Raw genomic sequence first — 57,671 nt, 5'->3', positions numbered from 1 at the left:
CTCATGGTCCTCAGTCTTTCGTATCGGCACCGATGTGCTGATGTTACTCGCCAGTAACTCCGGGTGGAATCGCAAACCCGATTGATCCGATGACTAACGTCGTCAGCATGCTCGACGTATCGACGGACCAGGTTGTCGCCGTTGCCGAGCAGATCATCGGCGGCCATGCGGTCCGAACGCCGGCGCCACAGCGCGGCTACAGCAACTCCAACTGGCGGGTCGATCTGGACACCGGCACCTATCTGGTCAAGCTCGCGGCGCCCGAGCGGGACGTCGAGAAGGTCGCGAACGCCTCGTACGCCTACCGGCTCGCGGCGTCCACCGCCGCTCCGGTGCCGCTTGAGATCTACTTCGATCGGCAGTGTGCGCTGCTGGGCGGGCGTGCCGTCCGTATCCTGGACTGGCTGCCCGGCCGCCACGTGGAGTGGGGAGAGTTCCACGGCGAAGCGTCGAGGACCTTCTTCCTGTCGCTCGGCCGGGCCATCGCGGAGCTGCATACCGCGGCGTGCCCGGAGTTCTCGTCCCGGATCGGCGGCGGATCGGGTTTCCCCACCTGGCTGGAATATCTCGACTACCGGATCCCGCAGATCATCGGACGCAACCAGACATCTGGCACGTTCGCCGAGGACGAGATCATCGGCATGCTGGAGCGAGCTCGGGCCGCTGCGGTTACGATCACCGAGCTGGTCGAGCCGCGACTGTGCCACCGGGACTTGTACGTGGACAACTTCCTGATCGGCGACGACGGACGGGTGTCCGCAGTTCTTGATCTTGATCTCGCCGAGGCCTGGGATCCGGCAGTGGATTTCGTCAAGCTGCGCTTACACGTGTTTCCGCGGTTCGATGGGTCGGAGGATGCGTTCAGCCAGGGATACGCCGAGGTTGCCGACGGTCCACTACCGGGATTTGATCAACGCGTCCGGGTGGTCGAGGTGCTGGAACTGTCCAATCAGGTGATCAACTCCAACAGCCGCGGCGATACGGAGTACGCCCTGAAAACCCGCCGACGGCTCGAGACGGTGCTGGCGGCGAACTGGTGATGCAACCCACGGGTCACTATCCGAAACTCGCGCCGCCGCACCTGAGATTCGCCTTCTGCCCGCTGTGCGCCGGGCACTTGGACGTCGAGGCACGCGACGAGATCAACGATGTGGCGCGGCCAAGGTGCGTCGACTGCGGCTGGATCTACTACCCGCCGAACTACGGTGGCGCGTTGGTCGTCATCGAGTCTGAAGGCGGGCTGGTGATGATCCATCCGCCGGGCTGCGATCCGCAGGCACCCTGCGGTCTGCCCGGCGGGATCATCGAATTCGGTGAGTCGCCCGAGGAGTGCTCCGTTCGGGAGGTCGAGGAAGAGACCGGATTGATCATCGAACTGACAGCTGAGATCTGCCGGATCTTCGACCGTGAGAGCGTTGACGGATCGGCACTGGCGCTCGGGCCGATGTTGCAGTTCGGATTCGTCGGCAGGGTCGTCGGAGGGACGCTGCGGGAAGGCGACGAGGGCCCGCCCGTGATCTATCCGGCAGGTGAGCATCCCCGGATATCGCCGTCGAGGTCCGGCTCGATGCGAATCTTCCAGGCGTATTTGGAGATGAACCGGACGGCATGAGGTCAGGACTCGATTGAGGACCCGCTGTCCGCCTGCCTCGGGGTGTGGAAGATGATCCGGTTCCCGAACGGGTCCGGAACGACCAGATCGTCGCCCCACGGTTGCTCGTGGACGTGCGGCCTCAGCGGGTAGACCGTGCTCTCGGCCAGCTCCCGGTGCAGGCGGCGTACGTCAGGGATCTCGATGCGGACCGCTGAGCCGGGTTTTGCATCGCCCTCGTGTTCGCTGAGGTGCAGCACGCAGCCATCCCGGGAGACCTGCTGGTAGAGCGGCGTTCCGTCGCGGAACCGATGCTCCCAATCGACGGTGAAGCCGAGGAATTCGATATAGAAGCGCTGGCTCTCATCGCCGGGAAACGTTCGGAGTATCGGAATCGTGATGGGCGGTGCGGGCGTCCGCGTGGACTCGCTGTCGACGGTCATGATGGGTCGCTCTTCGTCAGGAGACCGTCGGCGGCTCACCGAGCCGGAAGAGGATCTCGCCGGCGTTGTCGACGACCAGCGTGTCCGGATCCAGCCGCGCTGCCTCGATGTCGATCGACTCCGGAGCGCGATATTCCAGCGCCAGCGATCGCGTCTCCTCCTCGCTGATCGCTGTCGCCAGGGTGACGGTCACCCGATCACGCTCGCCGTCCTCGGGTGACCAGGTGCCGGCACCACGGAGGTGGGTCGAGTGCGCCAAGACGCCCCATGGATGATCTTTGAATCTGTCCCACTGTCGGGAGAAGTAGTCCCGGCAGTGGTAACCGATCTTGGCGATCTCGGCGCCGTGGGTGTGGCTGACGACCGACAGGTGCGGTGCGTAGATGATCACTTCGCCGTCGTCGGCGACGATCGGCTCGACCTTGTACATGCCCTTGGCCGCGACCCAGATCTCGTCGTAGCGATCGGGGATGATCGAGATCACCCGCTTGACCGGTCGTTCCAGGTAACGGATGTGAGTGTTCGCGGATAGTGCGGACGCCTCTTCCCACGCGCTCTGCGCGTCCCCGACCGCGACACCGTAAAGATCGTGACTGCCGGATTTCACCACCACACAACAGGCGAGGATATTGCTGGGGATCAGCGCCGCCGCTTCGTTGATCATGGCCCGCACCGGGGTGATGCCCGGGGTGCCGATGATCGCGACGCTGCTGATCAAAGCGCCGAGCCAATGCGACGCGTCGATCATCTGTTGTCCGGAGACTCCGGGAAAGAGATACTTCGCGCCGCCGGAGAAGCCCACCACCTCATGGGGAAAGACCGGACCGACGATCAGGACGTCGTCCGCCTCGACGACCGCACGGTTGACCGTCACATCCACGTCCAGGCTGAGCCTGCCTTCGGACAACTCCTCAACTCGCGAGGCCGGGATCGTGCCGATGCTCACCAGCTCCGACGGCTCCCACCACGCGTGGTTGACGATGCTCGCCTCGGGATAGCGCCGATCAAGATCACCAGGGCCGACCTCGAACATCGTCTCGATCTGCTGCCGGGTCATCTCCGGGTGGGTTCCCAGGGCGATCAGAACCCGCAACCTGCGCGCCCGGCCCACGAGCGCTCCGTAGACGGTGTCCATCAGCAGTTGCAGTGGGCAGGACCGGGTGCTGTCCGGGATGATCACCACTACATCGCGGCCGTCCAGCGGGCGGCCAGCGAGCTGCTCGGCAATGAAGCCGGTGGCCTCATCTTCCGACAGCGAGCGCTCGAAGGAGCCGATCGAGGCAGCAGGCAGTTTGGTCACGGTGTCCACACCGATGATCCTGCTACCGCCGTAGTCAGGTCGCAATCCGGGGTCCGAGAGCTGTTCGGCGGTGTGGCCGGCGTGACGGCTACACCGTTGCCGAACAGCTGCGGAAGCACGATGAAACCCGCGGCAACCAGGCAGATCAGAGCGCCTGCCACGATGGCCGCTCCTATGCGGGATCTCACCCGAGAAGTCTTCCGTCGCGCGGTGGCGGATGCATCCACCCGTGGCATGGGATCGGCGGGGCGGGGGATGACATGCGTCTCCTACCAGAGGTGTACGCAGCCGGGACAACACGCGAACCCGAACGGACAACACGGGCGCTGGACGGACAACACTCATCGGCCCAGAGCGACCGCTGCCACGCCTAGCGTTGCAGACAGGTTCATCATCGGCAGGTCTGGAGCTGAGTTCACCCAGCCGGTGCCGACCGGCGAGCCTGACAGGGGAGGGGTGCCCGGCACGGGGGTCCGGGCACCCCGAAACCTTTCGCGGTGGACCTGAAGCGGCCTAGACCGCCGGCGGTGGCGGGGGCGGGCTGTCGTTGCGCTCGACGTAGGTCGTGCTCGCCCGTCGACGCCGCTGGGAGAGCAGGACCAGCGACAGGATGATCGCCAGCGCCCCGACCGCCATGCATACATAACCGATCGCCGTGAGATCGATCGCGCTCCACTGGTCGCGGATACCGAAGGCGCAGATCCCGCCGACAACGAGAAGGAAGATCCCGAGTCCCAGGCTCATGTGACACTCCTTGCGTAGGCAACTGGCTTGCGGTACCCATTCGCTCGGAGGCTGAATCCGACACCGCTGCGGGTCGCCGGCGACTACTGTTGCCTCGACGTCGTCGTGCCGGTCCGTGTGTTCGTCAGTCCCTGCCGTTAGGGTCGGATGATCAGGGCAGACCAGCAGGCGCCCGGTCCGGGCAGGTTGGGCAATGCAGGATGGGAATGGGCGTTGATCGAGTTCAAGTCGGTGACCAAGACATACCGCGACGGTACGACGGCGGTCCATGATCTGAGCCTGGTCATCCCCTCCGACAAGATCACCGTGATCGTGGGCCCGTCCGGCTGCGGCAAGACGACTACGCTGCGGATGATCAATCGGATGCTGGAGCCGACCAGCGGCCAGATCACCTGGGACCGCAATCCGCTCCGCAACATCCGCAAGACCCAGCTCCGCCGCGAAATGGGGTATGTGATCCAGAGCGGCGGTCTCTTTCCTCACCGCACGGTCCTGGAGAACATTCAGACCGTTCCGCACCTGCTCGGCTGGAAGAAGGACAGGAGCCAGGGGCGAGCCGAGGAACTGCTGGCGATGGTCGGCCTGGAATCGCGGCTGGCCAATCGCTATCCCAGCCAACTCTCCGGTGGCCAGCAGCAGCGGGTCGGCGTGGCCCGGGCACTGGCCGCGGATCCGCGAGTGCTGCTGATGGATGAGCCGTTCTCGGCCGTCGACCCGGTTGTGCGCGCCGACCTGCACGAGCAGTTCCTGGAGATCCAGCGCCAGGTGGGCAAGACGATCGTCATGATCACCCACGACATCGACGAGGCGATCAAGCTCGGCGACCAGATCGCGATCATGCGGGTCGGCGGGGTACTGGCCCAGGTCGGCAGCCCCCAGCAGTTGTTGGAGGAGCCGGTCGACGACTTCGTGGCCGGTTTCGTGGGCAAGGACCGCGGCTATCGCGGGCTGAGCTTCACGTCGGCGTCCGGGCTGCCGCTGGGCAGTGTGCAGCTGGTCCGCGACGCGGCCTCCGCCCGCACCGACGCACCGGTGCTCGTGGTGGACGAGAATGCCAACCCGCTCGGCTGGGCGGATCGCACCCGGCCCGGCCAGGTCCAGATGCTCGGGACCACCTTTGAGCCGGACACCGACACGATGCGGATGGCGCTGGACTCCGCGCTGAACTCGCCGGTCGGACTGGCCGTCGCGGTGGCGCAGAACGGCCGCTTCGCCGGCGTCGTCACCGCCAGCCAGATCCTTGATCAGGTGCGCCATCTGAAGGCGTCGGTGGCCGACGCCATCGCCGCCCGGGCCGAGGCGGACGCCGCCCGGGTCGAGGCCGAGGCCGCGCGCAAGGAAGCCGAAAGCGTACGACAGGAAGCGTCCCGGATCGCCGCGGACGCGGATGCCGAGGCCGACGAGGCCGCGCGCATCGAAGCAGCGATCAAGGCGGCTGAGGAGAAGGAGGAACAGGCTCGCAGCGCCGAGCAGGCCGCTGCGGCCAAGGAGGCAGCGACCACTCCGGCGCCGACGCCGACCGTGGAACCCGAGCAGGAGTGGACCTGGGACCCGGCTGCTGAGCCGAAGGTCGGGCGTACCGACGCCGGGGACGCGGAGACCGGGGACCCGAGGCCCGGGGACTCGACGGCTGGGGACTCGAACGCTGGGGACGCCGAGAGCCACTACCGATGAACTGGACGTGGATCTCACAAAACACCGACCTGATCGGATCCGCGCTCGGTGAGCACCTGTTGCTGGCGCTGCTCCCGGTGCTTGCCTCGATCGTGCTGTCGATCCCGATCGGCTTCCTGGTCTTCCACACCCGCTCGGCCGCCAACGTGATCCTGGCGATCTTCGGAGCCATCTACTCCATCCCGTCCCTGGCACTCTTCGTCGTACTGCCACTGGCCCTGGGCACCAAGATCCTGGATCCGCTGAATGTCGCCGTTGCCCTGACGATCTACACGACGGCGCTGCTCTCGCGCAGCGTCGTGGACGGGTTGCGGGAGGTGCCCGCCGACGTCAAGCAGGCCGCCGACGCCATCGGCTACGGCCCGGGCCGCCGTTTCTGGGGTGTCGACCTGCCGCTGTCCCTGCCGGTGATCTTCGCCGGACTGCGGGTGGCCACGGTCTCCAACATCGCGCTGACCAGCATCTCGGTCCTGATCGGCACACCGTCGCTGGGCACACTCTTCGACCAGGGCTTCAACCAGGGCTTTCTGACCCCTGTCTGGGTCGGCCTGATCCTGTCCCTGGTGGTGGCGCTGCTGGCTGACCTGGTGATCCTGCTCATCCAGCGCGGCGCGCTGCCGTGGGCTCGGAGGGCCGCATGAACTTCTTCCAGTATCTCCTCAGCGGCTCCAGCTGGACGGGCTCCGACGGGCTGGCCCTGCACGTCGGCCAACACCTGCTCTACAGCCTGATCTCGATCGCGATCGCTGCGGTGATCGGCATCCCGATCGGGATGCTGATCGGTCACACCGGCCGCGGCAACTTCGTCGTCATCGCGCTGGCCAACTCGTTCCGCGCGATCCCGACCTTCGGTCTGCTGATCCTGGTCGTGCTGCTCACCGAGACCAGCTGGATCCCGGTCGTCTGCGTCCTCGGCGTGCTGGCCCTGCCGCCACTGCTCACCAGCACGGCGACCGGCATCACCCAGGCCGATCAGCAGGCAGTGCACGCCGCCAGGGCATTGGGCATGTCGGCCGGCCAGGTGCTCGGGCGGGTCGAGATGCCGCTGGCGATGCCGTTGGTGATCGCCGGTCTGCGCAGCGCCACCCTGCAGGTGATTGCGACCGCGACGGTCGGGGCGTACGTCCCCGGCTTCGGCGGGCTCGGACGGCCGATCATGGACGGCCTGCGCAACGGCAACTACGGCCAGGTATTGGCGGGAGCCGTCCTGGTCGCCGCGCTGGCGATCCTGCTCGACCTGCTCCTCAGCCTGGTCGGCCGTGCCACCGGGCGGCATCTGCGACTGAAGGCACCTCGAGGCGCCCCCGTCGTCGAGGCACCCTGACCGGGAACGGCGATGCGTCGTACGGCGCCGGCAGCGCTGCTGATCCTGATCGCAGCGACAGTGACCGGCTGTGGATCCGAGCCGGTCACTGCACCGCAGCCGGTGCCGTCGGCGTCCGCGGCTCGACGATCGAGCCCAGAGCCGACCGTTTCGCCGACATCTCAGGCGACCTCTCAGACGACAGCTTCGCCGGCCGCATCGGCTGCCCCGACCACCGGATCAACACCGCGCCGAACCGCCCATCCGGCATCCACCTCGTCGCCGAGCCGGGCACAGAAGTCCGGGCCGACGGCAAGCCTGACGCCGGACCCGCGCAACCGCTTCTACTCCTCGGACAAGACCTGGTACGGCTCCCCCTGGTATCCCGGCAAACACCGGATCATGGAGCCGTACGGCTGCACCCCGGCGCCCTATTACGATCCGGACCCGCGCTGCGCTCACCACGAGGGCTTCCATCACGGCGTAGACATCGCCCTGCCGTGCGGGACCGAGATCACCGCCGGCGTCAGCGGTCGGGTGATCAGTCCGACCAGCCCCGGCACACCGGGACCGGCCTACGGCAGCACTGCCTTCCGGATCCGTACGACCGCCGGCCAGGACGTGCTGATCGGGCACGCCAGGACGGCGTTCGTCCATCCCGGCGACCTCGTACACCGAGGCGAGCGGATCGCGCTGGCCGGGGCGCGTGGTGCACCGGACGGATGCCACCTGCATCTTGAGGTGCGACCGGTCGGCGGCGGGTACCAAGACGCGGTGAGTCCGATGCGGATCGCACAGCTGCGCGGGTGATGTCGGGGATCCGAACGGGAATTCCTGCGGGATCAGAACGTTGTGCAGCACTGTCAGTGGCAGCTGGCACTCTTGAAGACAGTCGACCGAGGAGAAGTAGTCCGATGGCCAAGAGGTACAGACCCCTGTTCACCGCCGTGCTGGCGGTGCTGATGGTCGCGCTCGCAGCGTGCGGCGCGAAGAACAACAATCCGCTGAGTGGCGGTGCAACCGGTTCCCCGGCAGCCGACTCCGGCGGTAAGGCGATGGTGATCGGCTCGGCGAACTTCACCGAGAACGAAGTGCTCGCCGAACTGTATGCCGGCGCCCTGAACGCCAAGGGCGTCAAGGCGACCACACACCTGAACATCGGCTCTCGCGAGATCTACATCAAGGCGCTCAAGGACGGCTCCATCTCCGTCGTCCCCGAGTACACCGGCAATCTCCTGCAGTATCTGGATCCCAACACCACGGCCAGCACTGCCGCCGAGGTCGACCAGCAGCTGCCGCAGGTCGCCAAGAAGCAAGGCTTCGCCACGCTGACCGACACCAAGGCCGCTGACCAGGACGTGTATGTGGTCACCAAGGCCACCGCGGACAAGTACGGGCTGAAATCGCTGGCGGACCTGTCGAAGGTGCCGAATCTGATCGTCGGCGGCCCGACCGAGCTGCAGAAGCGACCCTACGGTCCGCCCGGGCTGGAGGGCATCTACAAGCTGAAGGTCGCCGGCTTCAAGGCATACGACTCCCCGGCCATCAAGGTCAAGGACCTGAAGGACGGCAAGATCACGGTGGCCGACTTCTTCACCACCGACTCGGCGATCGCCGACAACGGATTCGTCGAGCTCTCCGACCCGGAGACGATGATCCTGCCGCAGAATGTCGTGCCGCTGGTCCGCACCGATGTCACCAAGAACACCAAGGCGGTCGATGCGATCAACTCCGTCGGCTCTGCTCTGACCACCGCTGATCTGACGGCCATGATCAAGCAGGTCGACGTCAACCACCAGAATCCCGACGCAGTGGCCAAGCAGTGGCTGCAGCAGAAGGGACTTTCCTGACATCGGGCCTGAGTCCGGTGGCCGTCAGCGCATCATCCGGCGCAGTGTCAGGAATCTGATCAGCGTCGACACAGCGTTGGCGGCCACCAGGACGACCACCTCGACGATCCGTCCAGCGCCGGGTGCGCTGTGATGGACGATCGCCAGCGAGCCGCTGGTAAGGCCCAGGCCGATGCCGAAGGCGATCAGACCTCCGACGTGGTGCTTGACCAGGCCCGCCCGGCCGCGGACGCCGAAGGTCAGCCGCCGGTTGGTCGCGGTGTTGGCAATAGCCGTGATCAACAGCGCGGTGAGGTTGGCGACCTGGGCATCGACGGCAGTCCGCAGAAGCAGGTAGACGACCAGGTAGGCCAGAGTGCTGAGCACGCCGATGAATCCGAATTTGATCAACTGGCCGAACAGTGAGTCGCCGGGCATCCGGCTGCGGTCGTCGCGCCGGAGGAATTCCTCCCGCACCCCGTCGATCGGGATCCGGCCGGAGAGCAGCCCCCGTCCCAGCCGGGTGATGCCCCGGACGTCCTCGGCGGCGGTGGCGACGATGTCGACCCGCGAGTCCGGATCGTCGGTCCAGTCCACTGGCACCTCATGGATCCGAAGGCCGACGCGCTCGGCGATCACCAGCAACTCGGTGTCGAAGAACCAGCTGTTGTCCTCGACCAACGGCAGCAGGCGCTCGGCGACATCTCGCCGCAGCGCCTTGAAGCCGCACTGGGCATCGGAGAACGAGGCCGAGAGACTGCCGCGCAGCAGCAGGTTGTAAGAGCGGGAGATGAATTCCCGCTTCGGACCGCGAATCACCCTGCTGCCCCGGGACAGTCTGGTGCCGATGGCCAGATCGGAATGATTGCTGAGCAACGGTGCCAGCAGCGGGAGGATCGCTCGCAGGTCGGTGGACAGATCGACGTCCATGTAGCCGACCACCGCGGCCTGGGAAGCGGACCACGCCGCCCTCAGGGCCCGACCGCGGCCCTTCTGATCAAGGTGCAGGGCGTGAACGGTGGGCAGCTGCCGCTGAAGCTCTTCGGCGATCGCCCAGGTGCCGTCGGTGCTGGCGTTGTCGGCGATCTTGATGCAGTAGCTGTAGGGCAGCTCGTTCTGCAGGTAGGCGTCGAGCCTGATCACCGAGCGCGCCAGCTCGGCCTCCTCGTTGTAGACCGGGATCACCAGTTCGACCGCGGTGGTGATCTTGGACTGCTGCATCGGCCGGGCGGCGTCGTCGAGGTGCGCCGTCATGATCATTTGCCGGCCGTCAGGTCGTACACGGTCACGCCGCCGACTGTCTTTGCGGTGAAGGTCTTCTCGACCCAGCTCTCGATCTGACTGGCCGCATCCTGGCTACTGGTGCCTGACACCTGTCCACCGCCACCGCCACCGCTGCCGCTGTCCTCGCCGCTGGAGATGTAGTAGTGCACCTTTCCCGCGGCGACGTCGGCCTTGAACTGCTGCAGGGTCGGGCTGTTCGTTGTGCCATTGAAGCCGCCGATCGCCATCACCGGCTGCTGGGTCGCCAGCTGGTAGCTGGCGGCGTTCTGCGCCCGTGCGGTGGCGGCGACCCAGGTGTAGGAATCGGCGTCACTGCTCAACAGCTGTTTGAGTTCCGTGCTGACCGTGGTGCCGTTCAGCAGGCCGCCCATGCTGCCACCCATGCTGCCTCCGATGCCGCCATCCGTCCCGGCACCCGGCGTCCCAGTTCGGATGCCGCTCGTCGAGCCGCCTTGGGATCCGGAACCGTTGGGGGGAGTGCCCTGCGGACGCTGCCCGCGGCTCGATCCGCCCGGCATCCCACTGGGCGCACGTCCCGACGATCCGCCGGGGAACCCACCACCGCCCATGCGCTGGCCGCCGCCGAAGGAACTCACCGGCCCAGCGGTGACAATCGATCCGGTGTGCGAGGTGCTGACGGTGTCGACGCTGTACGAGACCGGCCCTGTCATGGCGGCTATCCCGGCCAGGCTGAGGACCACCCAGGCGGCCGCTTTCGGCAACCGGAACAGGAGCACGAAACCGGCCGTGGCGAGCAGGCCCGCGCCGAGCACGACGAACCGAAGTGCGTCGTACGGCTGCTCACCGGACTGGCCGAGCAGGACGAAAGCCCACGCCGTGCTGGCCGCTGTCGCGACCGCCAGGGTCAGCCGTGCGATCAGCCGATCACGGCGTCGCCATACGACGGTGCTACCGATGATCAAGGTCCCGGCGATCCACGGGGCCAGCGCGACGGTGTAGTAGTCGTGATAGATGCCGGCCATGAACGAGAACACCAACCCGGTGGTGATCATCGATCCGCCGAACATGATCAACGCGGCTCGGGTGCGGTCGGTTCGCGGCGCCCGCCCGATCAACACCAGCGCCATGATCATCACCAGCAGCGCGGCCGGGATCAGCCAGCTGATCATTCCGCCGGAGACGTCCTGGAAGAGGCGCAGGATGCCGGTCTCGCCGCCGAACCCGCCGCCGCCCGCACCACCACCGCCGCCGACCTGTCCTGTCTCGTCACCGGTCAGCCGGCCGAAGCCGTTGTAGCCGAACACCAGCTCCAGCACGGAATTCTTCGTTGAGCCGTCGATGTACGGCCGGGAGGACTTCGGCCACAGCTCCACGATCGCCACCCACCAACCGAGTGAGACGATCACCGCGGCCAATGCGCCCAGCAGGTGCAGCAGGCGTTTGCGGACCCCGATGGGTGCGGCGATCAAGTAGACCAGCCCGAACGCCGGCAGCACCAGGAAGGCCTGCAACATCTTGGTGAGGAAACCCAGTCCGACCAGGGCGCCGGCGACCATCAGCCAGCGGGCGCCATGCTTCTCGATCGCTCGCAGCAGGCAATAGCCGGCCAGTACGAGCAGGAAGAGCAGCAACGCGTCCGGATTGTTGAATCGGAACATCAGCGCTGCCGACGGCGTCAGTGCGGTGATCGCGCCGGCAGCCAGCGCCGCCGGGTGGCCGGAGATCCGTCGGACGGAGGCGTACACGACTCCCACCGTCGCGACTCCGAGCAGCGCCTGCGGCACCAGGATGCTCCACGAACTCAGTCCGAAGATCCGTACCGAGAGCCCCATCAGCCACAGCGAGGCCGGAGGTTTGTCGACGGTGATCGAGTTGCTGGCATCCAAGGAGCCGAAGAAGAACGCCTTCCAGCTCTCGGAGCCGGCCTGGGCCGCCGCCGAGTAGAAGGAGTTGGCATAGCCCGAGGCGGACAGTGACCACAGGTAGAGGACCGCGGTCGTGGCGAGCAGCAGCACGAGAGGCAGGTGCCGCAGTCGCAGCCGAACCGCTGTCGTGGCGGCGGCTGGGAGTGTGGTCGTCGTCATGACCCCGAAGGTCCCTGGCGCCGCTGTGCTCCCGGTTCGTTGACGCTATGTGCTTGCTGAGCATCCTCCCGACCCGTCGCAACCGCCCGATCCGGGGTTGGATAGCTTGGCCGGGTGGCTACCGATACGACCTCGTTGATCAACACCCTGCTCGACCTGTGCAACTGGGCGGTGTTCGACGTCGACAGCGCCGGCCGAATACTGGCCGGCTACGACGAGTCCGGCAGTCTCCAGCTGGTGGAGCTGGCACCGGACGGGTCCCGGGCCCAGCTGACCGCATTGCCGTCGCGATGCTCCGGCCGTTACGTCCCGGGTAGCTCTCCGCGGCAGGTGATCATCCAGCACGACGCCGGTGGCAACGAGCTGATGCAGCTTTCCATGATCACAATCGAGGACGGCCGAGCGCCGTACGGCCTGGACGAGGTAACTCCGCTGGTGCACGACAGCCGCTACATGCACGTGCTGCAGGACGTCACCGCGACCTCGGTGATCTACTCGACGAACCGCCGCAACAACGTGGACATGGACGTGATCGTCCGCGACGTCGCGACCGGTGCGGAGACCGTGCTCTACGACCAGGGTGGCTACATCGGTGCCACCACGGTGTCCCATGATCAGCGCAGCGTCGCTGTGACCGCCCTCAGCCTGCAACCGGCCAGCACCATCGTCTTCACCGCCGGCACGCGGCCGGGGCCGGTCACCGACCCGGACGAACGGGCCGCCCATCATGGTGTCGCCTGGTCCGCGGCTGATGACGCGTTGATCATGAGCTCCAACCACGGGCGAGAGTTCGCCGCGATCACCAGGGTCTCGCTCGACGGGGCGTCCTGGCAGACCCTGCTGGCCGCCGATGATCACGAGCTGGTCGCCGAGGTGTCGCCGGACGCCAGTGCGATGGTCGTCGGTCACCTGCGCAACGGGATCGAGGAGCTGGCCGTCCACGAGATCGACGGCACCCTGCGCGTCGAAGTCGTGCTGCCCCAGGACGGTGTCGGGTCGGTCGTCTGGGCGCCGGACTCCTCGCGGTTCGCCCTGCTGGTCAGCACCCCGACCGACCCGGGGTCGATCTACAGCGTCGACGCCACCACAGGCGCGGTGACCACGGTCGTCGACGGTCGCGAGCAGTTGCCGGCCGGCGTCGTCCTCTCGACTCCGACGGTGCACCGGGTGCCGACACCCGACGGTGAGGAGATCCCGTGCTTCGTCTACCGGCCCGGCGACGATGCCGATCCGGATCTGGCCGGCGCGTCGGTGCTGCACATCCACGGCGGTCCCGAGGGCCAGGCGACCAGGACCTTCAACGTGATCGTCCAGGCGCTGGCCGGGGCGGGTATCACGGTGCTGGTGCCCAACGTCCGCGGTTCGGCGGGCTATGGGAAGCGCTGGATCAGCCTGGACGACGTGGACAAGCGGCTGGACTCGGTCGCCGACCTGGCCGCGCTGCACGACTGGATGCCGGAGATCGGCCTTGATCCGGACCGGAGTTCGCTGTGGGGCGGCTCGTACGGCGGCTACATGGTGCTGGCCGGTGTGACGATGCAGCCCGAGCTGTGGGCGGCCGGCGTGGACATCGTCGGGATGAGCTCGCTGGTCACCTTCCTGGAGAACACCTCGGCCTACCGGCGGGCCTACCGGGAGCGCGAGTACGGCCGGTTGGAAACTGACCGCGACTTCCTGGTCAAGGCCTCGCCGATCACCTACCTTGATCAACTCCGGGCGCCGCTGTTCGTCATCCACGGGGCGAATGATCCGCGGGTGCCGTTGTCGGAGGCCGAGCAGATCGTCGCGGCATTGGCCGACCGCGGCATCCGCCACGAGCTCAAGGTCTACGCCGACGAGGGTCACGGGCTGGCGAAGCGGGCCAACCGCAAGGATGCCTACCCGGCGGCCATCGCGTTCCTGACCGAGATCCTCAGCCGGCCAGCTGCAGGCGCATGATCGTCAGGTCCAACCAGCGATCAAATTTCGTGCCGATCTCCCGCAGGGTCCCGACGGTCTCGAATCCGAGGCGGGAGTGCAGGGCGATCGAACCGGTGTTGGTGGCCTCGATGTCGGCGAGCATGACGTGCGCGCCGGAGTCGCGAGCGCCGTCGACCAGCGCAGTCAGCAGTCGGCGGCCGATGCCGCGTCCCTGCTGATCGGCGGCGACGTAGATCGAATCCTCGACCGTGAAGCGGTAGCCCTCCGCCGGTCGCCACGGTGCCCAGCACCCGTACCCGATGATCATCCCGTCGTGGTCGGCGACGTAGGCCGCGCCTCGGTCGACCAACCCTCCCCACCACAGCCGGGCCTCGTCGGGAGTCTGCGGGCGGGTCGTCCAGATCGCGGTGCTGTTTGCGATCGCGGCATTGCGCAAGCTGCTGGCGCCCCCGGCGTCCTCGCGCCGCCCGGGCCGGATCTCGAACGGACCGTATAGTGGACTCATGTCTACTATAATAGACGACCTGGGACTGCCAGGGCGGATCAGGGCCGAGCGCACCGGACGCGGCTGGTCGCTGGCCCGACTGGCGGAGGAGTCCGGGGTGTCCAAGGCGATGATCAGCAAGATCGAGCGCGGGCAGAGCAGCCCGACCGCTGTCGTGATCGGCAAGTTGTCCGGTGCGCTCGAGCTCAGCATGACCGCGCTGCTGTCACCGTCGGAACCGCTCGGCGCGGTGGTCAGGCGGGCCGCCGACACACCCGACTGGACCGATCCCGACACCGGCTATCTGCGCCGGCAGATCTCCACCCCGGCCTTTCCGGTCGACATCACCGAGGTACTGCTCCCGGCCCGGGCCCGAGTGCCGATGCCTGCCGGGGCGTACGCCTTCATCGACCAGTTGATCTGGGTCCTGGAGGGCACTCTGACGCTGGTCGAGGGCGACGACACTCATCTGCTGTCACCCGGCGACACCTTCGAACTGGGTACCCCCCAGGCTCGCGAATTCGTCAACGGCACCGAGGAACAGTGCCGTTACGTGGTCGTCGTGATCCGCCGCAGCCGGCCCTGAATCGTCGGTGCAGCGGGCCTCGGAGGCCGCTGAATAGGGCGCTCGTCGCAGCAGAGCGAACTATTCAGCGCGCTTCTATGCTTCCGGTGTGGATGTGGCAGTGGCGTACGAGGGCGGCGAGCTGGTCGTCGCCGAGCTCGACGGCGGCGTCGACGGCACGCCGCAGCCCTGGCACGGGGCCGTGCAGGGAGCCCGCTACATCTGGGCCGACACTGCCAGGATCTATCCGCGCCTGCTGGCCGAGGGCGTACGAATCGAACGTTGCCAGGATCTGCGACTGTGCCATGCGATCCTGGCTGGTCACGATGCCGAGCTGGCCGCCGACGACCGCTGGCGCCGGCAGGGGATCGCCCAGGCCGAACCGACCCTGCTCGATGATCAACTGCTCGAAGATCAGTTCGGTCTGGACGATGTCGTCGCCGAGTACCGCCGCCAGCAGGCCCAGGTCGCCGCCGAGCCCGGTCTCGATGATCACGAGCGGATCCGGCGCGCCAAGCTCCGGCTGCTGCTGTCCGCCGAGTCCGCCGGCGCCCTGATCGCTGCCGAGATGGCCCATCACGGCCTGCCCTGGGATGTCACCGTCCATGATCAACTGCTTACCGAGGCGCTGGGCCCGCGACCCCGCTACGGCGAGCGGCCGGCGAAACTGCAGGCAGTGATCGACAGGATGATCACCGCGCTCGGCGTCGGGTCCTTCAATCCGGACTCGGCACTCAACCTGATCGACGCCCTGCACCGCGCCGGTATCGAGGTCGCCAGCACCCGGAAGTGGGAGCTGGAGAAGGTCGACCATCCGGCCATCGAGCCGCTGCTGGAGTACAAGAAGCTGTCCCGGCTGTTGTCGGCCAACGGCTGGACCTGGATGGACACCTGGATCGCCGACGGCCGGTTCCGGCCGGACTACGTGGTCGGCGGTGTGGTGACCGGCCGCTGGGCCACCGACGGCGGCGGCGCGCTGCAGTTGCCCAAGCAGATCCGGTCGGCCGCCCGAGCCGATCCGGGCTGGAAGCTGGTGGTCGCCGACGCATCCCAGCTGGAGCCGCGGGTGCTGGCAGCGATGGCGCGCGACGGTCGGATGGCGACAGCCGCCCGCGGCCATGATCTCTACCAGGGGCTCGTCGACACCGGCGTCGTCGATACCCGTGCCCACGCCAAGGGCGCGATGCTCGGGGCGTTGTACGGGGCCACCACGGGCTACGGCGGCAGCCTGATGCCGGAGTTGATCAAGGCCTACCCGCGCGCGACCTCCGTGGTCGAGGAGGCGGCGCGCGCCGGCGAGCGGGGCGAGATCGTGAGCACCTTCCTCGGCCGCCGCTCACCCCGGCCGCCGGAGAGTTGGCGGGAGCTGCAGCGACTCGCGGCGGGCGGCGACGCCCCGGCCGAGGAGGTCCGCAAGGCTCGTCAGCAGGCCCGGGACTGGGGCCGCTTCACCCGCAACTTCGTCGTCCAGGGGACCGCTGCCGAATGGGCGCTGTGCTGGATGGCGGGCCTGCGCCAGCTTCTCCAGGGCCCTGAGCTTGTCGAAGGGCTGCGACAGGCTCAGCCACCGCAGCTGGTCTACTTCCTGCACGACGAGGTGATCGTGCACAGCCCGGCCGGCTGCGCGGATCGGGTGGCAGAGTTGATCAAGGAGGCGGCGGGCCGTGCCGGCCGGCTGCTGTTCGGTGACAGTGGAGTCGAGTTCGCCCTCGAGGTGGCGATCGTCGACAACTACGGTCAGGCCAAGGGCTGATCAGCGCGCCTTGAGCCAGGCCAGGACGGCGAGCACCCGGCGGTTGTCGGAGCCGACGTCGGGAAGATTGATCTTGGTGAAGATGTTCGAGACATGCTTCTCGACGGCACCGCCGGTGACCACGAGCCGTTCGGCGATCGCGGAGTTGCTCCGGCCCTCGGCCATCAGCGCGAGCACCTCGCGTTCCCGCGGCGTCAGGCTGGCCAGCGGATCCTGCCGGCGGCGCGCCACCAGCAACTGCGCGACCACCTCGGGGTCCAGCACGGTGCCGCCCTCGGTGATGGTGCGCAGCGCGTCGGCCAGCGTGTCCAGGGAGGTCACCCGGTCCTTGAGCAGATAGCCGACGCCGCCGCGGCCGTCGGAGAGCAGCACGTCGGCGTAGGACAACTCGATATAGGCCGACAGCATCAGCACGCCGAGGTCTGGATTGGCGGTCCGTGCCTCGACAGCCGCGCGCAGCCCGTCGTCGGTGTTCGACGGCGGCATCCGGATGTCGACGACGGCGACGTCGGGGCGATGCTCGGCCGCCGACCCGACCAGACTCGCGGCGTCGCCCACCGCATCCACGACATCGCAACCCACCTCGGCCAGCAGCCGGACCAGACCCTCTCGCAGCAGAACCGAATCGTCGGCGACCACAACACGCATGCCTGCCAGTGTCTCGTACGCCCGAGCCAGCACGGTGCCGATTTCGGTCATGGTCGGCTCGGCACCGGGCGCTGGGCTGAATTCGGCACCGAGCTGGTCAGCGGGATCGTGGCCGTGAGGTGGGTCGGGCCGCCCGTGGGGGAGTGCACGGCCAGCGTGCCGTCGACGCCGCGGAGCCGCTCCGACAGCCCGGCCAGGCCGTGGCCCTTCGCGGCCGAGGCGCCGCCGATGCCATCGTCGGTCACGGTGATCACCGCGATCGCCCCGGCCCGCCGCAGCTCGACCGAGCAGGACGATGCCCGTGCATGTTTGGCCATATTGGCCAGCGCCTCCGCGGTGACGAAGTAGGCGGCGTTCTGGGCGGCGTCGGACAACGGCACGTCGTCGACGTCGACCGTGGTCGGCACCGTCGACCGGGCAGCCAGCGCGGTGATCGCGGCGCGGAGCCCCTGTTCGGACAGGATCGGCGGCGCAATGCCGCGGGACAGCGTACGGATCTCCGCCAGCGCCTCCTGGGACTGGGCCAGCGCCGAGCGGAGCATCTGGCGGGCCTGCACCGGATCGGTCGCGATCCGCCACTCGGCGGCGCTGATGTCCATCCCCAGCCGCACCAGCCGCTGCTGTGGCCCGTCGTGCAGGTCGCGTTCCAGCCGGCGCAGCGTGTGGGCCTCGGCCTCGCCGGCAGCTGCCCGGCTGGTCGCCAGCTGGCTGACCTGCTCGCGCAGCTGGGAGGCCTCGTCGTGCAGCAGGGCCCGCGCGATTCCGGCGTGCGCCAGCACCAGTCCGCGCAGGACGTACGGCGCGGTGCCCATCACGATCAAGCTCAGCAGCACGTAGACGATCATCTGGGCTGCGCGGCCGGGTAGTCCGAGCAACCAGCCGAACCCGTCGTCGGTGTTGTGGATCCAGATGCCGAAGATCGCGTACAGGATCCCGACCGGGCCGGACGCACACCAGACGACAGCGATCGGGAAGGTCGCGGTGCCGATGACGAAGACCAGCACGATGTGCAGCAACTCGCGCCAGGACTGCGGATGGGTCAGTCGACGCAGCCGGCTGCGGAGCCCCTTGGTCCGGGCCGGATAGCTGGGCTGCGCGATCTCGAAGCCACGGCCGGCCAACAGGTTGCGGTGGACCCGAGCGAACCCGCCCGCCGCCTGCAGGCAGATGGTCAGCAGCAGGAAGCCCACGATCGCCGGAATGGTGCCCGCCCCGACCACCAGCAGCGTGATGCAGACGATGAATCCTGGCAGCGCGACGAAGAAGGTGGTCACCAGGAAGCCCAGGTCGCCGACGGTCCGGCGAACCAGCTGACCGATCACCACACCTCTACGCACGATCCAAGCTTGTCCGATCGGCGGCCCGGATGCCATCGGGGGAACCGGCGATTCTGCGGTAGGGATAACCCCATGCCAGGATCAATTCGACGGGTGCCAGATCATCCGGATATCCGGCTGGTGCTCCTCGTTGGCGGAGCCGTCGGCGCGTTCCACCTCGACCAGCCCGTGCTGGGCGTAGAAGGCCCGGGCCGGACGATTCGACTCGAAGACCCAGAGCCCGAAGCCGTCCGGTCGGAGCGACTTGACCAGGTCCAACAGGGCACTGCCGAGTCCGTCCCGCTGGGACTGGGGTGCGACGTACAGATCGTCGAGCCAGGTCGGAGTGAATCGCGCGTACGCCGCCACCCGGCCTTCGACCTCGGCGACCCAGACCTCGTCCACCGTGAGCCGTGCGGCTAGCCAGTCGCGTACCTGCTGCTCCGGGTGAACGCCCGCCGGCATCGGTGCCGCTGCCCGGGCGGTGAGGTGAATGGTGACGATCTCATCGAGGTCGGTGTCCTCGGCCGGTCGCAGGACAGCGGTCACGACAACGAATGATCCCTCAGGTCGGGGTCGCAGCAGCGGCTAGGGGCAATCGGAGCTCGAACCGGGTGTCGCCCGGGATGCTGCGCACGTCGACGGTGCCCTGATGGGCCTCGACGACCGCTGCCACGATCGCTAGCCCGAGCCCGGTACTCCCGCCGGTCCGGTCGCCGGAGCGGGCCCTGCTGTCGTCGCCGCGGGTGAAGCGTTCGAAGACCCGTTCCTGGATGTCGGCGGGAATGCCGGGGCCGTTGTCGGAGATCGCGATCACGACGTGCCCGTCCTGGATCCGCAGGCCGGCAGTCACCGAGGTCCCCGGCGGGGTGTGCGTCCGGGCGTTGGCCAGCAGATTGACCACCGCCTGGTGCAGCCGGTTGCGATCACCGAGCACCGTGGCCGGTGACTGCCCGACGCCGGCAGGGCTCAGATCGAAGGGGCCTTGGCCGAGCGGGCCGAGGTCGAGCGTCCAATGGTGGTCCGGTCCGGCTGCTCGGGCATCGCTGACGGCGTTGACCAGCAGCTCGGTCACATCCACCGGAGCCAGATCGATCGCTGGCCCCGAGTCCAGCCGGGCCAGCAACAGCAGATCTTCCACCAAGGAGGACATCCGCTCGGCTTCGGCTTCCACCCGGCCGAGGGCGTACGCGGTGTTCGCCGGGACCTGATCACGTTCCCGGCGGGTCAGCTCCGCATAGCCGCGGATCGATGCCAGCGGGTTGCGCAGTTCGTGCGAGGCGTCGGCGATGAACTGCTTGAGCTTCGTCTCGCTGGTCTGCCGGACGACCAGTGCGCCGGCGACGTTGTCGAGCATGTGGTTGAACGCCTGGCCCACCCGGCCGACTTCGGAGACTGGGTCGGCGTCGGCCGCCGAGACCCGGAGCGCGAGTGCGACCTCACCGCGGTCCAATTGGAGTTGAGACACCTGTTGGGCCGTCGTAGCGACGCGGTTAAGAGGGCGCAGACTGCGGCGGACGACAGCCTGGACCGCCATCCCGGCTCCGACAAGCGCCAGCACCGTGACGATCCCCGCAACGCCGATCGTCCACGTCAGCACTCGGTCAGCGTCGGTCAGCGGGACCCCGACCATCAGCGTCCCGGTCTGCCCGGTGTTGACGATCTGGACCCGGTTGGCGATCACCCGGTAACGGCCTAGCCCGGGCAGTCGGACGGTGTGCGGCGACTCGTCGACCGGCACCTCGCCCAGTCGGGAGATGACAGGGTCGGACAAGGTCAGCTGCCGGGCGCGAGTGCTGCCCGTGCTCGTCAGCAGGCCGGAACTTGGATTGCTCTGGTCGCCGTCGAGGACGACCGCGTAGAGGGTGCCGAAGGGCTGCCCAGGTTGCAGAAGATCATCCGCGCTCGGTGCGTGCGGTCCGGCCTGAAGGCGGCCGACCACCGAAGTGAGCTGCCGGTCGACGTTGTTGACCAGGACGTAGTTGGCGGCCACTGTGCTGGTCACGCTCAGCAACACCGCGATTGCTGCGACGATCACCAGCACCCGTGCCAGCAGCTGTCGGCCGAGCGTGCCACGGGCGAAGGTGCCGGGCGCGTTCCATTCGACCGGCTGCCCCTCGGCAGTCCGCTCAGGGCCCGGAACGACATCGGTCACAGAGCAGGCTTCTCGGTCAGTCGGCTGCCGGGCGGAGCACGTAGCCGGCGCCACGCATGGTGTGGATCATCGGCGACCGGCTGGCGTCGATCTTCTTGCGCAGATAGGAGATGTAGAGCTCGACCACATTGGCCTGGCCGCCGAAGTCGTAATTCCAGACCCGATCGAGGATCTGCGCCTTGGACAGCACCCGACGCGGGTTGCGCATCAGATAGCGCAGCAATTCGAATTCGGTGGCGGTCAGATGGATCTCCTCGCCGGCCCGATAGACCTCGTGAGAATCCTCGTTGAGCACCAGGTCACCGACGACGAGGTTGGATTCCTCGCGAGCGAGCCCAGCACCGGTGCGGCGCAGCAGTCCGCGTAGCCGGGCAATCAGCTCCTCGAGACTGAACGGCTTGGTGACATAGTCGTCGCCGCCGGCGGTCAGTCCACCGATCCGGTCCTCGACCGCATCCTTGGCAGTCAGGAAGATGACCGGGACGTTGGGGTCCTCGGCCCGGATCCGGCGCATCACCTCGAGGCCGTCGAAGTCGGGCAGCATCATGTCCAGCACGATGGCGTCCGGCCGCACCTCGCGGGCAGCCCGCACGGCGTCCAGACCGGAGCCGGCCGTGGTGACCTGCCAACCCTCGTAGCGCATCGCCATGGAGAGCAGTTCGGTCAGACTCCGCTCATCGTCGACGGCCAGCACCCGGATCGGACTTCCGTCCGGCCGGGTCAGCGGAACCGCGGGGGTCTGGGGTGAGGCTTGCAGGTCAGAACGCGCCATGCATCAACGATCCCAGCCACAGCTGCGATCGCACTAGGTGTTGGCTATGAGTTTCCTGTGACCCGACCCTGCAAGACCGTCGGGCCGTCAGTCCCGCGGGCGGATCAGGGTGTCGGTGGCAGCATTGCTGCCCGACGCACTCGGGGTGGATCCGCTGGACGGCGTCGGGCTGCTCGAGGACGCCGGGCTGCCTCCCGTGGTCGCGGTGCCGGCGGACGAGCTGCGCTCGGCCGGCTCCATCCGGCGCTCCAGGCGCTGCCGCTGGCCCGGTTGCTGCTGGCCGGGTTGCTGCGGCGTGGTCGTGCTCGATCCGACCGAACCCGATCCGGTCGAATCGGCGTCGGCCTCGTCGGTGTCCTTCCGCTTGCGGCGGAACAGCCGATCGATCCCGATCGCACCGCTGCCGTAGACGACGAACAGCAGGGCCAGCAGACCGATCACGACGTTGTACTCCCAGCCACCGGCCCAGGTCGTCTGGGTGCCCGAGACATGGGTCAGGCTCCAACCCTTGTACCAGGAGGTGTACGCGACGATCAGCACCTGCTCGGCGACCACCACCGCAGCGGCCAGCGGAACCAGGGCGCCGACGATCAGGAAGAGTCCGCCGATCAACTCGACGGCCGTGCCACCCCAGGCGGCGTAGGTGGCGAACGGGGTGGCGAAGGTGTGCAGGTAGTTGATCTGGCTGTCGATGCCCTGCTGGTGCCAGCGGCGCCAGCCGTGCAGGATCAAGATCCCACCCAGGCCGATGCGCGCCAGCAACAGGGCGAGGCTGCGTACGACTGTCAGGAAACCGGCCATGATCTCAACTTAAGACACCACCAGCCGGATATCGGGGCTACACGCCGTTGACACCGGCAGTCTCTGGAGATCAGAAGAAGTGGGACTTGGCCCCCTTCCGGGCGCCCAGGTACATCAACGCCGCCTTCTTGCGGCAGATCGTTCCACTGGCGCCGTGCTTGTGTGAGCAGATGGCGCGCATCTCGAAGAGGAACCGGTCGTCGATCTCCTTCCGCCGGTGCTCGGTCGGGTCAAGATGCGGCCCGTGCTTGTTGTCGCTGCCGTAGTTGCGATACCCGAAGTCGTGGCGGACACAGGCGTTGTAGAAGGTCTTGTCCGCGTACTCCTTGAGCGCGTGGGAGACAGGCACCGAGCACCCGTCAGTGCTCCAGTCCAGCCTCTTGTCGATCGGCTTCTTGTAGCGTCTGAAGCCGAGGTCGGCCATGTGGTCGGCCCAGTGGATGTTGTCGAACCGGCTGAGCTTGAAGACGAATTCCACGTAGTGGGCCCGGGTCTCGAGCCGGCTGAGGCGACCGCCGGTATCGTCGCCCTTGTCGCCGCTGGCGAATGCCTGGCTCGGCGCCACCACCATCAGGATCGCAGCCAGCGCAGCGATGACAGCGACGACCTGGAGCCGGACGCGGCCAGGTATCAGGTGTCCCCCCATGTTTCTGGCGCCCGCGTTTCTGGCGCGCATGTTTCCGGTGCTGGTCGGTCTGGCTCGGGCGAGCTTGGCTCCTACGGCTTGGTCGCGCATCGATGCGAGCATGATCGATTCCTTTCCGGTCAGTTCTTCAGGTGCGGCAACTCTGGCCACCGGTGTTGACCCGGCGAAGGAATCCGGTCAAAAGTCGGTCAACGTGACGGATGCGCTGCGGGGTGAGGCTCCGGATCCTGGCGACGTCGTATCCATGGACGACCTGGCCGCCCGGTTACAGGAACTCCGGCTGTGGGCCGGCGTCTCCTATCGCGAGCTGCATCGCCGGGTGCTGCGCTCCCGGCAGGAACGCACGGTGCCGGAGCGGCCCTCGTTCGACTCCGTGCACCGGTGTTTGCAGCCCGGCCGACGTCGCGTCGACCAGGAGTTGGTGGTCGACATTGCCGGGGTCCTGCTGGGAGACCGCGAGGCGGCGGGACGATGGCGGCAGGCGTGCCGCGTCGCCTCCGGCTCGCAGACCCCGGCCGGCCTGATCGCGGTCACCGACCTGCCGACGGACCTGCCTCGGTTCGTCGGCAGGAGCCGTGAGCTGGAAGGACTCCGGTCAGCGATCCGGGAATCCTGGGGGAGGCGCCCGACCGTGCTCGGCATCCGGGGCATGGGCGGGGTCGGAAAGACGAGCCTGGCGACGCGACTCGGGCGGGGCGTCGCCATGCGCGTCCATGCGCGGGCATTCGCCGTCGATCTTCGCGGCTACGACCCGGCGCTGCCGCCTGTCGATCCGGTGGCCGTGCTCGACGGACTGCTGCGAGCCTTCGGCCTTGCCGGCAGTCAGATCGCCGGGCTTGACCTGGGCGGTCGTACCCGATCCTTCCGCCGGCTGGTTCGGGATCAACCGCTGGTCTTGCTGCTGGACAACGCCGCGGACGCAGATCAGCTGCTGCCGCTGCTGCCGGAATCGGCGACCGGGCTGGTGTTGATCACCAGCCGGAACAGGTTCGATCTTCCCGGAGCGACCACGCTGGACCTCGCCCCGATGGATGCCGGCGATGCCGTCGAGTTGCTGGGCGAACGCGGCGGCTCGGAACGGGTCTCAGCCGACCCGAAGGCTGCACAGCAGTTGGTCGAACTGGCCGGGCACCTGCCGCTGGCGATCGACCTGCTGGGCTCCCGGATCGCCTCCGACGGCGGGTGGACGTTGGCCGATCACATCGAACGACTCCGGGAGGCGACCGAGAGCAGCCGTCTGGATGACGCCGTCGATGCTGCCCTGGGACTCTCCTACCAAGCACTCGACAGCGACCGGCGGCGGCTGCTCAGGCTGCTGGCGTTGCACCCGGGACGCGAGTTCGATGCCTATGCCGCGGCCGCGCTCGCCGACACCGAGCCGGCGACCGCGATCGCAGGTCTGGATGGTCTGGTCGCCCACAGTCTGTTGTTGTCGCCGCGGCCGGAGCGCTACCGGCTCCATGATCTGGTGCGTACCTACGTTGCCGGCAGGGTCCGCGAGGAGGATCCGGCGTCGCGCCGCAGGGATGCCCAGCGACGGCTCTTCGGGATGTACGCGCACGCCGCCGTTCGGGCGGCTCGGATGCACGCACCCGAAGCCAGGGCGTGGCTGCGATCCGGCGAATCGACCGGCGCTGCGACTCCGGAACCTGCCGATGCGGTTTCCGCCACGGCCTGGTTCGAGACCGAGGCCTCGAATCTGCTGGCTGCTGCCTGGCTGGCGGTAGAGCAGGGCTGGTCCGAGTTGGCGGCCGAAATCGCGATGGCGACGTACTGGTATCTGTACGTCAGCGGCCGGACCCCGATCGCCGATCAGCTGCTGCACCGGGTTGTCGAGCAGACGAGCGACCTGACCCGTGCCGATGTCCTGACCGCGATCGCCATCATGGCGATCGGCGACAGCCGATACGCAGACGCCGAGCGCCTGGCTCGCGAAGCGCTCGGCCTCTACCAGCAGCTCGGCGATGCCGGGCAGCAGAGCGCGGCGCTGAACAACCTCGGCATCATCGCGTACTGGACGGGTCGAACCAGTGAGGCGACCCGCTGGTACGAGCAATCTCTGGAGCTGGCCGAGAAGGCGGGCGATCCCGGGCGGCAGCTCCGGCCGATCGACGGATTGGGCCGGATCCAGGAGGACCTCGGCAATCTTCAGCAGGCGAGCGTGCACTATCGCCGGGCCAACGAGCTTGCCGCCGAACTCGGAGACCCGGTCCGCCAGGTCCAGATGGGAATCCACCTGGCGGATCTGCTGCAGGAACTGGGCAGCAACGCCGAGGCGATCGCCAACTCGATGTCCCTGCTGGAGCTGGCCCGGTCGGTCGGCTACGTCGAGGGTGAGATCTATGTGCTGGCGACCATCGGCGCGGCTCGCACGGCACTGGCGGATTACCTGGGGGCGACGGCCGTCCAGGCACAGGCTCTTGATCTTGCCCGCAATCGCGGGCTGAAGATGGCCGAACTCCAGGTCCTGGTCGACTCGGGAACGACGCTGTTGGCCGCCGGGCGCCCAGACGAAGCCCAGCAACGACTGGAAGCGGCCCGAGAACTTGCCGACGAGCTCGGTCAGCGGGCCTTCGCCGAGGACGCCGCTCGACTCCTGGTGCAGGCCGCCAGGGCCCTGGAGCAGCCGACCAGCGATCCGGCGAGCCGATCCTGACCGGTGGCGTTCAGTTCAACGGGACCGTGCAGACATCAGTGGAACGGTGCAACCATCACTGGAACCGTGTCCAGGGACCGCTGGTCACCGGAATCTGGATCCTCCGCTTGCCGGCCCTGGCCTGAACGACTGTCGTGGTCCGGTAGTAGCCGGCGACGGCGCCGACCCACCGGCTGTAGTCATCGTCACGTCGCGCGGCCGTATCCGGGTTGTCGACCCTTCCCGCCACCTTCGGGTGCTTGATCCGGAAGCCCGGGGCATTCGGGCCGGTGGTCCGCCGCGGAGTGACATTGGTCCGGTCGCCGACCACGATCCGGGTCTTGCCGGCGTTCACGGTCCAGTTGGCGCCGCCCCGCTGGTCGGTCGCCCAGGATTGGGCCCGCACCCGGTGAGTCTTGGGATCGTACTCGACCCGCGCGCAGGCCTGTACGCCATCGACCTGGGTGCATTGCCACGACGAGGTCCCGGTGAATCCGCCCTCCGCGGGCGGCAGTGGAGCGGCGGTCGCCGGTGGCATGACCGCCAAACCGGTGACCAGACCGGCGACAGCAGTGGCGAGCGCGGCAGTGACCTGCGTTGCACGGGGGTTGCTGGGCATGTCTTTCCCCTCGTCGAGTTCGACTTAGGCCGGGAATGCTACCCAGGCCCGGGGTCGCCGGGGTGGAACCCTGGGCCGGCCACGGATCCGTCCGGAATTTCCGTCGCCTTGAGTCGGTCCGGCTCAACCCGGATTGAACTTGGCCCCCACATCCGGCATAGTTGAGTCAGTCCCGCTCAAGGTCAAAGTTGAGCGGAATAGACTCAAGGCCGAGACGTTGTACTAGGTGCAACATCCCAGTCAACATCTCGTCAACCAAGTAACGCAGTCAACAAGAACGCATACAGCACCGGAGGAAGAACACACATGGCTCGTGCAGTCGGCATCGACCTGGGCACGACCAACTCGGTCGTCGCCGTACTCGAGGGTGGAGAACCCACCGTCATTCCCAACGCTGAGGGGTCGCGTACGACTCCGTCGGTGGTCGCATTCGCTAAAGGCGGCGAGGTGTTGGTGGGTGAGGTCGCCAAGCGCCAGGCCGTGACGAACGTCGAGCGGACGATCCGCTCCGTCAAGCGTCATATGGGCACCGACTGGACCGTCAAGATCGACGACAAGGACTACCGCCCGCAGCAGATCAGCGCGTTCGTGCTGCAGAAGCTGAAGCGCGACGCGGAGGCCTATCTCGGCGAGACCGTCACCAACGCGGTGATCACGGTCCCGGCGTACTTCTCCGACGCCGAGCGCCAGGCCACCAAGGAGGCCGGTGAGATCGCCGGCCTGACCGTCGATCGGATCATCAACGAGCCGACCGCGGCCGCCCTGGCCTACGGCTTGGACAAGGCTGACACCGAGCAGACCATCCTGGTCTTCGACCTCGGCGGCGGCACCTTCGACGTCTCCCTGCTGGAGATCGGTGACGGCGTCTTCGAGGTCAAGGCGACCAAGGGCGACAACCGGCTCGGCGGCGACGACTGGGATTCCCGGGTCGTCGACTGGCTGGTGACCCAGTTCAAGAACAAGAACGGCGTCGATCTGAGCAAGGACAAGATCGCTCGGCAGCGTCTGCAGGAGGCCGCCGAGAAGGCAAAGATCGAATTGTCCTCGGCCAGCGAGACCCAGATCAACCTGCCCTACATCACCCTGGGCGAGTCCGGCCCGCTGCACCTGGAGGAGCGGCTGACCCGCTCGGAGTTCCAGCGGATGACCAGCGATCTTCTCGATCGCACCCGGACCCCGTTCCACGCGGTGATCGAGGACGCTAAGATCGGTGTCAGCCAGATCGATCATGTGATCCTGGTCGGCGGTTCGACCCGGATGCCGGCCGTCGTCGACCTTGTCAAGGAGTTGACCGGGGGCAAGGAGCCCAACAAGGGCGTCAATCCCGATGAGGTCGTCGCTCTGGGCGCCAGCCTGCAGGCCGGTGTGCTGAAGGGCGAGGTCAAGGACGTGCTGCTTCTCGACGTCACCCCGCTGAGCCTCGGTATCGAGACCAAGGGCGGCGTGATGACCAAGATCATCGAGCGCAACACCACCATCCCGACCAAGCGTTCCGAGGTCTTCACCACCGCTGACGACAACCAGCCCTCGGTGATGATCCAGGTCTACCAGGGCGAGCGTGACTTCGCCCGGGACAACAAGTCGCTCGGCAACTTCGAGCTGACCGGCCTGCCGCCGGCACCGCGCGGTGTCCCGCAGATCGAGGTCGCCTTCGATATCGACGCCAACGGCATCGTCAATGTGCACGCCAAGGACCTGGCCACAGGCAAGGAGCAGTCGATCCAGGTGACCGGCGGCTCCGCGCTGGGCAAGGACGACATCGACCGGATGGTCAAGGAGGCAGAGGCGCACGCCGAGGAGGACAAGAAGCGGCGTGAGGGTGTCGAGCTCCGCAACGAGGCCGACAACCTGGTCTTCCGGACCGAGAAGTTGATCTCCGAGAACGGCGACAAGATCACCGACGAGACCAAGAAGCCGGTCGAGGAAGCCATTGCCGAGGTCAAGTCCGCACTCGAGGGCGACGACAACGACAAGGTCAAGGCCGCGGTCGAGAAGCTGAACACCAGCAGCGCCGCGCTCGGCCAGGCGATGTACGCCGCCGCCCAGCAGTCCCAGGCCGGTGCGGCCGCCGACGGTCAGCCGACCGACGCCGGTGCTGCGGGTGCCGCGGGCTCCGACGACGACGTGGTCGACGCCGAGATCGTCGACGAGGACAAGCCCCAGGACTCCGGCACGGGTGAGGCCAAGTGACCCAGGGGCCACGCGAAGGCGAGAACCAGGGCGAGGACGGTCGCCCGATCGTACGGGACCGGCGTCGGATCGATCCGAAGACCTACCAGGTCCGCGATCCCGAGGCCACCGGTTCGGAACCGGCGACTGCTGCCCAGCCCACTGGGCAGCAGGACGCTGGGGCGGCCGGGTCCGGCTCGGACGAGCTGGCTGCCGAGATCGAGAAGCTGAAGGGCGAGGTCGCCGACCGCACCTCGGACCTGCAGCGTGTCCAGGCCGAATACGTCAACTACAAGCGCCGGGTGGATCGCGATCGTGATCTTGCCCGCGCGGGTGGTGTCGAGGCCGTGCTCCGGGATCTGCTGGGGGTGCTGGACAGCATCAAGGCGGCTCGTGATCATGAAGAGCTCACCGGCGGCTTCAAGGGAGTCGCCGATGAGATCGAGAAGCTCGCCGCCCGGCACGGGTTGGAGTCTTTCGGCGAGCCCGGCGACCCGTTCGACCCACGGATCCACGAGGCGCTGATGCACGCGCAGGCGTCAGGGATCACCGGTCCGACCGCGGTGACGATCCTGCAGCCCGGCTACAAGATCAAGGACCGGGTCATTCGCCCGGCCAGGGTCGCGGTCGCCGAGCCCGAGGAGGGTGCACCCGTCGATGCGGGACCCGGCGACACCGGGTCTGAGGAAACTCCGGATGCAGGCGATTCCGCAGACCAGGTGTGATCATTTCGAGCAAGTGGACCAACAGGTGAGCAAGGAGGTGATGTCGCGATGAGTACGAAGGACTGGTTGGAGAAGGACTACTACAAGATTCTCGGCGTCTCCTCCAACGCCAAGCCCGAGGAGATCAAGAAGGCCTACCGGAAGCTGGCCCGGGAGAACCACCCGGATGCCAACCCGGGCAATGCCGAGGCGGAGCGTCGCTTCAAGGAGGTCTCCGAGGCCAACGACGTGCTGTCCGATGCCGAGAAGCGCAAGGAATACGACGACGCCCGCAAGATGTTCGGTGGCGGCGGATTCCGCTTCCCGCGGGGCGGCAACACGGCCGGCGCGTCCTCGATGGACGACCTGTTCCGCAATGCCTCCGGCGGTGGCGACAGCTTCTCCGACATCTTCGGCGGGCTGTTCAACTCCGGCGGCCGCACGCGTACGACATCGTCCACGCGTGGACCACGCCGGGGCAGCGACATCGAGGGCGAGGTGACGATCGACTTCGTCGACTCCGTCATCGGCGTCACGGTGCCGATCCAGATGATCTCCGACGCTGCGTGTTCGGCCTGTCACGGCACGGGCGCCAAGGCCGGTACGGTGCCGCGGGTCTGCCCGACCTGTCAGGGCAGCGGCATGCAGACCTCGACCTCGGGTGGCGTCTTCGCCGTCACCGAGCCGTGTGTCGACTGCCGTGGTCGCGGCATGATCGTCGACGACCCGTGCCCGGTCTGCAACGGCTCCGGTCGCGGCCGGTCCACCCGGTCCATGCAGGTACGGATCCCGGCCGGCGTCACCGACGGCCAGCGGATCCGGCTGAAGGGCAAGGGTGGTGCCGGCGAGAACGGCGGCGCTCCAGGCGATCTGTACGTCGTGGTGCACGTCAGCCCGCACCCGGTCTTCGGGCGCAAGGCCGACAACCTCACCCTGACTGTGCCGGTGACCTTCAGCGAAGCCGCGCTGGGCGCTGAGATCGAGGTGCCGACCCTGGACGGTCCGGCCGTCCGGATCAAGATCGCTCCCGGTACGCCCAACGGTCGCACTCTGCGGGTCCGGGGCAAGGGTGTCGCCCGGCGGGACGGCAGCCGGGGTGATCTGCTGGTCACCGTGGAGGTGGTGGTCCCCGAACAGCTCAGCGATCAGGCTCGTGAGGCGCTGGACAGTTTCGCCGCCGCGGCCGGGATGGCTGATCCTCGGAAGGCGCTGTTCGCCAAGGCACGCAGTGCCGGGTCCCCCGGTGCTGCGTCTTATGGTGCTGCGTCTCATGGTGCTGGTGGGGGCCATGCCGCCAGCGGGAGTGCGGCGCGCTGATGTCGGCCCAGATCGGAGTGGGATACATCGGTTCCGCGCTGCCTCAGCCGATCGACTCGGATGCGCCGCTGTTCGTGATCTCGGTCGCGGCGCAGCTCGCCGGCATGCATCCGCAGACCCTGCGGACCTACGACCGGATGGGACTGGTGTCGCCCCGCCGCACCCGCGGCCGCGGGCGGCGCTATTCCGCCCGGGACGTGGCCCGGCTGCGGTTGATCCAGCGGCTCAGCCAGGACGAGGGTGTCAACCTCGAAGGGATCCGCCGGATCCTGGCGATGGAGGACGAGATCACCGAGCTCCGCTCCCAGGTCAGGAACCTGACCGAATTGTTGAGCGCCAGTCGGGCCGCCCCACCGGGCGCCCGGTTCTTCACCGCCGACCCGGCCGGACGCGTACATCTCGGGCAGACCCGCCCGGCTCCGCGTGGTCCGCAACGGGCCCTGCCCGGCGGCCGCGCCTGACCCCTTCCGCCGAGGGGTCACAAAATCCTTGATATCTGCGGTGTGTCGCCGGCCTTCGGTTCCGACGATGCACGACAGTGCACGACACGCCGCGCGGATGAGGGATTTTGTGACCCCTCGGCGGGTTTAGAGGTCGGCGCTCCAGCGCTCCTCGATGCGGCCCGCCCGCCAGATCGCGATCGCGATCAGCCAGGCGACGATGAAGAGTCCGACGATCGCGAATCCCACGTAGTTCAAGGAGATTCCGGCGATCGAGGCCAGCGGGCCGCTGGTGATCGACATCCGGTCCGCCAGGACGCCGATCAGCTCGATGCTGCCGATCACCAGTGCGACGATCACCGAGACCGTGGTAATCGTGATGTTGTAGAAGATCTTGCGGATCGGCTTGGCGAAGGCCCAGCCGTACGCCCCGGTCATGAAGACGCCGTCGGTGGTGTCCATCAGGCTCATCCCGGCGGCGAACAGGATCGGCAGCACCAGGATCGCGTAGAACGGCAACTGGAACGCGGCGGCACCGCCGGCCAGCACCAGCAGACCGACCTCGGTCGCGGTGTCGAAGCCGAGCCCGAAGAGCACTCCGATCGGATAGATGTGCCAGGGCTTGCGGACGATCGCGGTCAGGCCGCCGAGGATCCGGTTCATGAAGCCGCGCTTGTTGAGCTGGGCCTCGAGCTGTTCGTCGCTGTAGGTGCCCCGGCGCATACTGCGCAGCACCTTGATGATTCCGATCAGCGCCGCAAGGTTGAGCACGCCGAGCAGCCACAGGAAGACCCCGGAGACCGACGGGCCGATCACGCCGGTGATCGTGTGCAGCCGGGATTGATCATTCTCTACCGGGCCGATCAGGGCACGGATGCCGATGGCGAGCAGGAACGACAGGCAGAAGACGATCGTCGAGTGACCCAGCGAGAACCAGAATCCGACCGACAGCGGCTTGTCGTCCCGGTCGGACCCGGTCTGGTCGGTGATCAGCTTGCGGGTGGTGTTGTCGACGGCCGCGATGTGATCGGCGTCGAAGGCATGCCGCAGCCCGAAGGTGTAGGCCAGCACGCCCACACCGACGGTGAAGACCGGATGGTCGCCGCCGATCTGGTAGTGACGAGGTGCCACCAGGATGACCAGCAGCGCGAAGCCGATCAGGTGCAGGGCGACGACGAAGGCGTACATCCCCGTCAGCCGTCGCCGGTCGGCGCCGGTCAGCGACGACAGAAATTGCCTGAACCTCTGGCCGCCCGTCACGCGCACACGCGTCGCAACCGGTCCCGGACCCGTCATCGCACCTCCTGGTTGACCAGCAATCTATTGCTTGCTGCTACTGAGTCGCAATAAGCGGCGAGCGTAATGGACACCCGAAGTGGATTCGCAGGCCGGGTCCGTACGGATTGGTCGCGATACGCTCGATCCCGGAGGTGGCGATGCCGGATTCTTCGTTACGGGCGGCCCGCCCGGTGGGCAGTGTCGACGAAGCCGTCGACGTGCTCCGCGAGGGCGGCGGTCGGGCGACTTCGGCCCGGCGGGCGATCCTCGACGTGCTGTTCGCCACGACGGACCCGCTGTCGACCGAGCAGATCGCCCAGCGGGCCGTACCGGTCCAGGACGTCCCGTCGACCTACCGCAACCTCGAGCACCTGGAGACCGTCGGACTGGTCCGGCACGTGCACTTCGGTCACGGACCCGGGCTCTACGAACTGGTCGCCGACCAGGAGCGCTGGTACGCCTTGTGCGAGTCCTGCGGGTCGGTGTCGGCATTCTCACCGGATGATCTTGATGCCATGGCGACCATGATCGACGAGCGGATCGGCTACCGGATCCGGTTCGCGCATTTTCCGCTAGTCGGCCTGTGCCGCGACTGTCGCGGCGATGACCGCCCGGCCGGCTGAGATCAGCGGCTGCGGGTCGTCGGTGCCGGGCCCGATGTAGCCCGTGACCATCGCACCATCGCGCAAGATCATCAACTGCTCGACGACCGGTGCCGTCTCGGTGACACCCAGCGCTCGCAGTTGATCCGACAGCACCTGCCGGAACCAGGTCCGGTGGTCTGCGATGGTCCGCCGCACCGGATGATCGGCGTCGGGATATTCGGCTGCGGCGTTGATCCAGGTGCAGCCGCGGAAGCTCTCCTCGCAGCGAGCCCGGACCATCGTCCGGGCGATCTGCTCGAGCACCTGGGCCGGATCGTCGGGGAAGGCGGCCTGCAGTCGCTCGACGCCGCGCCGCTCGTCGGCGGACCGGGCCGTCAGATAGCCGACCACAAGGTCGTCCTTGGTGGGGAAGTGCCGGTAGAAGGTGACCTTGCTGACGCCCGCGGCGGCGATGATCCGGTCGGCGCTCACCGCCCGGATGCCGTCGCCGTAGAACAGGGTGTCCGCGGCCTGCAGGATCCGCTCCCGGACCGGCCGCGTCGCCGTCTCGGCGGCTGTACTCGCAGAAGCCATTGTGTTCCTCCGTGCCTGTGCTACGTTGTAGACGTACTAGTTAGTCTACCTCTTCGATGACAAGGAAGCGACCATGAGTGCACCCGTGTACACCGCAATCGCCACCTCGACCGGTGACGCCCGCGCCGGAGGCCACACCACGAGCAGCGACGGGCTGCTCGACCTGACCATGGCCGTTCCCAAGGAGATGGGCGGACCGGGCGGTGGCCCCAACCCCGAGTTGCTCTTCGCTGCCGGCTATGCGACCTGCTTCCACTCCGCGCTCAAGGCTGTGGCCGCCAGCCAGAAGATCAGGATCAGTGACTCGGCGGTCGTCGCCGAGATCGGCATCGGGCCCAACGACAAGGGCGGCTTCGAGCTGAGCGGCGCGCTGCACGTGGAGCTCGGGGGAGTCGATCAGGAGACCGCCGACAAGCTGGTCGAGCAGGCCCATCAGGTCTGCCCGTACTCCAACGCCACCCGTGGCAACGTCGACATCACGGTCGACGCCACCGTCGCCTGATCAAGAACGTGCGTGATCGTTGATCAGGAGAGGTTCTCGTACGCCCGGGACGGGATCTGGGTCGCGAGCTTGCCACCGCTGACGTCGATCAGCGTGCCGGTGATGTAGCCGGCGGCGTCGCCGGCCAGGAAGATCAACAGGTCGGCGACGTCGTCGGCGGACTGCCAACGGCGCAGGGACAGGGTGTCCAGCAGACGATCCTGTGCCTGCGCCGGCATCTCGGCGAAGCCGTTCATCGAGGTCGGCACCATTCCCGGTGCGTACGCGTTCACCGTCACATTCCACGGGCCGAGCTCGCCGGCCAGCACCCGCGTGAACTGCACGACGGCGGCCTTGGATGCCGCGTAGGCCGCGCTGCCCACGCTGGGCACGATCGCCGCGAACGATGCCGCGTTGATGATCCGCCCGGACCTCTGCTGCTTCATGATCGGGATCACCGCCTGGCTGAGCAGGAAGACTCCGCCGACGTTGATCTCCAGGCACTTGCGGAATCCGTCCCAGCCAAGATCCTCGACCTTGCCCTCGACATTGATGCCGGCGTTGTTGATCAAGACGTCGATCCGGTTGTGGCGGTCGACGATCCGTTCCACCGCTGCGGCGACCGAGGCCGGATCGCTGACATCGCAGGGGAGCTGCTCGAAGGCCAGGCCGTCGGCGGCAAGATCACTCTCGACATCGGGGAAGGCAAGATCAAGAGCGATCACCGTCGCATCCTCGGCGACGAATCGGTCGACGATCGTCCGTCCGATGCCGCGCCCTCCGCCGGACACCACGACGACCTTGCCGGAGTGATTGATCAACACTGGCGAACTCCCTTCACGACTCACCGGCATACTATGTGCCGGTGTCCAGAGTCGTGTGGGTGACCGGTGCCGGGAGCGGAATGGGAGCCGCGTCCGCGCGGCAGGCGGCAAGGACGGGCTGGTGCGTCGCGCTCAGCGGGCGTCGTGCGGATGCCTTGGCCGAGGTCGCCGAGCAGATCACCGAGGCCGGTGGTGAGGCGGTCGTTGTGCCGCTGGATGTCACTGATGCCGATCAAGTGATCGAGGCCCATCGAAAGATCGTCGAGACCTGGGGTCGGATCGACGGTCTGGTGCTGTCCGCCGGCCTGAACAATCCGAAGCGCTCCTGGGCCAATCAGGACCTGGGCGACTTCAGCGCGATCATCGAGACCAATCTGACCGCCGTCGTCCGGGTGATCGACGTGTCGCTGCCGCAACTGCGCGCCGCCGGCGACGGTGTCGTCGTGGTGATCTCCTCCTACTCCGGCTGGCAGTTCAGCCCGGGAGCGGGCGTCGCCTACAGCGCCAGCAAGACCGCACTGTCACCGGTGGTGATCAGCCTCAACAAACAGGAGGCGGCCAACGGCATCCGGGCCACGCATCTGTGCCCGGGCGATGTCGCGACCGAATTCCTGAACATGCGCCCGGTGGTGCCGGACCAGGATGCCCAGGCGCGGATGCTGACCGCCGACGACATTGGCCGCGCCGTCGGTTTCGTGCTCGACTCCCCGCCCTACGTCCGGGTCGACGAGTTGGTCATCTCGCCGGTGTCCCAGCGGTAGCGATCGCGAAGAACGTGCTTGCCGATCCGTCTCTGACGCCGTTCGGTGCGATTCCGGCAATCCGCAAGCACGATGTTCGCGGATCAGCCCTCGTCGGCGGGGTGACTGCGGTAGCTGAGCAGTCCTTCGACTCCACGGCCGAAGGTCTCGCAGATCGGTTCGGGGTCGGACAGGCATCCGGCTGCCATGGCGCCGTCTCGCAACATGACGAAATGCTGTGCGGCAGGGCCGGGGTCGCTCTTCCCGGTGTCGGTGAACAGCGCGGTCATCGTTGCCAGGAACCACTGCCGATGCTTCCGGACGGCCTGGTGCACGAGGTGCCCGGGGTCCGGATACTCGGCGGCCGCGTTCAGGAATGCACAGCCGCGGAAGCCGGTCCGCCGGATGTCGTCGGCGATTGATTCTCCGACCGCTCGGATCGTCTCCTCCGGGCTCGTGCCCTTGCTGCGTGCGGTCGCCACGCCCGTCCGGATCGCGTCATCGGCCTGATTCAGGTACGCGACGATGAGGTCGTCCTTGCTCGGGAAATGGCGATACAGCGTGGCGCGCGTCACCTGTGCCTCCGCGATGATGCGGTCCACCCCGACTGCATGGATGCCTTCCGCGTAGAAGAGCCCGGTGGCCGTACTGAGCAGCCGGTCCCGTGCCCGCGACACCTGTCCCTGCATCAAAGCTCCCATCGAATTCGAGGTGAAATTCTAGCAGATAGAACGATCGGTCTTGACAACCGCGATGGCCTCCGCCAGACTCATGTGTACCGATCGTTCTATCTACTAGACCATAGAGAGACCTGATGTCCGATTCAATCCCCGCTGGTTCAGTTCCCACCCGCGATCACGACGACTCCGGAGCTGTCATCGGCAGCACAACAACACTGCGGAACCTCTACTACCTACGTTTCGGGTTCGCCGTCGTGTGGGCGGCGCTGCTGATCCTGATCGCTCACGCGATCAACCCGGCAACCGCCGTCCTGTTGATCATCTATCCGGCCTTCGACCTGGTGGCCGCAGTGATCGACTTCCGTTCGTCAGGTTCGAGTCGGGCGAAGGCACCGCTGTACGTCAACATGGCTCTGAGCCTCCTGACGGCGGTCGGACTCGCGGTCGCCGCCGGTTCGGGAATCCCCGCTGTGCTACGGGTCTGGGGCGCCTGGGCGATCACTGCGGGCATCGTCCAATTGATCGTCGCGATCCTGCGCTACCGCCTCGGAGGCCAGTGGGCGATGATCCTCAGCGGTGGGATCTCGGTCATCGCCGGGTGCGGATTCGTGGTCATGGCCGGCGGCTCCAGCGCCGCACTGACGGGTGTTGGCGGCTATGCGATCCTCGGCGGCGTCTTCTTCCTGATCTCGGCGATCCGACTGCACCGCGCCATCGCCGCACGATAGGCCACGACCCGGTTGCTACTGCTTCGTTGTCCAACCCAGCGCCGGACCTAGATGATCAGCCATGTCGGTGATGATCTGCAGGTAATCGCGTTCGGTGAAGGAGAACGGCAGTGCGAAGGCGACCTCGTCGACCCGCTGGTAGGCGGCGTGGTTGATCAAGGTCTCGGCGAGCTGATCACTGTCGCCGACAAGATCGGGGGAGAAGAGCATCTGCCGTAGACCCTGTGGTGATCGCGTCCGCTCCTGCCGACCGGCGGCGTACGCGGCGTACTTGCGCTTCTGCTCCGGCGTGGCCGAGTCGGTGGGAATCACCACCAGACCTTGGGACACCCGGCCCGGCCGCTTGTCCGGATGGGCTGCCGCGTAGGCGGTGCGGTAGGCGTCGATCTGCTCGGCTTGGATCAGGGCGAAATCGTCCGGATGCGTGCCGTCATGATCATGTCCGTCGATGCTGGTCACCGAGCTGGTCAGGTAGTTGAGTCCCTGCTCGCCGGTCCAGCTCGCCGACGACAGTCCGCCGCCGTACCAGAGCCGGTCGGCCAGCCCGGGTGAGTGCGGCTGGATCCGCCGGGAGAACTGCTCGATTCCGACGGTGCCCTCGAAGTCGGTCACCGGATCGCCGCGCAGGAATTCCAGCAGCCGTACGACCCGCTGTTTGGAGAAGTCCTCGACGTCGTGGCTGTCGGGGTAGAGCTTGGTCTTGAAGGTCTCGTAGCGCATCGGCGGCCCGACCGAGACGCCCGGATTGAGCCGGCCGTGGCTGAGGATGTCGACGGTGGCAAGGTCCTCGGCGAGCCGGAACGGATTCTCCAGGCCGAGCGGGATGACCGCGGTGCCCAACTCGATCCGGTTGGTCCGCTGGGTGGCCGCGGCGAGCACCGCGACCGGCGAGGAGATCCCGTACTGCAGGTGCCGGTCGCGCAGCCAGACCGAGTCGAAGCCGAGCTGCTCGGCGGTCTCGATGATCTTGAGCGTGGTCTCGTGCCCGGCCAGCGGGTCGTGCTCGTCGAAGAGCCCGATGGTCAGGAATCCCATCCTGGCCAGGGGTTCACCGGGTCGTGGCATCGCGCCCCTCCAGCTCAGTGTCGGCGTTCGATCGCTGCGATGATGCTAGGCCGCAGTGACGACGCCGAGATCACCTGGTCCACCGAACCGACCTCGACCGCCCGTTGGATGTCGTGGATGTCGTCGAATTCGGCCGCCAGCTCGGCGATCTTCTCGGCCCGGAGCCCGGCCAGCAGGTCGGCCAGTTCGACAGCCAGGGCACCTCGCTGGTCCTCGGGCGCGGCCGCGATCCTGCGCTCCAGCTGCGAGACCCGGGGGTCGGCCGCCGCCCGCTTGGCAACTTCCGAGGCGAAGACCACCGCCGCCGCCGGGGCACCGCCGAGCACGGAGGCGTACGAGCCCTCGACGGCGAGCACGGTGAGCTCCGGATTGAGCCGTTTGGAGAAGACCACGAAGGCGCCGCCGTGGTAGCGGGAGATCACGCAGAAGACGATCGGTCCGCGGAAGTTGACCATCGCTCGGCCGATCTCGGCGCCGTACTCCAGTTGCAGGTTGCGCATCGACTCCGGCGAACCGTCGAAACCCGACAGGTTGGCCAGCACGACAACCGGCCGGTTGCCCGAGGCGGCGTTGATCGCGTGCGCGACCTTCTTCGACGACTTCGGGAACAGGGTCCCGGCTGTGAAGGTGTCCGGGCCGTCCGAGGGCGGGAAGCCGGACCGTGCCACTGGAGTCGACTCGATGCCGATCAAGCAGACCGAATGCCCGCCGAGCCGGGTGTCGGTGACCACCGCGGTCTCCGCCTCGGCCATCCCCGCCCAGCGTTCCAGCATCGGATGATCAAGGTCTGCGACCGCGCGCATCACCGTACGGATGTCGAACGGCCGCTTGCGGTCCGGGTTGTGCACCGGAGAGAAGATCTCGCCGACAGTGGCGAAATCGCTGCCCGGGTGGGGGAAATCGCTGACATCGCGATCGGCCGGATCGGTGGTCTCGGCACGTCGAGGCACGGACTCGCCCGGCATTACGTAGCTGTGCTCGTAGTGGGCCAGCACGATCTCCAGAGCTCCGGCCAGATCCGGCGCCCAGTACTGCGCCTGGCCATTCGGTCCCATGATCCGGTCGTAGCCGCCGATGCCGAAGTTGTCCTCGGCGGAGACGCTGCCGGCGAAGTCCAGGGTCTGCTTGCCGGTCAGCACCATCGCGCTCTCCGGCGTCATCACCAGGATGCCCTTCGTGTGCATCAGCATCGTCGCCTCTGCATTCCAGTACGGCTGGGCGCCGACGTTGATGCCGGCGACGACGACGTTGATCTCCCGATTGGCCTGGTCCGGGCCCGCCTGGGTGAACTCCACGATCCGCTTGAGTGCCGCGGCGACCCAGTCCATGTTCTCGGTGCCACTGGTCATCGAGACCCGGGCACCGGCCGAGACGGCGTACCACTCGACCGGGATCCGGCGTTCCTCGGCAAGGTCCAGGGCGGCGATGATCCGTGTGCACTCGGCCTCCGACAGCGCGCCGAGGGCCTTGGTCGGATCGCCGCACAGCACCACCCGGGTGACGCCCTCGGGGTAGAGCGGGGTGGGCGTGGTGACGACGGCGACGATGATGCCGGCGGTGTTCCGGCCGTGCGGGCGGTCGACCGGCACCAGCGCCCCGGAGTCGTCCAGGTCGTATTCGACCAGGGTGCCGCCGCGGGTCAGCGCGGGTGCCAGTTCGTACGGGTAGACCAGGCCACGGCGCCGGGCACGGTCGACCTTCGTGGCGTAGTCGTCCAGCGGGGCCAGCGGCGTGGTCGGCGGCGCTGCGACATCGGCGGTGGTGCCGCCGTCCGGCCGAGCGTGGAACCGGATGGCGATCGGATGGACCGCGCCCGCATCGTCGATCACCCGACCCTGGGCCAGCACCTCTTCGATCCCGGTGCCGTCGCTGAGCGGGGTGATCTTCTCCTGCAGTGCGGTCAGCGACTCAAGATCAGCTTTGATCGCCGGCCAGACCGTCACCCAGACATGGTTCATCTGCAGCTGGGACGCGGACCGGCCCCGGGCCGTACGGACCCGGCGGATCGCTTCCAGGCAGTTCTCCACGGCACGTTCGGCATGCGGCAGCCCGACCACGGCGCCGGTCTCGTCGCGGACCACCGCCATCTGCCGGACCTGGGCGGCGGCCACCAGCCGCCGGTCGGCCGGATTGTCCCGGGCGACACATTCGTACAGCAGTACGTCGCCGGGCGCGTCCAGCCGGGTCACGTCGAAGTTGATCAAGCGCCACAGGTTGAGCCGGCGACCGACCATCGGATGGATGTCGCGGACCAGCCGGTCCTCGAAGAGGGTGTCCGGGTCACCTGGCGTCGGCCGGAAGGTGAAGTAGCGCACCGGGCCGCCGTCGGCCGGGCAGACGGCGATCGCGACCCGGCGGGAGCCGGCGACGAACCGCCGACCCTGCAACTGCTTGATCAACTTGGCGGACAGCTGCTCCGGGTCGGACGGCGGCTCCGGCCAGTGCAGGTAGATCTCGGTGACATTCTGCTGGGCGGACAGTCGCGGTGAGACGATCTCGTCGATCCCGCCCGCCGCGGCCAGTTCCTCGATCCGGCCGATGGTGGAGATCACCCGGGTCTGGCCGTGCTCCTGGCTCAGGTATTCGGCACCGACGACCGGACGGACCGGAGTTCCGTCGTGCTCGACCGCCTCGTCATGCAGTCCGTACTCGAGATAGTGCCGGCGCAGCAGCACCTCAAGCAGCGGCTCGTTAACCGGGATGCCGGCGGCCAGCCGGTCGCGCAGGAAGCCGATCAGCTGTTCCGGAATCGCGGCCAGTGCCTCGATCCGGGCCTCGCGGTTCGTGGCGGCCGGATCGGCGAGCGCCGCGACCTCCTCGGCGACCCCGGCCAGCACCGAGGACCGCTCCGTGTCGACGATCGGCTGGTCGAACCAGGCGAACCGGATCGACCGGGCCAGATCGCCGATCACCGGAATCCGCCGCCGGGTGGCCAGCACCATCCGCTCCAACACCGCCCGGGCCGACAGCGCCACCGACTCGGCCGGCGCGGGCAGGCTGACCCAGCGCTGCAGGATGGCGATCACGGCGTCGTTGTCGGCGCTGCTCTGATGCGCCAGGAAGATCCGGAACAGCGCCTCGTCCAGGGCCGGCGCCGGCTCGAGATCGGTCACGCCGTAGTGGGCCAGCGCCCGGATCAGCTTGTCCCGGAAATGCTCCGGCAGCCCGCCGCGATCGGCGTCCAGGGTCCGCAGGTAGGTGTGGAAGTACTCCCGCGAGCTGTGCACCCGCAGCTCGGTCCGCAACTCCTCGTCGGCGGGCCGGTTGCGGGTCAGCTCGGCGAAATCGGTGAACATCGCGACGAGCGACATCTCGACCGCGAGCACGTCGACCCCGGTCGCTGCCAGCGCATCCCGGCCAGCCAGGTACGCCTCGAGCGCCCGGGCGGCCTGATCCTGGCTGATGTCGTAGCCGAGCAGCAGATCGCGCAGCGACGTCAGTCCCTGGGCCGCGGCCTCGGCCGGGTCGGGGTCGTTCCCGATTCCGTCCGGCAACTCGACCACCCGGCCGGCGGGTGTCTCCGCCGCGGTCGCGGGATCGCCGGTCGGCTCGAGCCGGGCCAGCGGTTCGCCCGCAGCGACCTGGGTGCCGGTGCGGACCAGCAACTCGGTCAGCCGGCCGGCGGTCGGTGCCGGCAGCGGCATCTCCATCTTCATCGACTCGAGCACGACGACGGGCGCGCCTGCGTTGACCTCGTCACCAACCCGGACCGGTGTGCCCACCACCAGCGCTGGCGCCGGTGCGCGCAACACGCCGCCCTCATCACGGGTGATGCGGTGGGCGACCCCGTCGACCTCGACGAGTTGGATCGGGCCGTGGGCGGCTGTGACCAGGCGATAGCACTGGTCGCCGATCCAGAGCCGGGCGTGAACGTCGTCGATGCGTTCCAGCCGGGCGATCACGACCGTATCGCCGAGACTGACCCGGTGCCGGTCGCGGCCGATCCTGCTGACAGTGAGCTTGTAGCCGACGCCGCGCAGCCGCAGCTCGGTGCGAGCCACGGTCTCGTGACTCAGGTGCGGCCGGCCGCCACGGGCGGTGGTGAGGAACTGAGCGATCTCCGTACGCTCCCGGTCCGCGTAGCTCTCGATCGCCGCTGCGACCAGGGCGACGCCGGCGTTCCGGTCGGCGACCAGACCGCCTTCGGCCATCGTCCGGTCGATCCAGCCGGTGTCGGCCCAGGCCGGCTCACCGCGGGTGACGGCCGGGTCGGCCAGCAGCTCCAGTACGAAGCTCTTGTTGGTGGCGCCGCCCTCGATCACCACCGTCGTCTCCAGCATCGCCCGGCGCAGCCGTGCCAGGGCCTGCTCGCGGTCGGCGCCGTAGGCGATGATCTTGGCGATCATGGAGTCGAAATCGGCTGGAATGGTGTCGCCCTCGGCGACCCCGGTGTCGACGCGTACGCCCGGGCCGGCCGGGAATTCCAGCCGTACGATCCGGCCCGGTGACGGTGCGAACGACCGGTCCGGATCCTCGGCGTTGAGCCGGGCCTCGACCGCGTGGCCGCGCTCGGTCGGCCGCTCACCGGTCAGCGGGATCCCGCTCGCGACCTGCAACTGCAGTGCGACCAGGTCGAGTCCGGTGACCAGTTCGGTGACCGGGTGCTCGACCTGCAGTCGGGTGTTGACCTCCAGGAACGCGAATTCACCGGTCCGGGGGTGGTAGAGGAATTCCGCCGTCCCGGCACCGGAGTAGCCGACGGCCAGCGCCAGGCGCTCGGCCGAGGCCCTGAGCTCTGCGGTCTGGTCGGGATCGAGCAGCGCCGACGCCGATTCCTCGATCACCTTCTGGTTGCGCCGCTGGACCGAACAGTCCCGGACCCCGACGGCCCAGGCGGTGCCTTGGCCGTCGGCGATCAACTGCACCTCGACGTGCCGGGCACCGGTGATCAACTTCTCGATGAAGACGACGCCGCTGCCGAAGGCGCGCTCCGCCTCGTCGCGGGTGCGCTGGTAGCTGTCGGTCAGATCCGCAGGATGGTCGACCCGGCGGATGCCGCGGCCGCCACCGCCGGCGGTCGCCTTGAGCATCAGCGGGTAGCCGATCCGGTCCGCGACCGCGAGTGCGTCCTCCAGGGTGTCGACCGGGCCGCGGCTCCACGGTGCGACCGGAACGCCGGCTTCCTCGGCGATCAGCTTGGAGCCGATCTTGTCGCCGAGCTTGCGCATCGCTTCCGCACTTGGACCGATGAAGGTCACCCCCAGGCGCTCGCACACCTCGGCGAAGGCAGGATCCTCGGCGACGAAGCCCCAGCCGACCCAGACCGCGTCGGCCTCGGTCTCGACCAGCGCCTGCTCGAGCCGCTTCAGGTCGAGATAGGGGCGGTCGGCAGCCGCGCCGAGCAGATAGGTCTCGTCGGCTTCACGGCCGAATGCCGCACCGGCGTCGACATCGGTGTAGAGGGCGATGGTCCGGATCCGGTCCGCGCTGTCGTCGCTCCCGTCGCTGTGCCGGACATTCAGATCCCGTACGGCGTGGATCAGCCGCATCGCGGCCTCCCCGCGGTTGACGATCGCGATCCTGGTCAGCGGTTCGGGACGAGACTGCACGCCAGCACCTTTCCATGCCCGGCGCACCGGTCGCGTGTCTGACACCTACAAGGACCAGGCCCCGAAGTTGTAGGGATCGGTGAGCGGGCGCATCCGGAGCTCAGGCCCGGGCTGCGATCGGCCGCGGATCGATGCGGTCGGGAAGCGCGCCGTATTCAAATCCACGGTCCTCGGACAGCCGGGCCCGGATGAACCCGTCGGCGATGAAATCCGGTGCTTCGCGAATCAGTACCGACGCCTGCAGTGCCAACGCCATCGACTCCACTACCCGCCGTGCCAGCCGGGGCCCTTCGTCCGGGCGTCCGTCGACCTCGGTCAGCAAGGCGTGCAACGACTTGAGGTGAGCGTCGAGGACGGGGTGGCTGCCGGCGGCTTCGCCTACCTCGGCCAGGAATGCCTCGACCGTGTGCGGTTGGCGCGCCATGGCCCGCAGCACGTCCAGCGCGATCACATTGCCTGACCCTTCCCAGATCGCCATCACCGGCTGCTCGCGATAGCGACGCGCCAGCGGGAACTGCTCGGTATAGCCGTTGCCGCCCAGACATTCGAGGGCTTCGTACGCGTGGTGCGGCCCGCGCTTGCAGATCCAGTACTTCGCCACCGCCGTCGCCAGCCGGCTGAAGGCGGTCGATTCCTCAGCGCTGTTTCCCGAGGTGTCGTCGTACGACGCCGCGATCCGGGCCGCGGTCCAGGTGGCGGCCTCGGCCTCGAGCTGCAGATCAGCCAGTACGGCGGTCATCGCGGGCTGGTCGATCAGGGTCCGTCCGAACGCGGCCCGGTGGCGTACGTGCCAGGCGGCCTCGGCGACCGACTGCCGCATCCCGGCGGTGGAACCGAGGATGCAGTCCAGCCGGGTCTGGTTGACCATCTCGATGATCGTCGGTACGCCCCGGCCGGCCTCGCCGACCAGCCGGCCGACCGCGTGGTCGAGCTCGATCTCGGCGGAGGCGTTGGATTTGTTTCCCAACTTGTCCTTGAGTCGCTGGATGTAGAAGCCGTTGGGCTCGTTGCCCGGCAGCCGTCGGGGGACCAGGAAACACGAGAGCCCGGCCTCGGTCTGGGCCAGCACCAGGAAGGCGTCGGACTGCGGCGCCGAGCAGAACCACTTGTGCCCGGTGATCGACCAGGTGGCGTCACCGGCCCCGGTCGCTGCCAGCGGAGTTGCAGCGGTCGTGTTGGCCCGGACGTCGGAGCCGCCCTGTTTCTCGGTCATCGCCATGCCGAAGATCGCCGAGGTCTTGGTCGCCGGGTCGCGGAGGTCCGGGTCGTAGTCACGGGAGTAGACGCGCGGCAGCCACTCGTCGGCCAGGGCGGGCGCGAGGCGCAGCGACGGTACGACGGCGTGGGTCATGCTCACCGGGCACGCGTGGCCGGGCTCGACCTGGGCGAAGAGCATGAAGGTCGACGCGCGGGCGACGTGGCCGCCGGGCTTGGGGTCGGACCAGCAGCTGGTGTGTGCGCCGCGGGCGATCGCGTCGGCGATGATCCGGTGATAGGCGGGATGGAAGTCCACCGCGTCGATCCGGTTGCCCCAGCGGTCGTGGCTGGCGAAGACCGGCGGATCGGTGTTCGCCAGCTCGGCGTCGCGCTGGAAGGCGGCCCGGCCGACCAGGTCGCCGACCTCGGCCAGCTCGGTTGTGGCCCACCCGGCGCCGTACCGGTCGACGGCCTCGGTGAGCGCGGCATTGGTTGTGTACTCGTTGATGTCCGTACGCGGCGGAGCCTGGTTGAACACCTCGTGCGTCCTCATGTCTGGATCGTACGGAACGGAGTGAGATCAGGGTTGAGTCAGGTGGACTCAACTTGGAATACACTGGTTCCGTGCAAGGTTGAGTCAGGTAGACTCAATGTTGGTTGAGGATGAATGTTACGACCGTTGGACCCGCATAAGGAGCGACCGAGTTGGAAGCTGAGAAACTGACTGCGAAGAGCCGGGACGCCGTCTCGGCCGCATTGCGTAACGCCCTGCTGGCCGGCAATCCCAATGCCGAGCCGCAGCATCTGCTGAGCGCACTGTTGTCGGTGCCCGAGAACACCGTCGGGCCGCTGCTCGCTGCCGTCGGGGCGGACCCCGCCGCAGTCAGCGCCGAAGCGCAGCAGGCGATCACCAAACTCCCGTCCGCCAAGGGCAACTCGGTCAGCCAGCCGGGGATCTCCGGTGCGCTGGCCCGGGTGCTCGCCGACGCCGAAGCACGCGCCGAGCAACTCGGTGACGCCTACGTCGCCACGGAGCATCTGCTGATCTCGCTGGCTGCCGTCGATTCCGACGCCCGGCGGATCCTGTCCAAGGCCGGCGCGACGCCGGACAAGCTGGCCGCCGCGTTCAACGAGTCCCGTGGCTCGAAGCGCGTCACCAGTGCCGAGGCCGAAGGCACCTCCTCGGCCCTGGAGCAGTACGGCGTCGATCTGACCGCGCAGGCCCGCGAGGGCAAGCTCGACCCGGTCATCGGCCGGGACACCGAGATCCGTCGTGTGGTCCAGGTGCTCGCTCGGCGGACCAAGAACAACCCGGTCCTGATCGGGGAGCCCGGTGTCGGCAAGACCGCTGTCGTCGAGGGACTGGCCCAACGTCTGGTCGCCGGCGACGTGCCGGATTCGCTGAAGGGTCGCCGGCTGATCTCTCTTGATCTTGCCTCGATGGTCGCCGGCGCGAAGTACCGCGGTGAGTTCGAGGAGCGGCTGAAGGCCGTGCTCAACGAGATCCGCGACTCGGAGGGCCAGGTGATCACCTTCATCGACGAGTTGCACACCGTCGTCGGTGCCGGTGCGACCGGTGAGGGCGCGATGGATGCCGGCAATATGCTCAAGCCCATGCTGGCCCGCGGTGAGCTGCGGATGATCGGCGCCACCACTTTGGACGAGTACCGCGAGCGGATCGAGAAGGATCCCGCGCTGGAGCGACGTTTCCAGCAGGTCTTCGTCGGTGAGCCCAGTGTCGAGGACACCATCGCGATCCTGCGCGGTCTGCGCGAGCGGTACGAAGCCCACCACAAGGTGGCGATCACCGACGGCGCGCTCGTCGCCGCCGCGACATTGTCCAACCGCTACATCACGTCGCGTCAGCTTCCTGACAAGGCCATCGACCTGATCGACGAGGCTGCGTCCCGGCTGCGGATGGAGATCGACTCCTCGCCCGAGGAGATTGATCAACTCCGTCGCCAGGTGGAGCGGATGCGGATGCAGGAATTCGCACTCCAGAAGGAGACCGACCCCGGCAGTGCCGAGCGACTTGCCCGGCTGCGCGAGGATCTGGCCAACTCCGAGGAGCAGTTGCGCGGCCTGGAGGCACGCTGGGAGTCGGAGAAGGCCGGGCTCAACCAGGTCGGCGAGTTGAAGAAGAGGATCGACGAGCTACGCGGCGAGGCGGAGCGGGCCCAGCGCGAGGGTGATCTCGGTCGGGCCAGCGAGTTGCTGTACGGCGAGATCCCGGCCCTGCAGAAGCAGTTGGAGAAGGCCGACGAAGAAGAGAAGGAAGCCGAGGAGTCCGGCAAGGGCCCGATGGTCTCCGAGGAAGTCGGTCCCAACGACGTCGCCGAGGTGGTGTCCAACTGGACCGGCATCCCGGTCGGCCGACTGCTGCAGGGCGAGAGCGAGAAGCTGCTGCACATGGAGGATCGTCTGGGCCAACGGTTGATCGGCCAGAAGCAGGCGGTTCACGCGGTCTCCGATGCCGTCCGCCGGTCGCGGGCCGGGATCTCCGATCCCAACCGTCCGACCGGTTCGTTCCTGTTCCTCGGCCCGACCGGCGTCGGCAAGACCGAGCTGGCCAAGTCGCTGGCGGAGTTTCTCTTCGACGACGAGCACGCCATGATCAGGATCGACATGAGCGAGTACTCCGAGAAGCACTCGGTTGCCCGCCTGGTGGGTGCTCCTCCGGGCTACATCGGTTACGAGGAAGGCGGTCAGCTCACCGAAGCCGTGCGCCGCAGGCCGTACGCGGTGGTGCTGCTGGACGAGGTGGAGAAGGCCCATCCGGAGATCTTCGACATCCTGTTGCAGGTTCTTGACGACGGCCGGCTGACCGACGGCCAGGGCCGTACGGTCGACTTCCGCAACGTGTTGTTGATCTTGACTTCCAATCTCGGCTCGCAGTTCCTGGCCGATCAGACGCTGGCGCAGGACAAGAAGCGCGACGCGGTGATGAATGTCGTCCGGGCGTCGTTCAAGCCGGAATTCCTGAATCGGCTGGACGAGATCGTGCTGTTCGATGCTCTCGGCACAGAGGAGTTGTCCAAGATCGTCGATATCAACATCGCCCGGCTCAATGACCGGCTGGCGGATCGGCGAATCGCGGTCGAGGTCACCCAGGCGGCTCGTGACTGGCTGGCGCTGACCGGCTTCGACCCGGTCTACGGTGCCCGGCCGTTGCGCCGGCTGGTGCAGACCACGATCGAAGATCAACTCGCCCGTGAGGTACTCGCCGGGCGGGTGACCGAGGGTGACACCGTCAGGTTCGATGTCGACGACAACGCCGACGGTCTCAAGATCACCGAGGCGCCGCAGCCCGCGGTCGCCTGATCCGGGTCCCTGAATCCCTGCGTATCACTTATTGCGGGCCGCATCCTGCGCGCGGGGCGCGGCCCGCCGCAGTTGGTGCGCGAGTCAGGAGGGTTGGGTCGACAGGGCGCTGTCGGTGAGCCAGCCGAACGGTCTGGCCTGGATCGGATCCTCGGCGGCGTCCACCTCCGGGTGCCACTGAACGCCGAGGATCCGGCCATCGGTGGACTCGAAGCCCTCGACGGTCCCGTCCGGGGTAGTGGCATTGAGCACCAGCCCGGGCGCGAGATCCCTGCACGCCTGGTGGTGCCAGCTATAGCCGACCGTACGGGTATCGCCCAAGATCTTTTCCAGACTGCTCCCACCCACGATGTCGATCGGATGCCGTACGCCCTTGTGCTCGACCGTGGTCTCCTCGACATGGGCGAAGATCGTGCCGCCCATGATCACATTCAGCACCTGCATGCCACGGCAGATCGCCAGGATCGGTAGACCCGCGTCGAGGGCGGCGCGGGCGATGGTGACATCGGCGGCGTCCTGTTCTGGCGGCTGATGGTTCTCCAGCGGGTGCACCTCGGGGACGCCGTACGGCCGCAGGTCAAGATCACCACCGCCGGGCAGGATCACCGCGTCGGCGAGGCCGACCAGGGCGGTGGCCCGGTCGGCGGTCTCGGGCCAGACCATGATCGGCTCCGCGCCGGCGCGGGCGACGGAGTCGATCAGCTTGCGGCCGACGTAGACGCCCTCGCCGGGGTCCTTGCCGATCTGGTCGGACCAGCGTCCGACGATGAGGATGCGTGGTCTGGGCACCGTCCGATGCTAGCCCAGCGTCGGGGTGACAGACGCTCCGTCCGCCGCGCGACTGCCGGCCGGTGAGAAACCGGATGCTCGCATCAGAGGGATCGGCGTCCAGGCATCCGGCGATGATCATCGGAGTCTCGGCCGCCGGCCCGAGGTCGTCGATGGCCCCGACCAGCCGCAGTGCCTGCTGCTCGCACGCAACCTCCAGGATCCGGCCCCGTACGCTGACCGGGTGGATGATCTGGTGCTGCGGCGTGGGGCCGGTGGCGTCTTCCTGGTGCCGGATGCGGCCCGACCGTCGGCGTACACGCTGCGGATGGGGCGTACGGATCAGTCTTACGTGGACCTGGACGACCCGCGATACTTGGAATTCGACTACGTCCAGCGACTGGCCGACGCCCTGGACCTGGTCGCCCCGCCGGGTGAGCGGATCAGGATCGTGCACGTCGGCGGGGCGCTGATGACGCTGCCACGCTACGTGGCCGCCACCCGGCCGCACTCCGCGCAGATCGTTCTCGAGCCGGACGCCGAACTGACCGAATTCGTTCGCCGCCACGTTCCGCTGCCGCGCCAGAGCGGCATCAAGGTGCGTGCCACAGCCGGCCGCGAGGGGATCGCGGAGCTGCGCGACGACTATGCCGACGTGGTGATCGTGGACGCGTTCGCCGGCGCCCGGGTGCCGGCGGAGCTGACGACGACGGAGTTCTTCGCCGATGTCCGCAGAGTGCTCGGCTCTGGCGGCGTACTGATGCTCAACATCACCGACAGAGGTCTGGAGTACGCCCGCCGGGTGGCCGCGGCAGCAGCGAAGACCTTCGCGCGCGTCACTCTCTGCACCGAACCGTCGACGCTGAAGGGACGCCGGTTCGGCAACATCATCGTGCTGGCCGCCGACCGGGAGCTGCCGCTGGACGAACTGGCGGCGCGGTCGGCCAGGTCCGCTTACCCCTACCGGGTGCTGACCGGTGCGCGGCTGGAGCAGCTGATCTCGGGAGCGGCACCGTTCACCGACGCCGACAGCTCGGCCTCGCCGGAGCCTCCGGTAACCCGTTTCCGCTGACCCGGACCGCTGACCAGGTAGCCCGTCCTGACCGCCGACCGGCCGGCGCGGTGGCGAAACCAAAGTCTCAATTTCGGCGAACGACGGTGGGAATCTGCCTGAATATGCGATATTAAGTAAACTCACTTGAGTAATAGAAGACTGAGGTGGCGGGTGAGCGCATCGACGCGCAAGGCAGCGAGCCAGGGTCGGATCGGCGACTACAACCAGACGGTGATTCTGGACGCCGTCCGGCGTAGTGCTGACGGCGTGAGCCGGGTCGAGTTGGCGGCCGCGACCGGTCTCTCGGCCCAGGCGGTCACCAACATAGTCCGTCAGCTGATCGCAGCCGGTCTGATCACCGAGGGTCGGCGCGCCCCGATCGCCCGGGGCAAGCCCAGGACTCTGCTCAACCTCAACCCCGACGGCCAGTACGCGATCGGCGTCCATCTGGATCCGGCCGTGATCACCTACGTACTGCTGGACCTCGTCGGTACGACCCTGGCGCACGCCCGGTTCGTTACCCCGGCCCATCCTGATCCCGCCGAGGTCACGGCCGACAGCGCCGCCCAGATCGAGGAGTTGATCAAGGTCGCCAGCATCAGCCGGGACCGGATCGTGGGCGTCGGCATCGCCGCACCGGGCCCGATCGACGTCGACCGTGGTGTGATCGTCGATCCGCCCAATCTCGAGGGCTGGCAGAACGTGCCGCTGCGGGATGCCTTGCGCGATGCGGTCGGCCTCCCGGTGTTGCTGGACAAGGACGTCACCGCGGCCGCGGCGGCCGAGAAGTGGTACGGCGAGTCCGGTGACTTCCTCTTCTTCTATCTGGGCACCGGTGTCGGCGTAGGACTGGTGATCAACAACGAGGTGTTCCGCGGGACCAGCCACAACTCCGGCCAGATCGGCAACATCATCGTCGACAACGGCATCCCTTGTCCGTGTGGCTACCAGGGCTGTCTGGGGGAGGGCAGCCAGCCACGGATGCTGGTCCACCTCGGCATCGTCAACGGTGCACTTGATCATGACGTCGATCTGGACGACCGGCCCCAGGTCGAGGCGGGACTGGTCGAGCTGGCCGAGCGGGCACTGTCGGGCAACTATCCGGCGTCGCAGGTGCTTGACACGATGGTCCGCGGCGTGCTGAAGGCCAGCGAAGACATCGCGCTGCTACTCGATCTTGACCACATCGTCTTCGGCGGGCCGCATTGGACCACGCTGGCGCCGTTCTTCAGCAGCGGTCGGATCGCCGAGCTTCGGCGCCGGCACAGTCTGCAGTCGGCTCGGGAGTTGACCACCTCGGGCACCCGGATCGGGGAGGATGTCGGAGCGGTCGGCGCTGCAAGCCTGGTCCTCGACCACACCTTCTCGACCAACCCGGCCGTACTGCTGGCCGGCTGACCGCGCCACAGTCCGAGAGAAGCACGCAGTCCAAGAAGAGCACGCAGTCCAAGAGAGATCACGCAGTCCAGAGGAGATCATGGATCGTCACCCATCAGCTCGCATCGACGCCGCGCTCCTGTCCGAGATCACCGGGCAGGTCGACACGACGATCGGCGACCCGGAGATCACCGACCTGTTCAACCGGGTGATGAGCGAGAACCTGCCGGCAGTCGCCGAACTGGCGCCGGACGGCACCACCTACCTGCTCACCGGGGACATCCCGGCGATGTGGCTGCGCGACAGTGCAGCCCAGATCCGGCCGTACCTGATCCTGTGCGATCGCGACCCGGATCTGGCCGAAACCCTGGTCGGAGTGTTCCGGCGGCAGGTCGAATTCGTGATCATCGACCCGTACGCCAATTCTTTCAAGCGAGGCACCGAGCCCAGCCCGCATGCCTCGGACCGCTCCGGCGCCGGACCGCAGATCTGGGAACGCAAGTACGAGATCGACTCCCTCTGCTTCCCGCTCGAGCTCGGCTACGCGCTGTGGCGGATCACCGGCCGCAGTGATCATCTGGACGCCCGGTTCGCCAGGGCCGCGCAGATGATCCTCGATCTGTGGGAATGCGAACTCGATCACGATCGGTCGCCGTACTCCTTCGAGCGGGACACCACGCTGGTCACCGAGACCCTCAGCCGCAACGGGCGCGGTGAACCGGTCGGACCGACCGGGATGACCTGGAGCGCCTTCCGGCCCAGCGACGATGCCTGCACCTACAACTACAACGTGCCGGGCAACATGTTCGCCGCGGTCGTCCTCGGCTATCTCGAGGTGATCGCCAAGGAGGTTCTCGGTGATGCCGGGATCGCCGAGCGCGCAGCCCGGCTGCGCGGCTCGATCCGGGACGGCATCCAGACCTACGGACTGGTCGACCACCCGACCTATGGGCGGGTCTACTGCTACGAGACCGACGGTCTGGGCCGTCACGTGATCATGGACGACGCCAACATGCCGAGCCTGCTGTCGTTGCCGCTGTCCGGCTACCTGCCGCCGGATGATCCCACCTATCTGGCCACCCGCCGGATGATCCTCAGCCCGGCCAACCCGTACTTCTTCTCCGGAAGCCATGCCGAGGGGATCGGCAGCCCGCACACCCATCCCAACCACGTCTGGCCGATTGCGCTGGCCGTCCAGGGCCTGACCGCAACCGACCGCGAGGAGAAGCTGAGGCTGGCGCGGCTGCTGGCCGACACCACCGGGGGGACCGGGCAGATGCACGAGTCCTTCGACGTGGATGACCCGACGCGGTTCAGCCGCCCCTGGTTCTCCTGGGCCAACGCGATGATGTGTGAGCTCGTGCTCGATCTCGCCGGGCTGCGGCTGGCCGATCAGGTCGTTGAATTCTGATCGGCGCGGCACTGGGACGGGGGTCCTGAGTGCTGTCTGACTTGCTGTGGGAACCTGACCGGACACGGACTAGCCTGACTCGGGTGGCACGGCAGATCCCAGCTTCCCCGACGGGTGGCGCGTGAGCGCACCGTACGGTCCCGCGCGGCCACGATCCCATCAGCCATATCTGCAGCAGCCACCGCCGCAGCCGTACGATCCTGTCCGGCCGCAGGCCGCGGCCGGGCCCGGCCAGCGGCCGATGCAGCGTCCGGCGATGCTGACACTGTCGCTGGTCCTGATCATCGCCGGCTCGATGCTGCTGATGACCGAGTTGGCGCTGGTGTGGATGTTCGTCTACATCGCCCGCGACGGGCTGGGCTATTCCGGCACCGACGGCGTCTTTTACCACATGTTCGAGCGCTTCCACCTGCAGATGCTGGAGGGGCTGGCGCTGGTCGGCTTCGGATTTCCCGGCGCTGCCGTGGTGCTCGCCTTCTTCCTGCTGCAACGCAGGGCCTGGCCGAGGATTGCGATCAGCCTGCTGGGCGCGATGAGCATCGTCGCCGCCGCGGTGGTGTTGTCCGACCACATCAGCTGGGTGCTGCCCGTCGGGGTCTACATCGCCTTCGCGGTGGTGATCCTGTGGACACCGGCGGTGACGGCCTGGTGCAGCCGCGAGTCGCGCTGAGGTCCTGATCCCGTCCTGATGCCCGCGGCTTCTGCCGGAATCGACCGGCACTGGATCCGGATCGGCACAATGGAGCCGTGACACACGCCGGCGGCGCTACTCGGTCGTCGGGGCCGTCCCGGCGGCGCCGACGGCGTTCCGGTGCGCTGGCGGTGATCGGACTGGTGTTGCTGCTCGCAGGCCTGGGCTGCCTCGGTTACGTCGGCTACCAGGTCTGGGGCACCAACGTCAGCGCGCACAAGACCTACGACAACGAACGAACGAAGCTGAAGCAGGTTTGGAGCAGCCCGACGCCGTCGACGAAGTCGACCGAGAAGGACAGTGATCGCAACGCCGTCCCCGGTGACGCGATCGGACTGATCTCGATTCCGGCCATCGGTGTCGACCAAGTGCCGATCCTGCAGGGTGTCGGACTGGACGTGCTGGCTCGTGGGGTCGGGCACTATCCGAGCACCGTGGGTCCCGGTCAGGTGGGCAACTTCGCGCTCGCCGGCCACCGGATCACCCACGGCCAGCCGTTCGCCAACCTGCTCGAACTGAACACCGGTGACAAGATCATCATCGAGACCCGGACCACGATCTACACCTATCAGGTCGACCAGGCACCAAAGAGCCTGACGGTGGAGGACACTGCCGGCTGGGTGCTCGACCCGGTGCCGGGCCATCCGGCGGAACAGCCGTCCAAGAAGCTGATCACGCTCACCACCTGTCAGGACCTGTTCCATTCACCGGACCGCTCGGTGGGTTTCGGACACCTGGTGTCGACCAAGGCCAAGTGACGAAGACCGAGTGAGACCGGGTGAAGCCGGTCCTGGGCATCGGTCCGGATGGATAGGCTGCCGCCATGACGATCGAACAGGACCGGGCAGCGCTGATCGAGGCGATCAAGGACCTCGCGGTGGTGCATCAGCGGGTGACGCTGTCGTCGGGCCGGGAGGCCGATTACTACGTCGACATGCGACGGGTGACTCTCGACGGCGCTGCCGCGCCGTTGGTCGGCCGGGTGATGCGCGAGTTGGTCGCTGACTGGGATTTCGCGGCTGTCGGCGGTCTGACCCTCGGCGCGGATCCGGTAGCCACCTCGATGCTGCACGCTGCTGCCGCCGCCGGCGGCAGGCTGGACGCCTTCGTGGTGCGCAAGGCGCAGAAGGCTCACGGTCTGCAGCGGCTGATCGAGGGCACCGAGGTGTCCGGCCGCCGGGTGCTCGCGGTCGAGGACACCAGCACCACCGGTGGCTCGGTGCTGACCGCGGTCGAGGCGCTCCGCGAGGCCGGGGCCGAGATCGCCGGTGTCGCGGTGATCGTCGACCGGGGCACCGGGGCCGCGGAGAAGATCCGGGCCGAGGGGCTGCAATACCGCTACGCGATCAGCTCAGCCGACCTCGGCCTGGCGTGATGCCGGGTCCTGCGCTCTGGTCCTGCATTCTGGTCCGGGCCTGGCATAGGGTCTGTGCATGAGCCTCGTGATCGTCATCATCCTGATCCTGGTCGTGCTGGCGATCCTCGCCATCGTCATGGTCAGCATGTACAACGGCTTCGTCCGGGAGCGGAACAAGATCCAGGAGTCCTGGCGGCAGGTCGACGTCGAGTTGAACCGGCGCTACGAGTTGCTGCCCAACCTGGTGGAGACCGTACGGGCCTATGCCGCCCATGAGCGCAACACCTTGGACGACATCACCCGGCTGCGCAGCCAGGCCCAGTCGCTGTCGGCGTCCCAGGGCCAGGCGAGCCCGGAACGGGCCCAGGTCGAGGATCAGCTGTCCGGTGCCGTACGCGGCCTGATGGTCAGCGTCGAGGCCTATCCCGACCTGAAGAGCAACACCAACTTCCTTGAGTTGCAGCGGCAGCTGGCCGAGACCGAGGATCGGATCGCCAACGGCCGGCGCTTCTACAACGCCAACGTCCGGGCCTACAACACCCGGGTGGAGAGTGTCCCGTCCAACATCATCGCCGGGATGTTCCACTTCGAGAAGGCGACCTATTTCGAGGTCACCGACCCGGCCGCGCGGACCGCCCCGGCGGTCAATTTCGGCGAGATCGCCTACCGGGGCGACGCGCCGCAGCAACAACAGTTGCCGCCCGCTCAGCCGCCGGCCCAGCAGCCGTACGCTCCCGGCAGCTTCCAGCAGCCCGCACCGCAGCAGGCTCCCCAGCAGCAGCCCTATCCGCAGCAGCCCCCGTCGCAGCAGCCCCCGTCGCAGCAGCCCCCGGCCCAGCAACCGCCGTTCGGCCAGCCGCCGCAGAGCTGACCGTCTCACCGGCCGCCGGGTCCCCCCGTCCGCTCCCGGCCGGTGAAGTAGGGTTTGCAGGCATGAGCCCGGGGCGCCGGTGACGACGCCGCCAGGATCGACACTGACGTTGGTCCTGGATCCCTGACGACCCTCTTCTCTGCTTCGGCAAAAGGGAGCGCACTGTGCCTGAAATGACCTACCAGCAGCTCGGCAAGTCCGGGCTGACCGTGTCCACCGTCGGCCTCGGCTGCAACAACTTCGGCGGCCGGATGGCCGACGAGGACGTTCCGACCGTCGTCGACGCCGCGATCGATGCCGGCATCACGCTGTTCGACACCGCCGATGTGTACGGCGGCGGTGGCGGCTCGGAGACCCTGCTCGGCAAGGCGCTGCAGGGCAAGCGGGACAAGGTGATCATCGCCACCAAGTTCGGCAGCAACATGAATGGCACCAACGGCCCGGACTGGGGGATCCGTGGGTCCCGCCGCTACATCCGGATCGCGGTCGAGAACAGCCTCAAGCGGCTCGGCACCGACTGGATCGACCTCTACCAGATGCACCAGCCGGATCCGAACACACCGATCGAGGAGACGCTTTCGGTGCTCAGCGATCTGGTGACCGAGGGCAAGGTCCGCTACATCGGCTCGTCGAATTTCAAGGGCTGGCAGGTGATGGATGCCGATTGGACCGCCTCCACCGGTGGCTACGAACCCTTCGTCTCCGCCCAGAACCACTACTCCTGGCTGAACCGCGCGCTGGAGGCCGAGGTCGTCCCGGCGCTGGAGCGCACCGGTCAGGGCCTGCTGCCGTACTTCCCGCTCGCCAACGGCCTGTTGACGGGTAAGTACAAGCGCGGCAGCGCTGCTCCCGACGGCACTCGGCTCGCCGGTGCACCCGACCGGCTCGCTGGTGCCGACTGGGACACCATCGAGGCGCTGGAGAAGTTCGCCGCGGACCGGGGGATCAGCATCCTGCAGGTCGCGATCGGCGGGCTGGCCGCGATGCCGACCGTCGCCTCGGTGATCGCCGGTGCGACCAAGGTCGAGCAGATCGAGGCCAACGTCGCCGCGGGGCTGTGGGAGCCCACCGACGAGGATCTCAACGAACTGATCAAGATCACGGCCTGACCCGATCCGGAAGCCACCCCCGCTGCCGAGGGGTCACAGAATCCTCGATTCTTGCGGCGTGTCGTGAGCGCCCGTCGGACTCACTCGACGACGCGCCGCACAGATCAGGGATTTAGTGACCCCTCGGCGGCGGTGGTACGGGCGGCCTTGCGCCGGGTCCGGACGAATTCGATGCCCATCGGGATCAGCGACAGCAGCACGACGAGCACCAGGGCCAGGTCGATGTGCTGCCGGATGATCTCCACGTTGCCCAGGAAGTAGCCGAGAATCGTGACGCCGGGCGCCCAGATCACGCCGCCGATCGCGGTGAACAGGATGAACCGGCGGAAACCCATCCGGCTGACCCCGGCGGCGAAGGTCACGAACGTCCGGATGATCGGGACGAAGCGGGCGAGGATCAGCGCCCGGCTGCCGTAGCGCTCCAGGAATTCGTGGGTCCGGGTGACGTACTTCGGGTTGAAGATCCTGCCGACGGTGCCCGACCGCGGTTTGAACAGCGGCGGCCCGACCAGGTACCCGATCAGGTAACCGCAGGCGTTCCCGAGGATGGCGCAGACGGTGAAGATCAGACAGGTCAGCCACAGCGGCATGCCGATCGTCCCGGCGCCGACGAACAGGCCGACGGTGAAGAGCAGCGAGTCACCCGGCAGGATGGCGAAGAGCCCACATTCGGCGAAGATGATGAACGCGACGCCGAGGATGGCATACGAGCCGAATCCCTTGATCATGGTCTCGGGATCGAGCCAGGACGGCAGCAACATGGGCGCCAGCAGGGCGAGGTGCTGCACGGATGCGCCGATCGGTGGGATCACCCGAGCGAGAGTACCGTCGGGCC

Annotated in this window: 51 protein-coding genes and 1 pseudogene (1 of these 52 cut by a window edge); 28 read left to right on the top strand and 24 right to left on the bottom strand. The window is 67.6% G+C overall.

Features of this window, described 5'->3' with window-relative positions; all coding sequences use genetic code 11:
* Positions 1-5: the start of a (Fe-S)-binding protein gene (locus tag IEY07_RS12155; RefSeq protein WP_188895623.1), read on the bottom strand. 2,179 nt of this gene lie to the left of the window's left edge; the window shows 5 of its 2,184 coding nt (coding positions 1-5); it begins with the start codon at positions 3-5; its stop codon lies beyond the left edge, outside the window.
* An 84-nt stretch (positions 6-89) separates the two neighbouring features.
* Here IEY07_RS12155 and IEY07_RS12150 point away from each other — a divergent pair, with 84 nt between their 5' ends.
* Together IEY07_RS12150 and IEY07_RS12145 are read left to right on the top strand one after the other, a co-directional pair.
* Positions 90-1,040 (top strand): aminoglycoside phosphotransferase family protein, encoded by a 951-nt coding sequence (locus IEY07_RS12150; protein WP_188895622.1) that lies wholly within the window; start codon positions 90-92, stop codon positions 1,038-1,040.
* Positions 1,040-1,612 (top strand): NUDIX hydrolase, encoded by a 573-nt coding sequence (locus IEY07_RS12145; RefSeq protein ID WP_229670046.1) that lies wholly within the window; start codon positions 1,040-1,042, stop codon positions 1,610-1,612. The genes IEY07_RS12150 and IEY07_RS12145 overlap by 1 nt, the downstream gene beginning before the upstream one ends.
* Positions 1,613-1,614: 2 nt before the next feature.
* On the opposite strand, the gene IEY07_RS12140 is transcribed toward IEY07_RS12145, so the two are convergent.
* The 3 genes from IEY07_RS12140 to IEY07_RS12130 form a co-directional block, all read right to left on the bottom strand.
* Entirely contained in the window at positions 1,615-2,034 is a 420-nt protein-coding gene (locus IEY07_RS12140; protein ID WP_188895620.1) for a glyoxalase superfamily protein, read from the bottom strand.
* 16 nt (positions 2,035-2,050) lie between these two features.
* The gene (locus IEY07_RS12135; RefSeq protein WP_229670011.1) at positions 2,051-3,343 is read right to left on the bottom strand and encodes a lactate racemase domain-containing protein; all 1,293 of its coding nucleotides are present in this window, start codon (positions 3,341-3,343) and stop codon (positions 2,051-2,053) included.
* A 504-nt stretch (positions 3,344-3,847) separates the two neighbouring features.
* Positions 3,848-4,078 (bottom strand): DUF6458 family protein, encoded by a 231-nt coding sequence (locus tag IEY07_RS12130; protein WP_188895618.1) that lies wholly within the window; start codon positions 4,076-4,078, stop codon positions 3,848-3,850.
* Between the two features lie 147 nt (positions 4,079-4,225).
* Here IEY07_RS12130 and IEY07_RS12125 point away from each other — a divergent pair, with 147 nt between their 5' ends.
* The 5 genes from IEY07_RS12125 to IEY07_RS12105 all read left to right on the top strand — a co-directional run bounded on the left by IEY07_RS12125 (position 4,226) and on the right by IEY07_RS12105 (position 8,905).
* A complete protein-coding gene (locus tag IEY07_RS12125; RefSeq protein WP_229670010.1) occupies positions 4,226-5,752 on the top strand; it encodes an ABC transporter ATP-binding protein in 1,527 nt (508 codons plus the stop codon).
* Positions 5,749-6,393, top strand: coding sequence for an ABC transporter permease (locus IEY07_RS12120; protein WP_188895617.1), 645 nt, complete (start codon positions 5,749-5,751; stop codon positions 6,391-6,393). Before IEY07_RS12125 ends, IEY07_RS12120 begins: the two co-directional genes overlap by 4 nt.
* Positions 6,390-7,076 carry an ABC transporter permease gene (locus tag IEY07_RS12115; RefSeq protein ID WP_188895616.1) on the top strand — a complete coding sequence of 229 codons (687 nt, stop codon included), beginning with the start codon at positions 6,390-6,392 and terminating at the stop codon, positions 7,074-7,076. The genes IEY07_RS12120 and IEY07_RS12115 overlap by 4 nt, the downstream gene beginning before the upstream one ends.
* 12 nt (positions 7,077-7,088) lie before the next feature.
* Positions 7,089-7,865 carry a M23 family metallopeptidase gene (locus IEY07_RS12110; protein ID WP_188895615.1) on the top strand — a complete coding sequence of 259 codons (777 nt, stop codon included), beginning with the start codon at positions 7,089-7,091 and terminating at the stop codon, positions 7,863-7,865.
* Between the two features lie 104 nt (positions 7,866-7,969).
* Positions 7,970-8,905 (top strand): ABC transporter substrate-binding protein, encoded by a 936-nt coding sequence (locus IEY07_RS12105; protein ID WP_188895614.1) that lies wholly within the window; start codon positions 7,970-7,972, stop codon positions 8,903-8,905.
* A 24-nt stretch (positions 8,906-8,929) separates the two neighbouring features.
* Here IEY07_RS12105 and IEY07_RS12100 read toward each other — a convergent pair whose 3' ends face one another.
* Positions 8,930-10,144, bottom strand: a complete 1,215-nt coding sequence (locus IEY07_RS12100) for a bifunctional glycosyltransferase family 2/GtrA family protein (protein ID WP_229670009.1) — start codon at positions 10,142-10,144, stop codon at positions 8,930-8,932.
* Positions 10,141-12,213, bottom strand: a complete 2,073-nt coding sequence (locus IEY07_RS12095) for a glycosyltransferase family 39 protein (protein WP_188895613.1) — start codon at positions 12,211-12,213, stop codon at positions 10,141-10,143. Before IEY07_RS12095 ends, IEY07_RS12100 begins: the two co-directional genes overlap by 4 nt.
* A gap of 114 nt (positions 12,214-12,327) precedes the next feature.
* Here IEY07_RS12095 and IEY07_RS12090 point away from each other — a divergent pair, with 114 nt between their 5' ends.
* A complete protein-coding gene (locus tag IEY07_RS12090) occupies positions 12,328-14,151 on the top strand; it encodes a S9 family peptidase (RefSeq protein WP_229670008.1) in 1,824 nt (607 codons plus the stop codon).
* On the opposite strand, the gene IEY07_RS12085 is transcribed toward IEY07_RS12090, so the two are convergent.
* On the bottom strand, positions 14,126-14,638 hold the full coding sequence (locus IEY07_RS12085) for a GNAT family N-acetyltransferase (RefSeq protein WP_188895612.1): 513 nt from the start codon (positions 14,636-14,638) through the stop codon (positions 14,126-14,128). The two genes, IEY07_RS12090 and IEY07_RS12085, sit on opposite strands and share 26 nt — an antisense overlap.
* On the opposite strand from IEY07_RS12085, the gene IEY07_RS12080 reads away from it, so the two are divergent.
* Both IEY07_RS12080 and IEY07_RS12075 read left to right on the top strand, forming a co-directional pair.
* The gene (locus tag IEY07_RS12080) at positions 14,637-15,203 is read left to right on the top strand and encodes a helix-turn-helix domain-containing protein (RefSeq protein ID WP_188895611.1); all 567 of its coding nucleotides are present in this window, start codon (positions 14,637-14,639) and stop codon (positions 15,201-15,203) included. The two genes, IEY07_RS12085 and IEY07_RS12080, sit on opposite strands and share 2 nt — an antisense overlap.
* Before the next feature lie 88 nt (positions 15,204-15,291).
* On the top strand, positions 15,292-16,935 hold the full coding sequence (locus tag IEY07_RS12075; protein ID WP_188895610.1) for a bifunctional 3'-5' exonuclease/DNA polymerase: 1,644 nt from the start codon (positions 15,292-15,294) through the stop codon (positions 16,933-16,935).
* On the opposite strand, the gene IEY07_RS12070 is transcribed toward IEY07_RS12075, so the two are convergent.
* From IEY07_RS12070 to IEY07_RS12040, 7 genes are all read right to left on the bottom strand, one after another.
* The gene (locus IEY07_RS12070; protein WP_188895762.1) at positions 16,936-17,583 is read right to left on the bottom strand and encodes a response regulator transcription factor; all 648 of its coding nucleotides are present in this window, start codon (positions 17,581-17,583) and stop codon (positions 16,936-16,938) included.
* Between the two features lie 47 nt (positions 17,584-17,630).
* On the bottom strand, positions 17,631-18,920 hold the full coding sequence (locus tag IEY07_RS12065; protein WP_188895609.1) for a sensor histidine kinase: 1,290 nt from the start codon (positions 18,918-18,920) through the stop codon (positions 17,631-17,633).
* Between the two features lie 81 nt (positions 18,921-19,001).
* Positions 19,002-19,448, bottom strand: a complete 447-nt coding sequence (locus IEY07_RS12060; protein ID WP_188895608.1) for a GNAT family N-acetyltransferase — start codon at positions 19,446-19,448, stop codon at positions 19,002-19,004.
* A 16-nt stretch (positions 19,449-19,464) separates the two neighbouring features.
* Positions 19,465-21,054: a sensor histidine kinase gene (locus IEY07_RS12055; protein WP_229670007.1), complete on the bottom strand. Its 1,590-nt coding sequence runs from the start codon at positions 21,052-21,054 to the stop codon at positions 19,465-19,467.
* 16 nt (positions 21,055-21,070) lie between these two features.
* The gene (locus tag IEY07_RS12050; RefSeq protein ID WP_308422936.1) at positions 21,071-21,826 is read right to left on the bottom strand and encodes a response regulator transcription factor; all 756 of its coding nucleotides are present in this window, start codon (positions 21,824-21,826) and stop codon (positions 21,071-21,073) included.
* 87 nt (positions 21,827-21,913) lie between these two features.
* On the bottom strand, positions 21,914-22,627 hold the full coding sequence (locus IEY07_RS12045; protein ID WP_188895607.1) for a DoxX family protein: 714 nt from the start codon (positions 22,625-22,627) through the stop codon (positions 21,914-21,916).
* 70 nt (positions 22,628-22,697) lie between these two features.
* A complete protein-coding gene (locus IEY07_RS12040) occupies positions 22,698-23,375 on the bottom strand; it encodes a phospholipase A2 (protein WP_188895606.1) in 678 nt (225 codons plus the stop codon).
* Between IEY07_RS12040 and IEY07_RS12035 the strand changes: the two genes are divergently transcribed.
* Entirely contained in the window at positions 23,374-25,929 is a 2,556-nt protein-coding gene (locus tag IEY07_RS12035) for an ATP-binding protein (RefSeq protein WP_188895605.1), read from the top strand. The genes IEY07_RS12040 and IEY07_RS12035 overlap by 2 nt on opposite strands.
* Before the next feature lie 55 nt (positions 25,930-25,984).
* Here IEY07_RS12035 and IEY07_RS12030 read toward each other — a convergent pair whose 3' ends face one another.
* Positions 25,985-26,527 (bottom strand): hypothetical protein, encoded by a 543-nt coding sequence (locus IEY07_RS12030; RefSeq protein WP_188895604.1) that lies wholly within the window; start codon positions 26,525-26,527, stop codon positions 25,985-25,987.
* Between the two features lie 306 nt (positions 26,528-26,833).
* Between IEY07_RS12030 and dnaK the strand changes: the two genes are divergently transcribed.
* The 4 genes and pseudogenes from dnaK to IEY07_RS12010 all read left to right on the top strand — a co-directional run bounded on the left by dnaK (position 26,834) and on the right by IEY07_RS12010 (position 31,178).
* Positions 26,834-28,717: a molecular chaperone DnaK gene (dnaK, locus tag IEY07_RS12025; RefSeq protein WP_188895603.1), complete on the top strand. Its 1,884-nt coding sequence runs from the start codon at positions 26,834-26,836 to the stop codon at positions 28,715-28,717.
* On the top strand, positions 28,714-29,421 hold the full coding sequence (gene grpE, locus IEY07_RS12020; RefSeq protein ID WP_188895602.1) for a nucleotide exchange factor GrpE: 708 nt from the start codon (positions 28,714-28,716) through the stop codon (positions 29,419-29,421). Before dnaK ends, grpE begins: the two co-directional genes overlap by 4 nt.
* Positions 29,422-29,469: 48 nt before the next feature.
* Positions 29,470-30,603, top strand: a pseudogene (dnaJ, locus tag IEY07_RS12015) (molecular chaperone DnaJ); the annotation flags it as partial.
* A 113-nt stretch (positions 30,604-30,716) separates the two neighbouring features.
* Positions 30,717-31,178 (top strand): heat shock protein transcriptional repressor HspR, encoded by a 462-nt coding sequence (locus IEY07_RS12010; RefSeq protein WP_188895600.1) that lies wholly within the window; start codon positions 30,717-30,719, stop codon positions 31,176-31,178.
* Positions 31,179-31,304: 126 nt separating this feature from the next.
* On the opposite strand, the gene nicT is transcribed toward IEY07_RS12010, so the two are convergent.
* Positions 31,305-32,453, bottom strand: a complete 1,149-nt coding sequence (nicT, locus tag IEY07_RS12005) for a Nickel transporter NicT (RefSeq protein WP_188895599.1) — start codon at positions 32,451-32,453, stop codon at positions 31,305-31,307.
* A gap of 140 nt (positions 32,454-32,593) precedes the next feature.
* Between nicT and IEY07_RS12000 the strand changes: the two genes are divergently transcribed.
* Entirely contained in the window at positions 32,594-33,058 is a 465-nt protein-coding gene (locus IEY07_RS12000; RefSeq protein WP_188895598.1) for a Fur family transcriptional regulator, read from the top strand.
* On the opposite strand, the gene IEY07_RS11995 is transcribed toward IEY07_RS12000, so the two are convergent.
* Positions 33,008-33,613, bottom strand: coding sequence for a TetR/AcrR family transcriptional regulator (locus IEY07_RS11995; RefSeq protein ID WP_188895597.1), 606 nt, complete (start codon positions 33,611-33,613; stop codon positions 33,008-33,010). The two genes, IEY07_RS12000 and IEY07_RS11995, sit on opposite strands and share 51 nt — an antisense overlap.
* Before the next feature lie 73 nt (positions 33,614-33,686).
* Here IEY07_RS11995 and IEY07_RS11990 point away from each other — a divergent pair, with 73 nt between their 5' ends.
* Positions 33,687-34,115: an organic hydroperoxide resistance protein gene (locus tag IEY07_RS11990; protein ID WP_188895596.1), complete on the top strand. Its 429-nt coding sequence runs from the start codon at positions 33,687-33,689 to the stop codon at positions 34,113-34,115.
* A 23-nt stretch (positions 34,116-34,138) separates the two neighbouring features.
* Here IEY07_RS11990 and IEY07_RS11985 read toward each other — a convergent pair whose 3' ends face one another.
* Positions 34,139-34,942: an SDR family NAD(P)-dependent oxidoreductase gene (locus IEY07_RS11985; RefSeq protein ID WP_229670006.1), complete on the bottom strand. Its 804-nt coding sequence runs from the start codon at positions 34,940-34,942 to the stop codon at positions 34,139-34,141.
* A gap of 17 nt (positions 34,943-34,959) precedes the next feature.
* Here IEY07_RS11985 and IEY07_RS11980 point away from each other — a divergent pair, with 17 nt between their 5' ends.
* The gene (locus IEY07_RS11980; RefSeq protein ID WP_188895595.1) at positions 34,960-35,679 is read left to right on the top strand and encodes an SDR family oxidoreductase; all 720 of its coding nucleotides are present in this window, start codon (positions 34,960-34,962) and stop codon (positions 35,677-35,679) included.
* Between the two features lie 83 nt (positions 35,680-35,762).
* Here IEY07_RS11980 and IEY07_RS11975 read toward each other — a convergent pair whose 3' ends face one another.
* On the bottom strand, positions 35,763-36,347 hold the full coding sequence (locus IEY07_RS11975; RefSeq protein ID WP_229670005.1) for a TetR/AcrR family transcriptional regulator: 585 nt from the start codon (positions 36,345-36,347) through the stop codon (positions 35,763-35,765).
* A 125-nt stretch (positions 36,348-36,472) separates the two neighbouring features.
* On the opposite strand from IEY07_RS11975, the gene IEY07_RS11970 reads away from it, so the two are divergent.
* On the top strand, positions 36,473-37,066 hold the full coding sequence (locus IEY07_RS11970; protein WP_229670004.1) for a hypothetical protein: 594 nt from the start codon (positions 36,473-36,475) through the stop codon (positions 37,064-37,066).
* Positions 37,067-37,081: 15 nt separating this feature from the next.
* Here IEY07_RS11970 and IEY07_RS11965 read toward each other — a convergent pair whose 3' ends face one another.
* From IEY07_RS11965 to IEY07_RS11955, 3 genes are all read right to left on the bottom strand, one after another.
* Positions 37,082-38,131: an LLM class flavin-dependent oxidoreductase gene (locus IEY07_RS11965; protein ID WP_188895594.1), complete on the bottom strand. Its 1,050-nt coding sequence runs from the start codon at positions 38,129-38,131 to the stop codon at positions 37,082-37,084.
* A 14-nt stretch (positions 38,132-38,145) separates the two neighbouring features.
* On the bottom strand, positions 38,146-43,680 hold the full coding sequence (locus IEY07_RS11960; protein WP_229670003.1) for an ATP-binding protein: 5,535 nt from the start codon (positions 43,678-43,680) through the stop codon (positions 38,146-38,148).
* A 100-nt stretch (positions 43,681-43,780) separates the two neighbouring features.
* Positions 43,781-45,430: an acyl-CoA dehydrogenase family protein gene (locus IEY07_RS11955; protein WP_188895593.1), complete on the bottom strand. Its 1,650-nt coding sequence runs from the start codon at positions 45,428-45,430 to the stop codon at positions 43,781-43,783.
* A 152-nt stretch (positions 45,431-45,582) separates the two neighbouring features.
* On the opposite strand from IEY07_RS11955, the gene clpB reads away from it, so the two are divergent.
* Positions 45,583-48,198, top strand: a complete 2,616-nt coding sequence (gene clpB, locus IEY07_RS11950; protein WP_188895592.1) for an ATP-dependent chaperone ClpB — start codon at positions 45,583-45,585, stop codon at positions 48,196-48,198.
* Positions 48,199-48,282: 84 nt separating this feature from the next.
* Here the strand turns inward: clpB and IEY07_RS11945 are convergent, their stop codons facing one another.
* Positions 48,283-48,987, bottom strand: a complete 705-nt coding sequence (locus IEY07_RS11945; protein WP_188895591.1) for a gamma-glutamyl-gamma-aminobutyrate hydrolase family protein — start codon at positions 48,985-48,987, stop codon at positions 48,283-48,285.
* Between the two features lie 307 nt (positions 48,988-49,294).
* Between IEY07_RS11945 and IEY07_RS11940 the strand changes: the two genes are divergently transcribed.
* The 8 genes from IEY07_RS11940 (at position 49,295) to IEY07_RS11905 (ending at position 56,836) form a co-directional block, all read left to right on the top strand.
* Positions 49,295-50,038, top strand: a complete 744-nt coding sequence (locus IEY07_RS11940; protein ID WP_188895755.1) for a spermidine synthase — start codon at positions 49,295-49,297, stop codon at positions 50,036-50,038.
* A 153-nt stretch (positions 50,039-50,191) separates the two neighbouring features.
* A complete protein-coding gene (locus IEY07_RS11935) occupies positions 50,192-51,418 on the top strand; it encodes an ROK family transcriptional regulator (RefSeq protein WP_229670001.1) in 1,227 nt (408 codons plus the stop codon).
* A 79-nt stretch (positions 51,419-51,497) separates the two neighbouring features.
* Entirely contained in the window at positions 51,498-52,808 is a 1,311-nt protein-coding gene (locus IEY07_RS11930) for a glycoside hydrolase family 125 protein (protein WP_188895590.1), read from the top strand.
* A 121-nt stretch (positions 52,809-52,929) separates the two neighbouring features.
* Positions 52,930-53,478, top strand: a complete 549-nt coding sequence (locus IEY07_RS11925; protein ID WP_188895589.1) for a hypothetical protein — start codon at positions 52,930-52,932, stop codon at positions 53,476-53,478.
* Between the two features lie 77 nt (positions 53,479-53,555).
* Positions 53,556-54,257: a class E sortase gene (locus tag IEY07_RS11920; protein ID WP_229670000.1), complete on the top strand. Its 702-nt coding sequence runs from the start codon at positions 53,556-53,558 to the stop codon at positions 54,255-54,257.
* Positions 54,258-54,322: 65 nt separating this feature from the next.
* On the top strand, positions 54,323-54,874 hold the full coding sequence (gene pyrE, locus IEY07_RS11915; RefSeq protein WP_188895588.1) for an orotate phosphoribosyltransferase: 552 nt from the start codon (positions 54,323-54,325) through the stop codon (positions 54,872-54,874).
* A 58-nt stretch (positions 54,875-54,932) separates the two neighbouring features.
* Complete coding sequence (locus IEY07_RS11910; RefSeq protein WP_188895587.1) at positions 54,933-55,727, top strand: LemA family protein; 795 nt, start codon at positions 54,933-54,935, stop codon at positions 55,725-55,727.
* Positions 55,728-55,900: 173 nt separating this feature from the next.
* Positions 55,901-56,836, top strand: coding sequence for an aldo/keto reductase (locus IEY07_RS11905; RefSeq protein WP_188895752.1), 936 nt, complete (start codon positions 55,901-55,903; stop codon positions 56,834-56,836).
* A gap of 104 nt (positions 56,837-56,940) precedes the next feature.
* Here IEY07_RS11905 and IEY07_RS11900 read toward each other — a convergent pair whose 3' ends face one another.
* Entirely contained in the window at positions 56,941-57,597 is a 657-nt protein-coding gene (locus IEY07_RS11900) for a DedA family protein (RefSeq protein WP_188895751.1), read from the bottom strand.
* Positions 57,598-57,671: the final 74 nt, after the last annotated feature.

The organism is Microlunatus endophyticus (genome assembly GCF_014646195.1).
Lineage (GTDB): Bacteria > Actinomycetota > Actinomycetes > Propionibacteriales > Propionibacteriaceae > Microlunatus > Microlunatus endophyticus.
Note: the sequence above shows the minus strand (reverse complement) of the source record. Positions and strands in the feature narration are given on the sequence as shown.

Excerpts from the sequence above, each read along its gene's own strand:
- IEY07_RS12150 (WP_188895622.1), top strand. The coding sequence starts at position 90 with ATGACTAACGTCGTCAGCATGCTCGACGTATCGACGGACCAGGTTGTC.
- IEY07_RS12145 (WP_229670046.1), top strand. The coding sequence starts at position 1,040 with ATGCAACCCACGGGTCACTATCCGAAACTCGCGCCGCCGCACCTGAGA.
- IEY07_RS12140 (WP_188895620.1), bottom strand. The coding sequence starts at position 2,034 with ATGACCGTCGACAGCGAGTCCACGCGGACGCCCGCACCGCCCATCACG.
- IEY07_RS12130 (WP_188895618.1), bottom strand. The coding sequence starts at position 4,078 with ATGAGCCTGGGACTCGGGATCTTCCTTCTCGTTGTCGGCGGGATCTGC.
- IEY07_RS12125 (WP_229670010.1), top strand. The coding sequence starts at position 4,226 with ATGATCAGGGCAGACCAGCAGGCGCCCGGTCCGGGCAGGTTGGGCAAT.
- IEY07_RS12120 (WP_188895617.1), top strand. The coding sequence starts at position 5,749 with ATGAACTGGACGTGGATCTCACAAAACACCGACCTGATCGGATCCGCG.
- IEY07_RS12115 (WP_188895616.1), top strand. The coding sequence starts at position 6,390 with ATGAACTTCTTCCAGTATCTCCTCAGCGGCTCCAGCTGGACGGGCTCC.
- IEY07_RS12110 (WP_188895615.1), top strand. The coding sequence starts at position 7,089 with ATGCGTCGTACGGCGCCGGCAGCGCTGCTGATCCTGATCGCAGCGACA.
- IEY07_RS12105 (WP_188895614.1), top strand. The coding sequence starts at position 7,970 with ATGGCCAAGAGGTACAGACCCCTGTTCACCGCCGTGCTGGCGGTGCTG.
- IEY07_RS12100 (WP_229670009.1), bottom strand. The coding sequence starts at position 10,144 with ATGATCATGACGGCGCACCTCGACGACGCCGCCCGGCCGATGCAGCAG.
- IEY07_RS12095 (WP_188895613.1), bottom strand. The coding sequence starts at position 12,213 with ATGACGACGACCACACTCCCAGCCGCCGCCACGACAGCGGTTCGGCTG.
- IEY07_RS12080 (WP_188895611.1), top strand. The coding sequence starts at position 14,637 with ATGTCTACTATAATAGACGACCTGGGACTGCCAGGGCGGATCAGGGCC.
- IEY07_RS12085 (WP_188895612.1), bottom strand. The coding sequence starts at position 14,638 with ATGAGTCCACTATACGGTCCGTTCGAGATCCGGCCCGGGCGGCGCGAG.
- IEY07_RS12070 (WP_188895762.1), bottom strand. The coding sequence starts at position 17,583 with ATGCGTGTTGTGGTCGCCGACGATTCGGTTCTGCTGCGAGAGGGTCTG.
- IEY07_RS12050 (WP_308422936.1), bottom strand. The coding sequence starts at position 21,826 with ATGGCGCGTTCTGACCTGCAAGCCTCACCCCAGACCCCCGCGGTTCCG.
- IEY07_RS12045 (WP_188895607.1), bottom strand. The coding sequence starts at position 22,627 with ATGGCCGGTTTCCTGACAGTCGTACGCAGCCTCGCCCTGTTGCTGGCG.
- IEY07_RS12035 (WP_188895605.1), top strand. The coding sequence starts at position 23,374 with ATGATCGATTCCTTTCCGGTCAGTTCTTCAGGTGCGGCAACTCTGGCC.
- IEY07_RS12040 (WP_188895606.1), bottom strand. The coding sequence starts at position 23,375 with ATGCTCGCATCGATGCGCGACCAAGCCGTAGGAGCCAAGCTCGCCCGA.
- IEY07_RS12030 (WP_188895604.1), bottom strand. The coding sequence starts at position 26,527 with ATGCCCAGCAACCCCCGTGCAACGCAGGTCACTGCCGCGCTCGCCACT.
- dnaK (WP_188895603.1), top strand. The coding sequence starts at position 26,834 with ATGGCTCGTGCAGTCGGCATCGACCTGGGCACGACCAACTCGGTCGTC.
- IEY07_RS12010 (WP_188895600.1), top strand. The coding sequence starts at position 30,717 with ATGTCGGCCCAGATCGGAGTGGGATACATCGGTTCCGCGCTGCCTCAG.
- nicT (WP_188895599.1), bottom strand. The coding sequence starts at position 32,453 with ATGACGGGTCCGGGACCGGTTGCGACGCGTGTGCGCGTGACGGGCGGC.
- IEY07_RS12000 (WP_188895598.1), top strand. The coding sequence starts at position 32,594 with ATGCCGGATTCTTCGTTACGGGCGGCCCGCCCGGTGGGCAGTGTCGAC.
- IEY07_RS11995 (WP_188895597.1), bottom strand. The coding sequence starts at position 33,613 with ATGGCTTCTGCGAGTACAGCCGCCGAGACGGCGACGCGGCCGGTCCGG.
- IEY07_RS11990 (WP_188895596.1), top strand. The coding sequence starts at position 33,687 with ATGAGTGCACCCGTGTACACCGCAATCGCCACCTCGACCGGTGACGCC.
- IEY07_RS11975 (WP_229670005.1), bottom strand. The coding sequence starts at position 36,347 with ATGCAGGGACAGGTGTCGCGGGCACGGGACCGGCTGCTCAGTACGGCC.
- IEY07_RS11970 (WP_229670004.1), top strand. The coding sequence starts at position 36,473 with ATGTCCGATTCAATCCCCGCTGGTTCAGTTCCCACCCGCGATCACGAC.
- IEY07_RS11965 (WP_188895594.1), bottom strand. The coding sequence starts at position 38,131 with ATGCCACGACCCGGTGAACCCCTGGCCAGGATGGGATTCCTGACCATC.
- IEY07_RS11955 (WP_188895593.1), bottom strand. The coding sequence starts at position 45,430 with ATGAGGACGCACGAGGTGTTCAACCAGGCTCCGCCGCGTACGGACATC.
- IEY07_RS11940 (WP_188895755.1), top strand. The coding sequence starts at position 49,295 with ATGGGGCGTACGGATCAGTCTTACGTGGACCTGGACGACCCGCGATAC.
- IEY07_RS11930 (WP_188895590.1), top strand. The coding sequence starts at position 51,498 with ATGGATCGTCACCCATCAGCTCGCATCGACGCCGCGCTCCTGTCCGAG.
- pyrE (WP_188895588.1), top strand. The coding sequence starts at position 54,323 with ATGACGATCGAACAGGACCGGGCAGCGCTGATCGAGGCGATCAAGGAC.
- IEY07_RS11910 (WP_188895587.1), top strand. The coding sequence starts at position 54,933 with ATGAGCCTCGTGATCGTCATCATCCTGATCCTGGTCGTGCTGGCGATC.
- IEY07_RS11905 (WP_188895752.1), top strand. The coding sequence starts at position 55,901 with ATGACCTACCAGCAGCTCGGCAAGTCCGGGCTGACCGTGTCCACCGTC.
- IEY07_RS11900 (WP_188895751.1), bottom strand. The coding sequence starts at position 57,597 with ATGTTGCTGCCGTCCTGGCTCGATCCCGAGACCATGATCAAGGGATTC.